We start from the raw sequence: 56,665 nt of genomic DNA on the forward strand, positions 1-56,665 counted from the left end.
GAAGGCTCGGAGGGCGAAGAGGTCACCAACGTGGAAATCCGGTATCGGAACGAGAGCGAATATTATTATTCTGATTCGGACTGCCGAACCATTTATATCGAGTACTGGTATGAGGATGCTTGGTACACTGTATACGATCCTCCAGGAAACGGCGAGGGTCCCCTCAATGAATTCGGAGGGTTAGGCAGAGACACTCGTACCTACGAAAAAGAGTACCAGCTGGAAGGAAATGTGTTTAAAGGAGACATTTTGTGCCGCAGCGGGCGCTATCGCTGGTATGACGATTGTTTCGGATACACCGAATTTGACTGGGATCTTCCAGAATAGACGTGTCAGGAATTCACAGGGAAGAAGGTGGGAATCTTTAGATAAGTTTCTTTCGTCCGAAGAAATATTCATTTTTGAAAGGAGAAATCTGCATGAAGAAACGTATTTTGAATTGGACAAAGCCTGCTTTCATTTGTCTGCTATGTGCGGTCATGCTTTGTGAAATAGGTTTAACCGCTTTTGCCGAGAGTGAGGGCGAGGTTATGCTTTCAAACTTGGCCGGGCAGTCCGGGGCCTATGAACTGAACCCTATAACCGGAGAATTTGAGGCGACCATGCATCCGGAGTTTTTTGACATGGAGCCAGAGGATGTTCCGCCGTCAGGAATTTTTCCGGAGGAGATTGAACCTAGAAGCGAGTCTGCGGTTGTTGACGACCGTGAACCGGTCTATTATCCCTCGGGCACCTCTGGAACAACTTGCAGAATCGCGGGCAGATATGGAAGCGGAACATATGACCTCAATAAGGGGACAGGGTGGCTGTTAAACAAACAGTTTCTTTTAACATCAGCTCACGTTGTGTATCGATATGGTGTAGGTCCTTGCTCCCATGTGGGCATATATGTGGGCGCTTCAGGAGAAAACCATTATAAGGAATACCGGCTGGGGCATGTGGTTGCATATAGCAAAACCTTTGAAGAAGCCAAGAACATGGTGTCATATGATGATTTTAAAAATTGGCACGAAGAGACAGGGATTTTCGAAGATTGGGCGGTTGTAAAATTGGACAAGCCGGTTTCGCTTGATTATGTTTACCTTGGCCGGGAAGCCGCAAATGGATTTAGTGATGTAAAAGGCCATACATATTATACGCAAGGGTATCCTCAAGATTTAAACAGCGATGTGACGTATTGGCCAAACGCGGTTATGTATAAATCCTCCGGAACCTTTACCGGCCCATTTACAAGACAGAAAGTTCCCGTGGTGAAATCCACCTTTTATGCCAGTCATGGACAGAGCGGCTCCCCGATTTATTGGTTTAACGCCAACAAAAAAGGCTGGTATGCAGATGGAATTCTTGCGGGAGGATATGATGGCGCAACTTGCGTTGTCTTAATTAACAGCTGGCTATTAAGCGAGATCAATTACATCTTGCGGTCAAATTTGTAGCTAGCCTTCGGCCCGGCCCCTTTGCCCTCAAATGCTCTTGATACTTAGAACCTGTATTCACAGCCTGCAAACACTGCCAAAGCGGTCTTTTTCGTGCCACTCGTCGTTAAATCCGCTTGCCATACGGCAAGTATGCCCGCGCGAATTTGCCTAAGATTGGCACGAAAAATCCTCACTTTGTCAGCATTTTCGGCTATGAATACAGGTTCTTACTTTCCGCAACGTCCGCGCAAGAGCGCTTCGCCATTTCTGCCTAAAATGGCGGAAGTCTCCTCCTCTGTCAGGCCACAGCCGCGGATCCAGGAGAGGCTGTCCTTCTGACTGCTCCAAGGACTGTCGCTGCCAAAGAGCACCCGCCGGGCCCCAAAAGCCCGCACGAGCTTTACAAAAGCCCTTTCGTCCAGCAGGTTCAGATCCTCTTCTCTGTAATAATTGTCCGCAGGGGTCATCTTCCCAATGGAAAAGCTGGTGTCGATGGATACGGGCAGGCCTGAAAGCTGCTCCAATACCTGGTCCCAGCAACGCCACCCTCCCATGTGGGCCAGCACCAGCTTGACCGGCCCCACCTGTTCTACCGCCCGGCGGATCATCTCAGGAGAACATTTCACCATTCCAGGGAAGCCCACGTCAAGGCCCGCGTGGGTGACGACAATCAGTCCCAGTTCCCCGGCCCTGTCCAGAATCCGCAGATACCGGGGATCGTCGAAATCCACGCCCTGATAGACCGGGTGGAGCTTGATTCCCTTTAGCCCCAGGGAGTGAATCCGGGTCAGTTCCTCCCGCCAGCCGGGGAAATCCGGATGCATACAGCCAAAGGAGAGTAGCCCGGTTTCTTCCACCTGGGCGGAGACGGTCGCGGCGGAATCATTGATATGCTCCACTTGGCGGGGCGCTGTGGCGACAGGCAGCACTATAGACAGATCCACGCCGGCTTCCGCCATAGAGGCAGTCAGCCCCTGGGCAGTGCCATTGGTAAAGGGCCGGGTGTGGCTGGCAGCGCTGAGCTTCTCTAAAGTACTGCCAGCTATCTTTTCCGGAAAAGTATGGGTATGAAAGTCGATAATCATAGAAGCCTCCCAGAGCCAGGGAACAGCCCTGCAGAGCTGTTCCCTGGTCTAGTTCATAAATTTAATTTGCTGCGCCTCTTCCAGATCATACACGGTGAGCTGGGAGGCGTTTTTATTGGAATCGGTCATGCGCACGGCAGTAAGTTGGTTGTTGGAATAGGTTTTGTAGTAGTAGACTCCCTTGGTGGCGTTGGCGCAGCAGCTGTATGTGGTGAAACAGCACTGGCTATCCTGTAGAAGAGTAGAGCCCCGTACCATGGCCACAGCGTCAAGGATATGGAAAACCTGGGTGAGGGATTCCATATCGCCGCTGCCGCAGACAGAATTCATCTTTAAAAAGCAGGCGCGGATAAACCGGGAGGTAGGGGAATTATCTCCAGGCAGACCGATGGCACCCATTCCGCCTCCAAAGGCCTTGAGCTGTAAATGAGAGGAGAAGCGGTTCTCCGCCGGATGGCAGCTGAGATTCATGTAGGTGTTCAGGTTCATCTGGTGATAGGGAAAGGCGGGGTTGTTGGTGAGAATTCCGGTCGGATTCTCATAGACGTGCAGCCCTTCTTTGACAGACTCTATCACCAGAGACTGCCGTCCGTCGCTGACCATCCAATGAAGCTCTGCCAGAGGCAGGTTTTGCGCAAAGGGTACATTGGTGATATTGACGTTTTCCAACTCCCGGCGCAGCTCCTGGATGCTGGCGAAATTTCCCATGGCCCAGGGGATCAGTTCATAGGGGGTGAGGTTTTCCCTGCCGGGGATAGGATCGCCATAAAAGGCGTTTCCGGGAAAATTCAGACCCGCGATGGACAGTCCCTTTTCGTTGGTGGCCTCGGCATAAAGGGGATAGCCCCCCGAAACGGAGGCCATCCCCATCATGGCATACCAGGTTTCAAAGCTGCCGCCGGATTTCAGGTCAAAGCGGTAATTCCTGGGGGCGACGGCTACCTTTTCGCCGAAGCGGTACTCAATGTCCAGCGTCCGGCCAAAGTAAACGTCCTGGGTTTTCATGGCGATACAAGTACACATGGCATTCACCCTTTCGCAGGTTTTTACTTGAAAGCACACTAGTAATAGTATGAATGCGAAAGGAGAACTTATTCTAGATCTGGGCGATGCTGTCTTGATTTACCAGCTTGATGCCCTTGGCGGAGAGGGCCGCGCCCGCCGCTTTCGTGTCCTGTACTCGGAAGATCATATAGGCGTGGTCCACATCGCCGCCGCCCAAAAAGGCATACATGTATTCTACGTTTACCCCAGCCTCCATCAGCACATCCAGCACCTTGTGCAGGCCGCCGGGCTCATCGGGGATGAGCACCGCCAGCACGGGCGTCAGCTGGTGGATGAAGCCGCCATCCTTCAAAACTGTAGTTGCCTTGTACACGTCGTCCACAATAATGCGCACAATGCCAAAGTCGTTGGTCTCCGCCAGGCTCAGAGCCCGCATGTCGATGCCGTTCTCAGCCAGCAGGCCGGTCATGGCAGTAAGAGTGCCGGGCTTGTTCTCCAAAAATACAGAAATTTGATTCACTGTCATGGTGTTACCCTCCTTTATACTATCGTCAATTCATTGTAATGTAATGCCGGTCCAGCCGTCCACATCACACCGGCCGTCTCCCGTGTTTCCTGTAGCCAGAACCGTTCCGTCCCTGCGCAGGGCCACTGTATGCGTGCCGGTGGGGTTGACAGAGACCGCGACAATATCCCGCCAGTCCGCAAAATCCATCTGACCATAGCCGTTGAGGCCGGTGCCCACCAAAGTCCCGTCCTTGCGCAGGCCCACGGTATAGACGCCTCCACCAGCCACAGCCACAATATCCGTCCAGTCCCCTACATTGAGTTTACCGGCGGCTTTTTCGCCCGTTGCAACCACGGTGCCGTCCGCCTTCACGCCGAATGTCGTGTACTGCCCGGTGGAGATGAACGTAATGCCGGTCCAGTCCTCCACGTCCAGGCACCCTTTGTGGAAGGTGTCCACGCCGGTGGCAACCACCGTGCCATCGTCCCGCAGGCCGATCAGATAGCCGGATCCACCGCAGATCTGCACAATGTTTGTCCAGTCCAGCTTTCTGGTGCTTTCGCTATTGATATACGTGACCGTTCCGTCCGAATGCAGGGCGGCTTTAAAGGAATTCATAATTCCGCCGCCACTGACAATGGAGACCACATCCCGCAAAGTGTCCAGTTCAGGCCCCCAGGAATCGCTATACGTACCTGTGCACACCACAGTGCCGTCCCTTTTCACCGCCACGGTGAAGTTCTTCAAGGAGGATAGGCTCACGATATCCGTCCAGCCCCCTACATTCAGGCCGCCGCCTTCGTTCAGGCCCACAGCCCTCACCGTTCCGTCGGGGTTGATGGCCAGGGTCTGGTTGGGGCCCGCCACGATGGGCAGGGGCTTCTTCATGGAGAGCGGGAACACATCCGAGGGGATGGGCGTGGCCGTAGGTGTGGCGGTAGGCTCCGGAGTTGGCGTGGGATCCGGCTCTTTCCCCTCTTCTAGCACCCTGTCCAGGTTCTTCAGGAACTGGGCCAGCTGAGCCCGTGTGGCCGCCCGTGTGGCCGGGCCTGTGGGGTCCAGCGTGGTAGCGGAGGTGCCCTGCATAAACCGGACCTTGTTGGCTCAGCGAAGAGCCTCCTTGGCATATCCGGGGACTTTGCCCCAGTCGGAGAAGATGCCGGGCATCTGGCTTTCTTCGGTCATTTCAGCGGCTTTTCCGAGATATTTGGTATAATAATTGTACATCATCACGCAAATGTCCTGCCGCCTGACCTGGCCCATGGGGTTGAAGGTGGTGGCGCTGCTGCCGTTCACAATGTCGTTTGCCTTGCACCAGATGACAGGTTTCGCGAACCACTAGGAGCCCACGTCCGTGAAGGGGGTTGCTAGGCCGTCGACGCTGGGGCTCTTTTCCCGGTTATAGAGCACCTGGGCAACCTGCGCCCGGGTAACCGTTCCGCCGGGGTTGAACTTGTCCTCTCCCTCGCCCTTCATCAGGCCCTTTTCCAGGCAGTATTCAATGGCGGGCCGGACCCAGTTGTCGGGCACGTCGGTAAAGTCCGTGACGGTCAGGGCGCTGGCAGGCAGCGCGGCGGCGCACAACGTCAGGCAGACCGCCAGCAGTACGGATACGACTTTTTTCATAAACTAGACCTCCAGTTTTTAATTTCAGGAGTGATTGACGGCCTCCGGCGGCTGGGGGGCTCCGCCCCCCGTCCCCCGCCAAACTTTTTGAAAAAAGTTTGGATCAAAAACTTTTGCCCTGGTTGGCTTTTGCGCACTCAGCTGACCAGTGTAAAAGTTTTGCTCGAGCTTTTTCAAAAGCTCGCAGGGTGTGGGACAGAGTCCCACGGTCTTGCCGGAATGCGCGAGAGTTCGCTTGCGAACTCTTCTGTGCGCATGAAGGCCACTCCGTATTACTCCCCAAAAACAGCTTTTTAAATCTTCCTCTTGTCGATCACCCGCACGGCCTTGCCTTCGCTGCGGACAATGGACTTGGGGGCAACCAAAGTGACCTTGGCGGTGAGGCCCAGCATGGACCGCAGGCCCTCCACCAGCTCCTTCTGCCGGGCGGCCACGTCGCCCAGGTTGTCGGTGAACATCTCCGGGGTCATCTCCACCTGCACGTCGAGGGTGTCGGTGTTGCGGACCCGGTCCACGATGATCTGGTAGTTGGCCGGGTAGCCGTGGTTCAGAAGCACGGTCTCGATCTGGGACGGGAACACGTTCACGCCCCGGATGATGAGCATGTCGTCCGTGCGGCCCTGGGGCTTGGTCATCTTTACGTGGGTGCGGCCGCAGGGGCAGGGCTCCCGGGTGAGGGTGCAGATATCCCGGGTGCGGTAGCGGATGAGGGGGAAGGCCTTCTTTGTGATGGAGGTGAATACCAGCTCCCCCTGGGAGCCCTCGGGCAGCACCTCGCCGGTCTCCGGGTCGATAATCTCGGCGATAAAGTGGTCCTCGTTGATATGCATCCCCGTCTGGGCGGAGCACTCGAAGGACACGCCGGGGCCGGAGAGCTCTGTGAGGCCGTAGATGTCATAGGCCCTGATGCCCAGGGTGTTCTCAATGTCCCGGCGCATCTCCTGGCTCCAGGCCTCGGCCCCGAAGATGCCCGCCTTCAGGGGGATGTCGTCGGGCCCCAGGCCCATCTCCTTCATGGTCTCGCCGATGTAGGCCGCGTAGGAGGGAGTGCAGCAGAGGATGGTGGCGGAGAGGTCCTGGATGAACATGATCTGCCGCTCGGTGTTGCCGGAGCTGGTGGGGATGGTGAGGCAGCCTACCTTGTGGCTACCGCCGTTGAGCCCAGGCCCGCCGGTGAACAGGCCGTAGCCGTAGCTCACCTGGCACACGTCCTCGTTGGTGCCCCCCGCCGCCATGATGGCCCGGGCGCAGCAGTCCTCCCACAGGTCGATGTCCGCCTGGGTATAGAAGGCCACTACACGTTTGCCCGTGGTGCCGGAGGTGGACTGAATACGTACGCAGTCCCGAAGGGGCACGCCCACCAGACCGTAGGGGTAGGCCTCCCGCAGGTCGGCCTTGGAGAGGAAGGGGAGCTTATGGAGGTCATCGCTGGACTGGATGTCCGCAGGGGTCAGGCCCTTCTCTTCCATCTTCTTCCGGTAGTAGGGCACGTTGTCCCACACATGCCGCACCTGCTCCACCAGACGCTGGTCCTGCAGGGCCTTGATGGTTTCCCGGGATGCGCACTCGATCTCCGGCTGATAGTAATGTTCCATAGCGTTTCAGTCCTTTCGGGTTTTGATGTGATATTTAAGACCTTGGAAAACCACCGCCACCTTTGAGAAAGGTAAGACTTCGTAAAACGAAGTCTACGAAACTTTTACCCACTCCTCACTTCGTTCGTCGTGAACATTTTGAGGGTTTCGCTCAGCTAACCAGGGTAAAAATTTTTGAGACTTACCGAAGGTAACGTCTTAAACTTCTTTCCAAAAAGTTTGCGTGGTGTGGAGCGGAGCTCCACGACCTTGCCGCAGCCGCGTCCTTTGCGGCGAAGGCCAAACTCATATTCTGAAATAAAGTATACTCTAATAAAAATGTATGGATTGGGATTTCGTCTGCAGGCTCGGTCTAATTCAATTTCTTGGCCGCCAAGTCCCGTTCAGAAAGGAGACCCGGTCAAAGGCGTCCATATACCTCTTGATGCTATAAGGGTGGCGGCGTTGGTCAATAGTAGCTTGGCAGTCTGTTTGATAGATGGGAAGATTATAGCCATGGGGATATTTTTTCTGGTCGATACCGCCGGAAATCAACACTTTGTGCTGGTAAGGCAGCGCCTCGAAATCCTTTAAAAGCTCCTCCGTCAAGGCGCTTGGAGATTGGTGAAAGATGATCCGCAGGTTTTGGTAGTCTACCCGGCGGGCTCTCCGGCGCCAAGCGCGTTTTGCCTTTTCAAAGCTGGGGTAATGGACGAAAAACAAGGTGACGGTTCCATACTCGGTTGTCAGCTGGCCTGTAGGGTATTCCCTTCCAAGGGATTTCTCCTGGACATCCGCTTCCAGAAACTGGGGAAGATGCTGGCAGAAGCGGATGAAATCCTCCCCGGACATTCCAAAGATTTACTGTGGGGGAGAGCACTGCCAGTCTCAAGTCATGGCATAAGATGCCGCCTGTGCAGTCCCTGGAAATGGTGGTAGGGACCGCGCCCCGCAGGCGGAAGCGCCGCCATAGGGCATAGCCTGCGCGCGGACCGATGGCCAAAAGCGTTTGAAATTTTGCTAACACCGAAATTTTCAATCCTTTTTATAGTAAGAATACTGACAGGGGGCTATCAGGTACGCAGCCACCAGCATACGCCAAAACGGTCGGTAACCAGCGCCCCTACAGGGGCCCAGGGGTAGGAGCCAATGGAATGGCTGAGGCTGTCCCGGCTCAGAACTTCATAGGCGTGGCGCAGTGCCTCCTCTTGGTCGAATAGGAACTCGCAGCACATGGCATTTTCCGTGGTTTTTTCCACCTTGCCGCCAGGGGCCAGCATAACGGCTAGGCCCTGAAAGTCCATCATAATATGGATGTCCCCGCCGGATGCAAAGGATTCTGAGAGCCGTCTTGCTCCAAAAGCCTCTTGGTACATGCGGCAGGCCTCCTCCCGTTCCTGATTGGTTCGGCCTACATTGAAGGCCATAGAGAATTTTAAAGTCATGTCTGCATTTTCCTTCTTTCTTGATTTCCCACGCTTGGGTAGAAGTTCCCGTTCAGACCAGATTATAAATATCGCACCGTCTCCTCCAGTGCCTTCTTTTGACCGTGCAGGGGCGACGGCTCCGCGCCCTCCGCGGGATAGCCCATTGCCAGCAGGTTCACGGGCTCCCAGGCCTCCGGCAGCTGGAACTCCTCCCGCACCGCCTCGGGGATGAAGTGCATCACCCAGGTGGACCCCACCCCCAGGCTGGCCGCCTCCAGCATCATGTGGGTGGAGACGATGGCCGCGTCCACCTCGCCGCTGGTTTTGCCGTCATAGCTCCGGGTCCAGCACTGGGTTCTGTCATAGCACACCAGCAGGGCCAGGGGCGCGTGAAAATGGCTCAGGGTGCATTTTAGGTATTTTTCTAAGGCCTCCGGCGACTGGATGACCAGCACCCGCTGGGGCTGGAGGTTGCAGGCGGTAGGGGCGACCTGACCCGCCCGGAGGATCAGGTCCAGCTTCTCCCGCTCCACCGGGCGGCCGGAGAATTTGCGGACGGAAAACCGACTTTCAGCCAGCTGATAAAAATTCATGAAGTTCGCCTACCTTTCTTCTAGCAGCTTTAGCGTCTGGGATGTGCCCAAAGAGAGCAGGCCAAAGCCGAACAGCTCGATTAAATTATAACCGCCGGAATGAAAGCTGAAAATAGGGCTGAGGGTGCTAACGAACTTCAGAATGGCGAAAAGTACCGCAACTGCCAGGGCAAAGACCCCGAAAGCGGCCAGCACATAGCGCAGCAGCCGGGTGTAAGTCATTTTCACAGTGATGGTTCTCCTTCCTTAGGCCCCCTGCCCCAGGGCAAAAGCTTTCTTGTTTACATCCAAAAATTTGGGGGGCACGCAGGCCTCGATGGCCTCCTGCCAGACGGTTTCAGGAAAGTCAAAATAGTGGCTCAGCCGCCCCAAGAGCACCAGGTTCACGGCCTTCACGTTTCCGGCCTCCTCCGCCAGAGACAGGCAGTCAATGGTATCCACCCTGGCCCCGGCGGCGGTCATTTTCTCCACCAGGTTTTCCGGGTACTGGGCAGCGCCTGTAATGACGGGCATGGGGTCGATCTGCTGGATGTTGGTGACCACCCGGCCCCCAGGCTTTAAGAAGGCCAGCCAACGAGCGGCCTCCAACAGCTCGAAGGAGACGATAGCGTCCGCCTGGCCCTGGTCGATAATCGGCGAGGCAACCTTGTCCCCATAGCGCACATAGGTGACCACGCTGCCGCCCCGCTGGCTCATACCGTGAACTTCTGAAACTTTCACGTCAAACCCCTGCTCCAGCAGCAGATGGCCCAAGAGCTTGCTGGCCAGCAGCGAACCTTGCCCACCTACGCCGGCAATCATAATGTTTTTCGTTTCCATCACTCTACCTCCTTCAGCGCGCCAAATCCGCAGAGCTGCTGGCATACTCCGCAACCCAGGCATTGGGTGGGATCCACCACGGCCTTGCCATCCCGCAGGGAAATGGCCGGACAGCCGATCTTCATACAGGCCTTGCAGCCCCGGCATTTGTCCAGGTCCACCACCAGGGCAGGCTTGTGTTTCACATATTTCAACAGGGCGCAGGGCCGCCGGGAGATAATTACCGAGGGTTCTTCTGCGGCCAGTTCCTCCTTGACGGCGGTTTGGCAGGCGGAGAGGTCATAAGGGTCCACCACCCGTACCCGGTTGATGCCCATGGCCCGGCACAAGGCCTCCAGATCGATCTTTCCCGCCGGGTCCCCCCGCAGGTTGAAACCCGTGGTGGGGTTTTGCTGGTGGCCGGTCATACCTGTGATGGAGTTATCAAGGATGATCACCGTGGAGTAGGATTGGTTATAGGCCACGTTGGCAAGGCCCGTCATGCCCGAGTGCACGAAGGTGGAATCCCCGATCACGGCCACGGTTTTTCCCTCGGCCTCTTTGCCCAGCGCCTTGTTGAAGCCGTGGAGCCCGCTGACGGAGGCGCCCATGCACAGGGTCATGTCCATGGCCGAGAGGGGCGGCATGGCCCCCAGAGTATAACATCCAATGTCCCCCAGCACGGTGCAGCCCAGCTTCTGGAGGGTATAGAACAGTCCCCGGTGGGGGCACCCGGCGCACATCACCGGGGGACGGCCGGGCAGCGTTTCGTCCAGGACTTTTCCATCGGGTACGGGCAGTCCCAGCTTTCCGGCCACCAGATTCTGGCTCAGCTCCCCGGTAAGAGGAAACAGGTCTTTGCCAGAGAGGGCCAGACCCAGCCCCCGGCAGAAGATTTCGAGAAAGGAATCCCCCTCTTCCACTACCACCAGGCGTTCCACTCCGGCGGCAAAATCCCGGATGCGCTTTTCCGGCAGGGGCCAGACCATCCCCAGCTTCAGCACCGGGAACCGGTCCCCGCAGGCCTCTTTTACATACTGATAGCTGGTGCTGGAGGTAATGACGCCCAGGCTGTGGTCGCTGCCTTCCTCCACACGGTTGATCTCCGCCGTTTCGGCCCACTCCGCCAGCTTCCGAAGGCGCTCCTCCACCACGGGATGGCGGCGCACCGCATTGGCCGGGGCCATCACGTATTTTGCGGGGGTTTTTACATAGGGCTTTGCTTCTGGCTCCCGCCGCTCCCCCAGTTCCACGATGGACTGGGAATGGGCCACCCGGGTACACATTTTCAAGAGTACAGGGGTGTCGAACTGTTCTGAGAGTTCATAGGCCAGCTTGGTGAAGCAAAGGGCCTCTTGGGAGTCAGAGGGTTCCAGCATGGGCAGCTTGGCGGCTTTGGCGTAGTGCCGGGAATCCTGCTCGTTTTGGGAGGAGTGCATGGCGGGGTCGTCCGCCACAGCGATCACCAGCCCGGCGTTCACTCCGGTGTAGCTCATGGTAAAGAGGGGATCGGCGGCTACGTTCAGACCAACATGCTTCATGGCGCAGAATGCCCGCCTTCCTCCCAGGGAGGCCCCGAAGGCCGTTTCCATGGCTACTTTTTCGTTAGGAGCCCATTCGCAGTAGATTTCTGGAAATTTAGCGGCTTCCTCCGTAATTTCCGTGCTGGGCGTGCCAGGATAGCTGGACGCCGCCGCGCAGCCTGCCTCGTACAGGCCCCGGGCTACAGCGGCGTTTCCTAAGATCAATTTTCTCATTTGATATGTACCTCCAGATACAAGGTTCAGGTTTCGGGCTCCGTGAGCCTGCGGAATTGCACAGTCCGGCTTTTTATGGAGATCTTTTCCATCTGCCAGCCGAACTGAGACAGCTCCATTTTTATAGGTCGAGAAAGGAATGGTCCACCGGCCCCCCGGCAATCTCCGGGATTTTTTCAAAGTCCAGGGAGAGGTCCAAACCCGGAACATTCTCCATATACTCCCGCAGGGCGCTGTACTTGCTCCTGCCGGAAAATCCACTGGCAAGCTGTGCGCGAATCATTTCAGGATAAGTTTATATTTCATAGTCAATGCAGGCCCGGCTTTCCCGGATTCCCCCCACAAACCGGCCGAAGGCCACATGCTCGGGGCACACCTGATAGGCGTTCAAGTCCTCCAGAGTGTTGAAGTCGAAAATGAGGGCCACGTCATAGTTGGCGTTGGGTACGCCCTCGGTTTTGCGCACCACCTGGCCACTGTGGATTGTGGGGAGCTTCGCTAGCTCTTTTCCCCGGCGCAGAAACTCGGTAATGCTGGCCTCTTTATTTTCTTCCTTTATGGAAAACATGCAGATGTGACGAATCATAGTTTCCTCCTTATGCTTTATTCTGTGCTTCCACCAGCCGCACCCCGCAGTATTGTTCCCGAAGCCTGGGCTTCTCAATCTTCCCGGTGGCGTTTCGGGGCACAGGGGCGAAAATCAGCTTTCTGGGGCGCTTGTACCGGGGAAGGCCCTGGCAGAAGTCCATGACTTCCTCCTCTGTACAAGACATACCCTCCTTCACCTGAACGATGGCCGCGGCGATCTCGCCCAGACGGGAGTCCGGCAGGCCGATGACCGCCACGTCGTGGATCTTCGGATGCCCGGCCAAAAAGGCCTCAATCTGCACAGGGTAGATGTTCTCGCCGCCGGAGATGACCACGTCCTTCTTCCGGTCCACCAGGAAGATGAAGCCGTCCTCGTCCTGGCGGGCCATGTCCCCGGTGTGGAGCCAGCCGTTCTGCAGCACCTCTTCGGTGGCCTTCTCGTCATGGTAATAGCACACCATCACGCCGCCGCCCTTCACGCACAGCTCACCCACGTCACCCTGCTTTACAGGTTCGCCCTTCTCGTCCACGATCTTCACCCGCCAACCCATGCCGGGCACGCCGATGGCCCCCACCTTGTGGGGATTGTCCACCCCCAGGTGGACGCAGCCGGGGCCGGTGGATTCGGACAGGCCGTAATTGGTGTCATATTTGTGATGAGGAAAGTATTCCCACCAGTGCTTTACCAGACTGGGGGGCACGGGCTGAGCGCCGATGTGCATCAGCCGCCACTGGCCAAGGGTGTAGTCCTCCATCTTCAGATCCCCCCGATCCAGAGCGGCCAGAATGTCCTGGGCCCAGGGCACCAGCAGCCAGACGATAGTGCAGCGCTCTGTAGAGACGGCCTGGAAGATGGCCTCTGGGGAATTGCCCTTCAGCAGCACGGCCTTGCCCCCGGTGAACAGGGACCCGAACCAGTGCATTTTCGCGCCGGTGTGGTACAGGGGCGGGATGCAGAGGAACACGTCCTCGTGGGTGGTTTCGTGGTGCACGGCCTCCATGCGGGCGGACTGCATCAGCGCGGAATGCCGCAGCAAAATGGCCTTAGGGAAGCCTGTGGTACCGGAGGAATAGTAGATCGCGGCTTCGTCCTCGTCATCGATGAGAACCTTGGGGGGCGCGCTGGAGCAGTTGGCTGCGGCCCGGTGGTAGTCCTCGGCGAAAGAGGGGCAGACCTCGCCCACAAAAAAGAGCAGCCGCTCCCGGCTGATGGATCCGGCAATTTCCTCTATCCGGCCGATGAACTCCGGGCCAAAGAACAGGATATCCGCGTCCGCCAGGTGTACGCAGTATTCGATCTCCTCGGCGGTATAGCGGAAGTTCAGGGGCACGGCCACGGCCCCGGTTTTCAGGATGCCGAAGTAGATGGGCAGCCATTCCAGGCAGTTCATCATCAAGAGGGCCACTTTTTGGCCCTTGCCAATGCCCCGGCTGAGCAGCAGATTGGCGGCGCGGTTGGCCTTTTCGTCGAACACAGACCAGGTGATCTCCCGGCGGTAGGGCACGGGGCCTCCCGGCTGGATGAGCTCGTATTCTCTCCAGGTGACCCGGCAGGGCTCCCGTACCTCGGGGTTGATCTCCACCAGGGCGGTCTCTCCGCCATACAATTTGGAATTGCGCTCTAATAGGTCGGTGATGGGCATAAGGATTCCTCCTGCGTTTTATACTTTCTAAAAAGAAAAGTATGCTTATTTGACAATTATATTCCTTTTTTGCTATCAAGTCAATATGATGAATCGCCGGGGGAGTACTCGGATATTCGCGTTTTGGGGACGATGTTTACGGCCTCCGGCGGGGAGGGGCTTTGCCCCCTCCACCCCCACCACCTTTTGAAAAAGGTGGACGAAAACTTTACCCTGGTTAGCTTGGAATGCTATAGTTAACAACATCGACCGGTCCAGCTGGTCGAAACTTGGCTTTGCCAAGTCTTGTGCGCCTGGAGGCCCACTATTACTTCCAAAACATTAAAATAGCTCCGGGTGCATCCTGCTGTAATGAAACAGGTACTGCTGGGCCAGCCCGGCGTTCCCGCCGAAGTCCTCCGGCCTTACCCCCGGCAGCAGCACCGCCATGGCCCGCTTCATCCACACGTCTAGGGGAAAGCACTCCGTCTTATGAAAGCCGTAGAGCAGGGCGCACTCCGCCACCTTGGGCCCCACCCCCTGGATTTTCCGCAGCTGCTCCCGGCCAAAATCAGGCTCCTCCTCCAGAATGCGGCAGAAAGGGATCTCCCCGGCGGCTGCCCTCCGGGCCGCGTCCAGCACATAGGGGGCCCGGTAGCCCATGCGCAGGGGGGCCAGATCCTCCAGAGACAGGGCGGCGACCCGCTCCGCCGATGGGAACCCCCGCAGAGGGGAACCGGGGATTTCCGGCCCAAACCGCCGGCAGAATGCCTCCACCAGCCCCTTGATCCGGCGGATATTGTTGTTCTGGGACAGCACGAAGGTGCACAGGGCCTCCCAGGGGTCCTGGCGTAGGATCCGGATTCCCGGCGCGAACGCCGCCGCCTCCGCCAGAACCGGGCTCAGGTCCGCCAGCTCCGCCTGGATGCGGGTATAGTCCTCCTCCAGGTCAAAATATGGAGCCCAGATCCGCGCCCACTCCTCTGGGGAGCAGTCCGCCTCCAGCGCCCCGCCGGACTGGCTCAGGCGCAGGCTCCGGCCCAGGGCCGCGCCCTCCCACCGGCAAGAATCCCTCTGCCGCCAGCGGAAGGCCTGACCGCAGTCCAAAGTCTGGGCCAGGTCGAAGCAGGGGGGAAGGGGCAGGGTCACCGGTTTTTCTCTCCGGAATTCTGCTGGGCCACCGTGGGCCGGGCGGTGAGCCACTCCATGGCCCGCTCGATGGAGTCCCGGGAGTTGCCCCAGTCCCCACCGGCGCTGCGGTAGTCGAACATCCGGCAGAAATGGGTCACGTCGCCGCTCAGCTCCTCCAGATAGCCTTTGGCCAGCTTGGTGGTAGCCGCCTCAAAGGGGATGAAATTCTTTTTGGGCATTTTCTGGGCGGCCTCCAGCGAAAGGCCGTAGTGGGGCAGGCAGATGTAGGGCTGGGCGGCGTAGAGCTGGCGGAACTCCTCTTCGGCCTGCCAGAGGGTGACGGTGCTGTCCAGCAGGTGCTTCATGTTTTTGTCAATGTTCTCGCAGATGAAGCAGTTCTCCTGGCGGCTATGTACGGCGGCGGTGATTTTTTTCGCGGGGGTTTTGCCCTCTGGAAACACCTGGCCCTTCACCTCGGCCAGAAGGCTCTCCAGAATCAGGGCCACGGAGAGGCGGCTGCCCCGGGCCAGGATCTGGTTGAAGTGCTCGGCGCAGAAGCCCAGGCGGTTGGTCTCGATGCGCACGTCGGGCTCCATCATGGCTGCGCCGGTGATGTAGGTGGCCATCCGGTCCTCCAGCATATCCCGCATCCTGCAAAAGGGACAGCCATCCTTGGGCTCGAACACTTCATTGACGGGAATTGAGCAGATGTCTTCTCTCATGGGAAACCTCCTATGGCGAATTTGTTGTTTTTTGTTTTTTAAAAGTATGTGTTGGCCTCCGGCGGTTCAGGAGTTCTTGTCACCTGCCGGTTCGGTCGGCGACGAGAAATCGCCACCGGCGATTGTCGCCCCCTGAACCCCCCACCACCTTTGAAAAGGTGGACGAAACTTTTGCCCTGGACAGCTTTGACCGGTCCAGCTGGTCTTAAGCTGGTCGTCGTGTGGGGGCGAAACCCCACGACCTTGCCGGAATGCGCGCGAGTTCGCTTGCGAACTCTTCTGTGCGCATGGAGGCCACACAGTATTTCTACAAAAAAAGCATCCTTTCCGGCGGGAAGCCTACGCCTATATAATAGCACAATTTTCGCCAAAAAGGAAGGAGAATCTTTTGGCAGAGCGGCCTGTGGGGCGGCTTTGGAGCGGGTTTGGCCTCCCGCCGCGCCTGGATTTGCAAAAATCATCTATTATTATCCATCGCTTTACATAAAATAAGAGCTTGGGGAAACTTTTCCACGGCCCTTTTTCGGGTAGGACAAAGGGTTCTCAACAGTTTCCACAGAGTTTTCAACATTCCACTCCTGCGCATAAACCAGGTTATGGCAACTGTGGGCGGCCATGCAAAGGAAAAGCCGTAAACAGTATTTTCGAAAAGGAACTCGCATCCGATTGTTTCCGGCAAAGCCGTCCGCTTTACTTTTCCTTGGGAATTTGCTATAATTGTCAAATCTAGGAAAAGGGGGATGGAAAATGGCGAATCTGTGCTGCCAGGTTTATGACTGGGACGAAAACGGAAGGAATAAATATGTAGTGGTATTTTCACGGTATAAGGGAAAACTGCTGTTGAGCCGCCACCAAGAGCGGGATACCTGGGAGACCCAGGGCGGGCACATAGAGCCGGGGGAGAGCGCGGAAGCCGCCGCCCGCCGGGAGCTCTGGGAGGAGAGCGGCGCGGAAAAATTTGCCATAGAGCCGGTGTGCCGGTATTATGCCTGGGAGGCAGGAGACAAGGAGGGCGGCTCCTGGGGCGCGGTGTTCTTTGCGGATATCCAAAAGCTGGGGGCCCTGCCGGAAAGCGAGATGGCTCAGGTACAGGAGTTTGACAGCCTGCCGGAAGGTATTACCTACCCCGGCATTACCCCGTTCATCTTTGAGCGGGTGCGGGAGCGCTATGGACAGAAGTCATGAGACGTTGCCGCAGGACGCGAAACAGCCGCACTGGTTGGAGGCGCCTTTTCAGCCAACTCTTCAGCCAACTCTGTTAGAAATTTGCACAGCAAGACGGAAAACAGGCCGGGACGTGTGAACGACAGTTTCGGCCCGGTGAAACCCAACGAGAACCTTTTGCCGTTCTTCGCGCCATGTGCTGCGAACGAAAGGGAGGAGAAAACGATGAAAGCTAGAATTTTAGTCAACCCCAATGCCGGGAAACAGACCATTCTTCGAGAGATGGAGGGGGTCCACCGGGCGTTTTCTGCCACGGGTAGTCAGCCGGTAATGGAGCTCACGGTAAATGCGGTTCATGCCCGGGAAGCTCTGGACCGGTCCATAAAGAGCGGTCCAGACGTGCTGGTGTGCTGTGGAGGGGACGGCACCCTGAGCGCCACAGTGAACGAGCTGCTGCTGCGCGGGACCCGCCTTCCGCTAGGCTATATTCCCGCAGGAACCACCAATGACTTCGCCAACTTTCTGGGGCTGCCCAAGGACCCCAGTGATGCGGCGGAGCTCATTGCCAACGGCCATCCTTCGCCCATTGATGCCGGGCGCTTTGGGGACCGGTACTTTATTTATGTGGCCTCCTTTGGAGCCTTTACCCAGAGTTCCTATACCGCGACCCAAAGCCTGAAAAACTCCCTGGGGCACCTGGCCTATGTGATCGAGGGCATCAAGGAGCTTCCGGCATTGAAATCCTATTCTGTCCGGGTGGAGACGGCGGAGGGCGGCATTTATGAAGGGGAGTACATCTTCGGCGCTGTGAGCAATTCCACTTCGCTGGGCGGGGTGATTAAGCTGGATGCTGGAAAGGTGGATCCCGCGGATGGAAAATTCGAACTGTCCCTTGTGAAGAAGCCCAAGAATCTTCACGAGCTGAACCGGATCCTTTTAGCTCTGGGCGGCGGCAAGGGGGATGAGGAACTGATTACCTTTGTGCATACGGCAGGAGCTTCTTTTTCCTGTGCGGAGCCTATGCCCTGGTCTTTGGATGGAGAGTATGCCAGCGGGGGCACGGACGTGAGAGTAGAGGTGGTAGAGAACGCGCTGGATCTTTTCCGGTGAGGGAGAGCGCCCGTCCGGTTCGCGGGCCGCCGGCCTTCGGGCTTCGCGGGACCGAGGGCGCGCTGCAAAAAAGTTCGCTGCGGTCCGGTGTTCGCCGGTGGGAAAAGTTAAGGAAATTGCGGCTTTTGTTTACAGTGTGTTCAACAACTTGGCCGCAAAATCCGCTACAATAATCATGAAAGGCAGTCCCGCCCAAAATCAATGGGGATGGAGAAACCACCTGTAAAGAAGGATGAAACCATGTTCGGCTATGTGCGCCCTTATAAACCGGAGCTTTTGGTGCGGGAGTACAGCCAATATAAGGCGGTCTACTGCCAGCTGTGCAAAATCCTGGGCCGGGAGTATGGGATCTTTTCCCGGTTCGCCCTGAGCTATGACTGCGCCTTTTATGCTCTTCTGGCCCTGTGCGCTCCCGGCGGACAGGTGGAGGAGTGCCGGGGACGGTGCGTGTGCAATCCCCTGAAGGCCTGCACGTATCTGTCCAGTCCTGGAGAAGAGTACAAAAAAGCGGCGGCTCTGTGCGTGCTGCTCACCTATCACAAGTTGCGGGACAATCTCCAGGACGAGGGTTTTCTGAAATCCCTGGGAAGCAGGCTGCTTGTGCCCCTGGCCTCGGGACAGGCAAAAAGAGCCGCCAAACGTTATCCCTTTTTGGCGGAGACGGTGGAGGCCGCCATGGAGGGCCAGCGTCAGGCGGAGAAGAATTTGGAGGGCGTGGATGCCTGCGCCGAGCCCACCGCCCGTCTGCTGGAGGCGGTTTTCGGAGAGCTGGCAAAGGAAAATGAAAGGCAAAAGCCGGTATGGGCCCGGTTCGGGTATTTCCTGGGCCGCTGGGTCTATCTGATGGACGCGGCGGAGGATCTGGGAGAGGATCTGCAGAGCGGGGCTTTCAACCCCTTCGTCAGGAAGTTGGGACTGGAGGAAAAGAAGGAGCTCTCCGGGGAGGAGCGTGCCTGGGCCGAGGAGGAGTGTAATGCCGTGCTCAACGCTACCGCCGCCCAGGTAGTTTTGGCGCTGAATCTGATGGAGCTGGAGCGGTTCGGGCCTATCATTCGAAATGTGGGGGAGAAGGGGCTGCCCCAGGTGCAGAGAGAGATCCTGTTTCTCCATGTGAAGGAAAAATCCAGACGGGAACTGAAAAGGCTATAGAGCCTGCCTGAAAGCGAAAGAGGCGGCAGGATTTGGGAAAAGGACAATTCGAGGTAAAAGCAAGAAAGGGAAGGTTGCTATGACGGATCCGTATAAGGTTTTGGGGGTGTCCCGTTCCGCCACCGACGAAGAGGTTAAGGACGCTTACCGGGCGTTGGCAAAAAAATATCATCCGGACCAGTACTCGGACAGCCCGCTGAAAGATCTGGCCGATGAAAAGATGAAGGAGATCAACGAGGCCTATGACGCCATTACCGCCCAACGCAGAGGCGGAGGCTATTCCTACGGCGGAGCGCAGAATCCGGTGCATTCCAGTGGAAGTTCAGGCTTCAGCGATGTGCGCAGCTTCATTATGTCCGGCCGCATTGCCGACGCGGAGCAGATTCTGAACGGTGTGCCCGCCGGAAGCCGCAATGCCGAGTGGTATTTCTTAAAAGGCTCGGTGCTGTACCGCCGGGGCTGGCTGGAGGAGGCCAAGGACCACTTTTCCCGGGCCTGCCAGATGGACCCTGGAAACGGGGAGTACAGCGCCGCGTTGAACCAGGCCATGAACCAGCGGGGAGGCATGTACGGCGGGTATAATCCCAACCGGAATATGAGCGGCGGCGAGTGCAACACCTGCGACATGTGCTCCGGACTGCTGATGGCGGACTGCTGCTGCGAGTGCATGGGCGGGGACCTGATCCCCTGCTGTTAATGATAGGGGGCTCGGATGGCGCGATGGCGCGTCCAGATTCCAGCTGGTGGGGAGTTTGAGGGGTGAGCGTCTGCCACTGGCGATTTTCCCCACCCCTGGACCGCGCAATGTGTTGTGGCTATGCGAAAACCGTAAATCGTTCACGACGAGCAAAGCGAGGAGTGGGTAAAAGTTTCGCCCGCCTTTTCAAAGGCGGTGGAGGTTTGGAGGCAGAGCCTCCAAGGTCTTAATCTCAAAAAAGGAAGGCGGAGAACGTGAAGGACGCAAAGAAGCTGGCCCTCTGCGGCGTGATCGCGGCTATGTCCGTGGTGCTGATGCTCTTTGAAGGGCTGTTCTCTCTGGCCTCGGTGGCAGTTCCCGCCCTGGCCGGATGCCTGCTGATTCCCATCGTGGCGGAGGCCGGGCTGGGATACGCCTTCGGAACCTTTGGGGCCACAGGGCTTCTGTGCCTTTTCCTGGCTCCGGACCGGGAGGCCGCGCTGATTTATCTGTTGTTTTTCGGCTATTACCCGGCGCTTTACGCGGTATTGAGCAAAATCAAGGGCGCCGTGCTCCGCTGGGCTGCAAAGCTGGCGCTGTTTAACGCTGCGGCGGTATCCGAGGCGTTGCTGACTATCTGGGTTTTGGGTGCGCCTGCGGAGGAATTTATGGAGATTCCCTTTGTTGGGGCATATGGGCCGGCGGTTTTGCTCCTGCTGGCCAACGGAGTGTTCGTGGTGTATGATATTGCCCTGGCCGGGGTGATCGCCCAGTATTACCGGAGATTCCGGCGGATGATCGCCAAATACCTGCAAAAATAATCAAAAAAGCCAAAGCCTGCTCAGAGAGAGCGGGCTTTTTTGCTTTTCGACTTGATTTTCTTGCAGAAAAGACGTAAAATAAAGCTATTATTGTCTTTTTGGGAGAGGGAGGACATTTCCATGAACAACCAGCTTTCCGCCAGGATCCAGGACAGCAGCCGGGGCTTTTCCAAGAGTCAGCGGGCCATTGCCCGGTATCTTCAGGAGCACCCGGAGGAGGTGGCTTTTATGACCGCTTCCCGGCTGGGGGCCACGGTGGGAGTCAGTGAATCCACAGTGGTGCGTTTCGCCACGGAGATCGGGTACTCGGGATATCCGGCCATGCAGCAGGCCGTGCAGGAAATGATTCGCAACAAGCTCACCAGCTTTCAGCGGCTGGAAATGACTTCCCGGAACTTCCCTCAGGAAAGGCTTTTGGACGCGGTTTTGGGGCAGGACATCGACATCCTCCGCCACACCCGGGAAAGCCGGGATGAAGAGGCCTTTTACCGGGCGGTGGACGCTCTGGTGGGGGTCAGACGGGTGTTTGTTCTGGGAGCCGGGAGCTCTCTGGCCCTGGCCACCTTCCTGGCCCACTATCTCCGACTGGTGTTTGACACGGTGTTGCTGATAGAGGCCACCAGCGAGGCCTCCATTTACCAGCAGATGGTTCGGGCCAGGGCGGAGGACGCCATTATTGCCATCAGCTTTCCTCGGTACTCCAAAAAGGCTGCCAAGGCTCTGCAATACGCATCCAGCCGGGGAATGACGGCTATCGCCATTACGGACAGCCGCCTGTCGCCTGTGGCGGAGAGCGCCTCCCATGTGCTTCTCGCCCACAGCGATATGGTTTCTTTTGTGGATTCCCTGGTGGGACCATTGAGCCTGATCAACGCGCTGATCGTTACCGTGGCGATCCGGAAGAAGCAGGAGGTGGCGGAGACCCTGCGGCAGATCGAGTCCATCTGGGACGAATATGGAGTCTACGAAAAAGTGGAAGAGAGGAACGCTTGACGGGCGCGGCTGTGATTGGCGGTGGCGCGGCAGGGCTGATGGCTGCGGGCATGTGCGCCGCCCAGGGGATTCCAACTGTGGTTTTGGAGAAAAACCGCCGCTTGGGCCGGAAGCTGCGTATCACCGGCAAAGGGCGGTGCAATCTGACCAACCAGTGCCCGCCCCAGGACGTAATCGCTGCGGCCCACGGGGGGAAATTTCTCTATAGCGCGGTGAACGCTTTTTCTCCAGAGGCGGTCATGGCTTTTTTTGAGGGCCTGGGCGTGCCCCTGAAGGTGGAGCGAGGCCGGCGGGTGTTCCCCCAGTCGGACAGCGCCCACGATGTGGCGGACGCCCTGGGGCGCTTCGTGGAGAGATCCGGGGCGCGGGTCCTGCGGGAGACGGCCAGCCAGATCTTGGTGGAGGCGGGGACCGTGCGGGGGGTGGAGACAGAGTCCGGGGTCCATCCGGCGGACCGGGTGCTCGTCGCCTGCGGAGGCGCGTCCTACCCGTCCACTGGTTCCGACGGCTCCGGCTTCCGGCTGGCGGAGGCTGTGGGGCATACCATTGTGCCGGTGGGGCCCTCCCTGGTTCCCCTGGTGGAGGAGGGGGAGTTCTGCGCCCGGATGATGGGCCTCTCCCTGCGGAACTGCGGAGTGCGGGTGACGGAGGCCGGGAAGAAGAAGCCGGTATACGAGGACTTCGGGGAGCTGCTCTTCACCCATTTCGGCCTGTCCGGGCCCACGATCCTCAGCGCCTCGGCCCATATGCGAAAGCCGGGGAAATACACGGTCCACCTGGACCTGAAGCCCGCCCTGAGCGAGTCCCAGCTGGACGCCCGGCTGCTCCGGGACTTGGAGGAGAACCGGAACCGGGTGTTCCAGAACTCCCTGGACCGGCTTCTGCCCCAGAAGCTGATCCCCGTGGCGGTGGAGCGCTCGGGGATTCCCGGGGAGACCCGGTGCCACTCGGTGACCAGGGAGCAGCGGCGAGGGCTTCTGGCCCTGCTGAAGGATTTCACCGTGGAGATCCGTGGCTTTCGGCCCCTGGAGGAGGCCATCGTCACCGCCGGGGGGGTGAGCCTCAAGGAGGTGGACCCCAGAACCATGGAGTCCCGGCTGGTGAAGGGGCTCTATTTTGCCGGGGAGGTGCTGGACGTGGACGCGCCCACCGGCGGCTATAATTTGCAGATCGCCTTTTCCACAGGACGGCTGGCCGGGATGAGCATGGGGACCCCTTAAGACCTTGGGGCGTTGTCTCACCTGCCGGCTCGGTCGGTTCGCGGCGTGTCTGCCACTGGCAGACGCTCACCCCCACACCCCACAAACTTTTTGAAAAAAGTTTGATCAAAAACTTTTACCCACTCCTCGCTTTGCTCGTCGTGAACGTTTTACGATTTTCACATAGCCACAACATATTGCGCGGTCCAGGGGCGTTAGGCCCCTGGCAGGGTGTGGGACGGAGTCCCACGGTCTTTCCCTTGACCTTAACACCTGAGAAGCGCAATTTTGGTGGTGAATTGACGGGCGAAGCCCGGCAAGAGGCCCCTTTTTGCAAGAGAAAAAGGGGCCTAGTCCCGGAACCAGCCAGCGCTTTCAGGGATATCCCGACTGCGAAGCAGGCGGGACGAAACCCTTAGTCCCGGAACCTGCTATCTGAGCGCACGAGCGTACCAGCCGAGAGCGCGCCCTGCCTGCTGAAATCTGGACCCGCTATTGCGCCCGCCGTTCCCCCCATATAAATTATATATTATTTTAGAAAAGGAGAATCGTCATGGACGACAGACCAATGCTCTCCCGGAAAGACGTGCTGGAGATTGTCCGGGGGCTGGATTTTATGGACAGCGGGGATTGCTGGCTCACTTCCGGGGCGGCCCTGGTGCTCTTCGGCGTGCGGGAGACCACCCACGATGTGGACCTGATCTGCACCAGCGCCCTTGCGGACCGCCTGGAGGCCCGGGGCGTCCCCTTCCGCCGGGACGGGCTGGGCGGCGCCCGGATTTTCGCCTATGGCCAGGATGTGGAGCTCCTGGAGGACTGGGACACCGAAGAGGTGGTCACGGTGGAGGGTCTGCGCTCCGCCAGCCTTCTGAGCATCCGGAAGCAGAAGGAGAAGCTGGGCCGGGAGAAGGACCTGCGGGACATCGCCCTCATCGACCGGTTTTTGCGAAAAAGCGCCGGGAAAATCCGCCTGGAGACGGAACGGCTGGTTTTGCGGGATTATCTCCCCCAGGATGAGGAAGAATACTATCAGCTGAAAAGCCACGAGGGGACCATGGGCCGCTATATGGGGGACATCATGGTCCACAGCCGGGAGGAGGCCCGGGCGGATTTCGCCAACGTGCTGGCTGACCAGAAAAAGCCAGACCGGACCTTCTATTTCCTCCGGGCGGAGCTGAAGGAGGGCGGCAGGCAGATCGGCTCCGTGGGCTACACCGTGGAGGGCCGCACGCCTGTGGGCAAGCTGGTCCACGGGGGCTACTTCTACTTCCCGGAGTTCTGGGGCAAGGGCTACGGTACCGAGGCCTTCCGGGAGGTGATCCGCTTCGCCTTTCTGGAGGACGGGGTGTACAGGTTCTCCACCGGCTGCCTCCAGGAGAACCGGGGCTCCGAGAGAATTATGCAAAAATGCGGCATGGTCCGGGAGGCGGAGCGGGTGGACTGGGTCTGGCACGGCGGACAGATGAAAACCCGCCTGGAATACCGCCTGCTGCGAAGAGAATATGATGCATGGAGGGAGATATTCCCCGAGAAAGGAGCGCCCCGCGTATGAAAAAGCTGCTGACCGTTCTGATCATCTCCTCGGCCGCCGTGCTATGCGCCTGGCTGGTGCGGTTCGAGTTTGAGTTTACTCAGCCCACGGAGCACGGAAATTTCGTGTATAAATTCAGATATCGCAAGTAGGATTTGAAAGGAGAGAAAACGCATGTTCGCCATTGCCATCGACGGCCCGGCCGGAGCGGGAAAGTCCAGCGTAGCCAAGGCGGCGGCCAAAGCTCTGGGCTTCACCTATGTGGATACCGGCGCGCTCTACCGTACCATCGCCCTATACATGCTGGAGACCGGGGTGGATCTGGAGGACCCCGCCGCCGTCATCGCGGCCCTGCCCGGGGTGGAGGTCTCCCTGGAATACGGCCCACAGGGCCAGCGTACCCTCTTGGGAGGCCGGGACGTCTCCGGGGAGATCCGCACCCAGGAGGTGTCCATCGCCACGTCCAGATGGGTGTCCCATATCCCGGAGGTCCGGGCATTCCTGGTGGACCTCCAGAGGGGGCTCGCGGAGCGGGCGGATGTGATTATGGACGGCAGGGACATCGGAACGGTGATTCTGCCCAAGGCCCAGCTGAAAGTTTTTCTCACTGCCTCCCCGGAAGAACGGGCCCGGCGGCGTACCGCCCAGCTGGAGGAGGCCGGGGAGCCAGCGGAGTTCCAGCAGGTGCTGGCCGAGGTTGTCCAGCGGGACCGGCAGGATGAGCCCCAGCTGAGGCTCACCGCCCCGGACACGGTGACTCTGGATACCACAGGGCTGGATTTTTCCCAGGTGGTGGAGGCGCTGGTAACTCTGGCCCGGGAGCGGATGGGCAGAGACGAAAAGGAGGGCTGAGGAATTGAAGAGCAAACCAAAGCGCAAGGGTCTGGTCTATGCCATCGGGCAGTTCTTTCTCACGCTGTTCTACTATCCCGTGTTCCGCCTGCACGTGCGGGGCCGGGAAAACGTGCCCAGAACCGGGCCGGTGCTCCTGTGCTGCAACCACATGGCCAAGCGGGACCCGGTGATGCTGGGGGTGTCCGTGAGGCGGCAGGTGTTCTACATGGCAAAGGAGGAGCTCTTTGAGAACTGGTTCATCGGCGGGATTCTCCGGAGCCTGGGGGCCTTCCCCGTGCGCCGGGGCACCGGCGGCGCGGACGCCCTGGCGGACGCCGACCAGCTTCTGGAGGAAAACGCCATGGTGGGGGTGTTCATTGAGGGCACCCGCTCCAAGGACGGCCGGCTGCAGAAGCCCAAAACCGGCGCGGCCCTGCTGGCCTACCGTAGCGGCGCCCAGGTGGTGCCGGTGTGCATCACTGCCGGGGACGGGGGGCTGCCCAAGAAGTTCAAGCGGCATATCGTGAACATCGGCAAGCCCATCCCCGCCGAGAAGCTGGCTATCCCCGACGACTCCGGGATGCAGCTGCGCAAGGCCAGCCGGATGATCATGGCGGAGATCGCCGCCCTGCGGGAGGAGACCCTGAAGGAGCTGGGCCTGCCCTCCCAGCTGCCGGAGGAGGCCGCGCCGTCCGACTCAAAATAGGCTGGGAGGAAATGCAGATGATATGTCCGCCTAACCTGAAACCTGGAGATACTGTCGGGCTGTTCACATCCTCCTATCCGTTGGCGGCGGAAGCGCCGGAGGCGGCAGGGCTGGCGGTTGCCCATCTGGAATCTCTGGGCTATAAGGTCAAACCGGGATTTCTGATGGATCAAAAGGACTGCTACCGCTCTGGCTCTATCCAGGAACGCGCCCGGGAGTTCAATGCCCTGTTGGCAGATGATTCGGTGAACTGCATGATGGCCACTGTGGGCGGAATGGTCTCAAATTCCATTCTGCCGTATATTGATTATGAACAATTCAAAAAGACGCCGAAAATTATCCTTGGTCACTCGGACATCACGGCTATCCTGCTGGGTATCTATCAGATCACAGGAATCGTTACCTATTATGGGCCGAATCTGGTGACTACTTTTGGGCAGTACCCGCCGTTTTTAGAGGCAACTGACCGGTGCATGAAGGATGTGCTGGAAGGATATACGCCGCCGTATTCCTATCGGATGCCGGAGGTTTTCTCTGAAGAAGTGACCGATTGGACCAGCGGACCCACCCATAAGGAGCCCCGGCCCAATACCTGGACAACTGTCTGCGGCGGGAGAGCCACAGGCAGGCTGATCGGTGGGAACCTGAACACCCTCACTGGGATTTATGGCAGCAGATATATGCCGGAAATCCGGCGGGGCGACATCCTGTTCCTGGAGGATACGGAGAAATTTGCCGCGCATGCGGAAAGATATTTTTCTTGGCTGAAGCTGTGCGGGATATTTAATAAAGTAGGCGGGCTTATCCTGGGAAAGCACCGCCGGTTCGACAAGCAGGAAACCGGCAAGACCCCTTATGAGATCCTGCTGGAAGTCATAGGCCGCCCGAATTTCCCAATCCTCGCGGAATTTGACTGCTGCCACACCGTCCCAATGCTCACCCTGCCTATTGGCAAGACGGTTGAGCTGGATGGAGACGGACAGACCGTCAGGCTCTTGGAATAAGAGGGAAGGGGCGGCCAGGAAATCCCATAGAAAGGGGGCTTATGATGAAAATAGAGCTTGCCGGGAGCGCGGGGTTCTGCTTCGGGGCCAAGCGGGCGGTGGACATGGTGTACGCCCTGCTGGAGGAGGGGAAGCGGGTGGCCACCCTGGGAGCGCTGCTCCACAACCCCCAACTGGTGGAACAGCTGGAGGCTCAGGGAGTAAAGGTGGTGGATTCTGTGGGAGAGGTTCCGCCAGGATATACGCTGGTGTTGCGGTCCCATGGAGTGCCCCTTGGGGTAGAGGAGGAAATCGGCCGCCTGGGAATCCCATTTGTAGACGCTACCTGCCCCTTTGTAAAAAAAATCCATCACTTGGCCGGGTGTTCCACAGAGCGCGGAGATACGTTTCTCCTGTTCGGAGATCCAGGGCATCCAGAGGTGCAGGGTGTAATCAGCCACTGTAAAGGGCCATATTTTGTGTGCTGTAATGAAGAAGAGCTACTACATCTGGTGAAGGAGAGGCCAGAATTGAAGTCGGCTCCAGTCACCGCCGCAGCCCAGACTACTTTCCATAAAATTCTCTGGCAAAAATGTTCTGAAACTCTGAAAAAACTATGTACAAACGCCGCAATTTTTGATACAATATGTAATGCAACAGCGAAACGGCAGAAAGAGGCGCTGGATCTGGCCCGCAGATGCGACCGCATGGTGGTTGTGGGGGGCAGAAACAGCTCGAATACGGCCAAGCTGCGGGACATCTGCTCGCAGCACAGTGAAACGTACCTCATTGAAAAGGCGGGGGACCTGGAGGATTTGCCCGTTTTTTCCGCCGGCCTGAGCGTTGGCATAACGGCGGGTGCGTCTACTCCCGCAAGCATAATAAAGGAGGTACTAGTTACCATGGCTGAAGTCAACAGCACGGAACAAAATTTTGAGGAGATGCTTGAGGAATCGCTCAAGAGCATGAATACAGATGAGAAGGTACATGGCGTTGTCGTTGGCATCTCCCCCACAGAAGTCTATGTGGACGTAGGCAGGAAACAGGCCGGGTTCATTCCCGCGTCCGAGCTTTCCAACGATCCGGCGGCTAAGCCCGAGGATGTAGTAAAAATGGGCGACGAGCTGGAGCTGCTCATCATGAAAACCAACGACCAGGAGGGCACTATTATGCTCTCAAAGCGCCGGGTGGACGCCATGAAGGGCTGGGACGTGATCCAGGCCGCTCAGGAGAGCGGGGAAATTCTGGAGGGTAAGGTAATTGAAGTGGTAAAGGGCGGCGTGATCGTCCTGCGGGATGCCATGCGCGTGTTTGTGCCCGCTTCTCAGGCCACCGCCAGCCGGGGGGAGGACTTGACCGCTCTGCAGGGCCAAGAGGTCAAGTTCCGCATTATTGAAGTGAACCGCCAGCGCCGCCGGGCTGTGGGCTCTATCCGCAGCGTGCTACGGGAAGAGCGCAAGGCCGCCCAGGCCAAGTTCTGGGAGCAGGTGGAAGAGGGCCAGAGCTACACCGGCAAGGTGAAATCCCTCACCAATTTCGGCGCTTTCGTGGATTTGGGCGGTGTGGACGGCATGATCCATATCTCCGAGCTCAGCTGGAACCGGGTGAAGCATCCCAGCGAAGTGGTGAACGTGGGCGACACCGTGGACGTATACGTAAAGGGCCTGGACCGGGAGAACAACAAAATCTCCCTGGGATATAAGCGTCCTGAGGACAATCCCTGGGTAAAGCTGGAGCGGGAGTATCCTGTAGGCACTGTATGCGAGGCAAAGATCGTGGGCATGACCGCCTTTGGCGCTTTTGCCAGCGTAATTCCCGGCATTGATGGCCTGATTCATATTTCCCAGATTGCGGATCACCGGATTGACAAGCCCCAGGACGTGCTGAAGGTGGGTGATACGGTAAACGTGAAGATCACCGACGTGGATCTGGAGCGCCATCGGGTTTCTCTATCCATCCGGGCTGTCCTGGAGGACGAGCAGGCCGCTGCCGATGCCGCCGCAGAGGGCGCGCCTGCCGAGGCGGTCGTGTTCAGCACGGAAGATCCCCAGGCAGAAGAACCTGTGGAGGACTAATTACAATTGGGATAATACAGACAGGGTAGTTTCTGCTGCCCTGTTTTGTATGTAATAAAGATCTGGCTCTGTCAATATAAAGTATAGGTCCCGCCGTGAGAATTTAGTCAATACAGTAAAAACGGACGGGAAATTGGAGGAAAAGAAACATGAGGCGAGTAAAGAAACCCGTATTCTTTGTGGTGCTGATTCTCATCGCCGCCCTGGTATATACGTCCCTGTTCGGCGTATATGGGCAGAACGGCGACTTCAAGGTCACCTACATCAAGGGGGCTGGGGATATCCGCTGGGGCATTGACATCCGCGGCGGCGTGGAGGCAACCTTCAGCCCGGCGGGCGGAATCAAGGCCACCCCCAGCGAACTGGAATCCGCCAAACAGATCATCGAAACCCGTATGGTTTCTCAGAACATTACCGACTATGAGCTCTACACCGACGAGGCGAATAACCGGATTATTGTGCGCTTCCCCTGGAAGTCGGATGAGACGGACTTCGACCCGGAGAAGGCCATTAGCGAGCTCTCCGCCACAGCTATGCTTACCTTCCGGGAGGGGGGCAGCTATGAGACCGAGACCTATGACGAGAACGGCAACCCCGTCTACAAAACCCCCACAGGGACCACGGCGGAAACCATTATTCTGGAGGGTGTGGACGTGATCAGTGCCCAGGCCGGAGTCCAGCAGGACCAAGATACCGGCTCCACCCAGTATGTGGTGTCCCTGGAATTCAGCGAAGAGGGCAAGGAGAAGTTCGCCGAGGCTACAGGACGCTTGGTGGGCCAGACCATCTCCATCTGGATGGACGACGTGCGGCTCTCCGCCCCCACCGTGAACTCAGTGATTAGCGACGGCAAGTGCATCATCGAGGGCAATTTCACCAGCGAAAGCGCTACCACCCTGGCCGCTCAGATCCAGGCAGGCGCTCTGCCCTTCGCCCTGGAGACCTCCAACTTTAACTCCCTGGCCCCCACCCTGGGCGGACAGGCTCTGGACGCCATGCTCATGGCGGGCATCATCGCCTTCGTGGTCATCGCGGTGCTGATGATCATCTGCTTCCGCCTGCCCGGCGTAGTGGCGGTCATTTCCCTGGCAGGCCAGATGGGCATCTGCTTCGCGGCAATCACAGGCTTCTTCCCCAATATGAATTCCTTTACTATGACCTTGCCCGGTATTGCGGGTTTGATCCTCTCCGTTGGCATCGGCGTAGACGCCAACGTGATCACCGCCAGCCGGGTGCGGGAGGAGCTGAACAACGGCAAAACCCTGGACGGCGCTTTGCAGCGGGGCTTCCAGAGCAGCTTCTGGGCCATCTTTGACGGCAACATCACCACCGCCATTGTGGCGATTATGCTGATGATGGTGTTTGGGCCCAGCAATATCCTGTCCATGATCTTCGGGCAGTCCACCACCGGCTCCATCTTCTCCTTTGGCTTCACCCTTCTGGTGGGCATCATTGCCAATTTTATCATGGGCGTGTTTGCCACCCGCCTGATGACTTTGTCCCTGGCGGCGTTTAAGCCCTTCCGCAGCCGTTGGATGTTCGGAGCAAAGGAGGGCAGTCAGGCCAAGCGCTTCGACTTTGTGGCCAAGCGTAAGACGTTCTATATGATTTCCGCCGCTATTCTTGTGGTGGGCCTGATTGCCAGCGTCATCATGGGCCCCAAGCTGGACATCCAATTTGCCGGCGGCGCCATGATCCGCTACTCTGTAGACGGCACTGGCTACACGAATGACGAGATCCGCAATACCATTTCCGATAAGATGGGCCTGGACAGCTCCGTCTCCATCAACCAGGATATGGCTACCGGCAAGGAGAACGTGACCATCTCCTTCGCGGGGAACAAGAGCCTGACCCCGGACCAGCAGGCCCAGGTCGCCACGGAGCTCAGCAACGCCTTTGATCAGGCCACCTTTACCCTGCTGGAGTCCAACTCTGTGGACGCCACCATGGGCGCCAAGTTCTTCCAGAAATGCCTGGTGTGCTTCGCCCTGACGGCCATTCTGCTGCTGGTGTATATCGCCCTACGCTTTAAGAAGATCGGCGGCCTTTCCGCTGGTATTACCGCCATTGTGGCGCTGCTCCACGACGTGCTCATCGCATTCTTCGTGTTCGTGATCTTCGGCATGGCTATCAACGACATCTTCATCGCCGTTGTGCTGACCCTGCTGGGCTACTCTCTGAACAGCACCATCGTCATCTACGACCGGGTGCGGGAGAACAAGCGGAAGAACGGCCCCCGCGCGGAGTTCCTGGACACCATGAACCAGAGCCTGAGCCAGACTCTGGGCCGCACGCTGCTCACCTCCCTGACCACCTTCCTGGCCCTGGTGGTGGTGCTGGCCGTGGCCGGCGTGTTCTCCATCAGCACGGTGGTATCCTTCTCCCTGCCCATGATGGTGGGCGTGGTAGCGGGCTGCTTCTCCTCCCAGTTTATTGCCCCCAACCTGTTCGCCATGTGGCAGGTGCGCAAGGCGGAGAAAGAGGGCCGCTGAGCCTCCTGCGTTTATAAAATGAAAAGCCGCGAGTTTCCCAAAATCTGGGAGACCCGCGGTTTTTTGCGGAAAAGGGATAATTTCGCCGCCGCCGCGCAGAATAGAGCATAGCCAAAGAGATGAAATCCGCTGTCTTTCAAAAAGCCTGTTTTAAGACCTTGGGGCGTTAGGTCTCGCCTGCCGGCTCGGTCGGCGACGGGAAATCGCCACAGGCGATTGTCGCCCCAAAACCCCACAAACTTTTTGAAAAAAGTTTGATCAAAAACTTTTACCCTGCTTCCTCACTTCGTTCGTCGCAGACATTTACGTTTTCTGGCTGAGCTAACCAACGTAAAAGTTTCGTCCACCTTTTCAAAGGTGGTGGAGGTTTGGAGGCAACGCCTCCAAGGTCTTGTCCCTAACACCTGAGAAAACAACGCAGGAGGGTAGCATAAACGTCCCGGTGGGACGTTTTGCGTAGGGGACCCACGTATGGGGGCGCTGGTCTCCGGTGGAGACCGTCCAGCGCCGACCGAACCGGCAGGTGAGACCCCTATCCCGGCTGCGGAGCAGACGGGACAAAGCCCCCTGGAAACCGGAACCAGCCATCTGAGCGCACGAGTGTATCAGCCAAAAGGCGCGCCGCGCCCGCTGAAATCTGGACGCGCTGCCGCGCCCGCCCGGCCCCCATACTAATCAACAAAACATGCTTTTTGAGAGACAGCGCGCAAGCCGCTGACCTCTCACAGGACACAAGGAGCGGGATCAGGTTTGAGACCGCTTCGGAGAAGGAGGGAATCTCATGAACATCATCGACCGAATCGCTTTGGCGCTGACCGTGATCGGAGGCGTGAACTGGGGATTGGTGGGCATATTCCGCTTTGACCTGGTGGCCTGGATTTGCGGTGGTCAGACCTCCATGGTGGCGCGGATTATCTACACGCTGGTGGGAATATCCGCCCTGTGGTGCCTGGCGCTGCTGTTCCGGGACTGGGACGGCGAGCGGGACATGCCCCAGAGCGCTCACTCTCACTAAGAGGCTCTAAGAAAACGGCCTGCGGTCCGGGGGATTCCTCCGGGCGGCAGGCTGTTTCTATGTTCTCATCGGCGTCACTCTTCAAATAACTTGGCCACAGGCACCTCCAGCGCCTCCGCAAGGGCAAACAGGGTCTCCATGGAGACGCCGAAGGCCCTGGTAGGGCTCTCAATCTTTGCAAAGATGGGACCAGGAAATCCCGGCTTTGTCCGCAAAAGCCTCTTGGGTCAGGCCCAGCAATTTCCGGTAGTATTGCACCTTGAGCCCCAATTTGATAAATTCCCTCTGGTATTTTGTCTGCACAAGAATCACCTGAATGCATGTGTTATAGTTAATGCAGTTCAAAAGAGGTAATACCCTCTTTTGAACCAAGCAGCGTAGCTGCTTAGCTTAGAAATCGGTTTTTGCCGATTTTTAAGTGCGTTTTACTATATATCCTGATGCAAGAGCTCCTGGAGAACCGCTCCTAGCTCCTGGGGGGCCTGAACGTTCACCTCATGCCCAGCCCGGGGGATCAGGCGTAGCTGGCTCTTTGGCAGGAGACGGGCCAGCTCCCGGGCCGCCCCCAGGTTGGCCCGGTCCTTTTCCCCGCAGATCACCAGCGCCGGGCAGGAGACCTCTCCCAGCCGGTCGCGAAAATTCAGAGAGGCCATAGAGCCGCAGAGGCGAACCACATCGACCTTGGCCAGGCCCATGGGTTCAAAGGCTTTGGCAGGCATCAGCCGGAAAAGGGTGTTCTGAAGGGCCAGCAGCTTTTTTGGCATGTCAAATTGCGGAGCGATCAGCGCCAGAGAGGATAGTCGGTCTCCGTGCTCAATGGCATACTGCAAGGCCAGCACCCCGCCCAGGGACAGGCCGCAGAGGACAAACCGGCCGGGCACACCGTCCAGATACCCACAGAGGGCGCGGTAGAGCCTGGGATAGTCCAGGGGGCCGTCTGTAGGCAGCTGAAAGATCTGGGGGCAGAGGGTCTCCCCGCCGTCCAGCTCCCTCAGCACATCCCGCCAGCTGTCCGCCGTCTGGCCCAGGCCGTGAAGGAGCACCATCCGGGTCATGCTAGCCTCTCCTTCAGCCAGCCCAGCACATCCTGATAGGCCTCCTCCTTGCCGATCTCGTTAAGGACCTCGTGACGCATTCCGGGATAGAGCTTTAGCTGTACATCCTGGATCCCGGCGTCTCGGAGCCAGCCTGCCACCTCCTGGGGCCCCGCGCCGTAATTGCCCACCGGGTCCTGGTCCCCTGCGATGAGGAAAACCGGCAGGCCCTTGGGCGCTTTCTGGGCCCACTGGGGAGAGGAGATCTCTGAAAGCCCGGTGAACAGATCCCGATATCCGGCGGCGGTAAAGGGGAAATTGCTGAGAGGGTCCGCCTCGAAAGCCCGGCAGACCTTTTCGTCCCGGGAGAGCCAGGCGGAGGCGTTCACCGGGTTTTCAATACGGCTGTTGTAGGAGGCTGTGGCCAGGGTGTTGAGCTTTTTTCCGGTGGAGCGAGGCCCCATCATCTTTGCCTGAAAGACGGCAAGGGCTTTTCCGGGGGCTACACCTGGATTTTTTCCCATAGTACCGCAGAGCACACAGCCGGAAAGCTCTTCTCCATAGCGGATCAGGTAGGAGCGGGCCAGAAAGGACCCCATACTGTGGCCCATGAGGAACAGGGGCAGGCCGGGAAACTCCTTCTTGGCCTGGTCCATCAGGGAGTGCAGGTCCCGGACCACGCACTCCCAGCCGTCTTTGTCGGCGAAATGCCCCTTGATCTGGGCAGAGCGACCGTGGCCCGCGTGGTCGTTCATGTAGACGGCGAAGCCGTTCTCCGCCAGAAACCGGGCGAAATGGTCATAGCGGCCGCTGTGTTCCGCCATGCCATGGGCAATCATGAGCACCGCGTTGACGGGGCCGCTGCTGGTCCAGCTGCGGGAAAAAATCTGTCCCCAGCCGCTGTTGGCTGGACGGAACCATTCGTGAACAGAAACTGACATAGAGATACCTCCTTGAAAAAACAGAGTTTAGAACAGGTCTAGGATATGACAGGGCTTCCGGTAGAAAACCTGGTCCAGGTCTGCGGCGGGGGTGTGGACCACAATGTCCGGGGTCATGGCAATGGAAGAGGTGTCCCGGGCCCCGCCCAGCAGCACCGCCAGATTGCCCACGTCCAGGGTGACGTCTGGCTCGGCCGCAGTCCGCTCCACCTGATTTTCCTCCCCCGGCATAAAGGAGAGGGAGAAAGTGGCGTTGTTCTCTGACAGGATGGGGTCGGTGGTTTGAATGTTCAGGCGGCCTTGTCCCCGGCACTTGCAGAGCCTCAGAAGCGTTTCGGCGTTGACCGCCCGGGCCATGCCATTGAGCACTGGTTTGTAATTGATATCAGAGAGTTCGGGAAGCAGAGCGGTCAAGTCTATGTGGCTGGGTACCACAAAGTGGATCTCCCGGAAATTGGCCAGGAAGGCATGATGTACAAAATTCAGCAGTCCGGTCAAAGCCTGGGCGTTGGTGAAGAGCAGGGCGTTTTTCATGGCAAACTCGGGGACGCAGTGGAGAGCCTCCCCCTTGCGGGCGCACACCAGGAAGCCGCCGGGCACACCGGAGCTGTCTGACCAGAGGAAAGTCCAACGCTTTTGCGTGAGAGGATCTTTTTCCGTCAGTTCCTTGTCAAAGACATTCCGCAGGCAAGAAAAGTTTGTATCACCATACATTTGATTGTAGACGTCCAGAAGAGGGCTAAGGTCATCTCCGGGAAGAAGCTGGCGCACGGAGCCTCCAGCCTGAGGCAGGCGCTTTAGATCCTCCAGGTTTACGGTCCACCGAAGGGTTTGGCTGGCAGGAGCATAGCCAAACTGCCGGTAATAGGCTGTGCTGAACGGATACAGATGGGAGAGGGCATAGCCTCCGTCATATAGGTCCCGGAGGGAGGCCTCCATGCAGGCCCGGATGGCCCCACCCCGGCGGTAGGAGGGCAGCGTGGCCACACCGCCGACTCCGCCCATTTTCAGGATATGCCCGTCAAAGCGGACCTGTTTCTTGTTCATGACCAGGGAGGCGGCAGGGGGCTCGCCCTCCTGGAGGAACGCGCCGTAGAGGTCCGCCAGGGGATCGGTCTGGGCTAATTTTTCCCGCTCCTTCTTCCAGTCAAACTCGCTTTCAAAGGCCACGGCCATATTCAGCTCTGCCCGCCAGAACTCATCAGGGCGAAGTTTTCGTGCAAACATAGGGGGTCCTCCTCATGATAGGAATATTCTGTTCATGGTATACCATGAATTTGAAAAACTGTCAAGAGGAGGGAAAGGAGGGACGCGAAATAGAGAAGCCCCAGCCGCTCTTTCGAGGACGGGGCTTTTTGTGAAAGCTACTTATTTTCTTCCGCTTCCGCCAGTTCTTTCTTGTAGAGGTATTTCTCCACTTCTTCCACCATATTCTGAGGCACCTCCCGCTTTACCGGGAAAGCTGTAGCGTTGACCATATCCCTGGAGAAGGCCAGCACATACCGGGCGGTTTTCTCCAGAGCTTCGGGAGAGAGGAAGGAGAGGGTGTCAAAGCGGTTATGAATGTGGGCGGCACCGGGAGCGCCGAACCGGCAGAAGTTCACTGCGGGCACGCCGCTGTCGGCAAAGGGGATGGAGTCGCTGGAATAGATCCCCTGCTTCACTTCGGTGGAGTATCCCTGTACTTTGGTGGAGTACTGGATATAGTTCACCAGGCTCTCTTCGGCAGTAACACTGATGGTCTCCCGGCCCAGCACCGGGCCGCCCACGTCGGTGTTAATCATCAGCAGGTGGTCCTTCAGTTCATCCTTGTGGGCCTTAACGAAAGCCCAGCTGCCCTCCAGACCGATTTCCTCCGAGCCGTACCACATGAATTTCACTGTGCGCTTGGGCGGGTTCTCCTTGAACCAGCGGAGGACCTCCATGTTAATGACGGAACCGGCACCATTGTCATATACGCCTTTGGAGAAATCCACAGAATCATAATGGGCGCCAAAGGAGATGATCTCATCCGGCTTTTCCGTGCCCTCAATGACAGCGACCACGTTGTGGGAGATACGTTCCACGGTCTCGTTTTTCAGCACCAGCCGGGCTTTGCTGGCCCCGCGCTTTACCATGTCAAAGGCGTCCAGCACCCGGGTGTTTACCATGGGCACATTGCCGAAGGCCCGCAAAGTGCGGCGGAGTTTCCGGGTAGAAAGGTCCGTGCCCTCCCGATCGTCCCGCAGGTCGCCCTCCATAGTGACGATGCCCGCTACCTCGGCTTTTATCAGCTTGCGAAACAGCGGCAGGCGCAGAAAACCATTGATCAGCACGATCTTCCCGGCAGCGTTGCTAAGGTCTACGTCGTTGCCGGCTTCCACATAGAGGAACTCAGCCTCCAAGCCGCCCTGATAGGTGTTTTTTGCGCATTTGTAGCCGGTCACCGGGTACTCCTGACGATAGGGCTCCAGGATTTCCAGTGTGGCGGTTTCTATGTCTGCGTCCTCGATCTCAAAGCTCTCCAGCTCTGCCGGCACGCCGATGGCTTCGCACTCGGCCTTGAGGATTTCAGCGGCTTTTAGTTCCTCAGGGGAACCGGCCGTTCGGGTAAACCCGATTTTTTCCAGGAGCTCCATGGCTCTCTTGCCCGATACTTCCATTGTCATTTCCTTCTTTTGTTTTTTATTATTTGAGTGTTTTTGTAGGAATACTATGTGGCCTCCACCGCAAAGGGCGCGGCTACGGCAAGGTCGTGGAGCGCTGCTCCACACTTCGCCAGGGGTTACGCCACCCCTGGACCCGGCAATGTGCTCGGCTTTAGCGCACTCAGCTAACCAGCGTAAAAGTTTTGTCGTCTCACCTGCCGGTTCGGTCAGCGCTTGACGGTCCCCACCGGGGACCAGCACCCCCACACGACGACCAGCTGTAAACTTGGCGTTGCCAAGTTTTGACCAGCTGGACCGGTCGATGTTGTTAACTGTAACATTCCAAGCTAACCAGGATAAAAGTTTCGTAGACTTCGTTTTACGAAGTCTTACCTTTCTCAAAGGTGGCAAGGGTGTGGGGTGAGCGTCTGCCAGTGGCAGACATGCTGCGAACCGACCGAGGCGGCAGCCGAGACCAGAGTCCCACGGCCTTGCCGGAATGCGCGGCAGACTTGGCTTTGCGAAGTCTGCCGCGCATGGAGGCCACACCGTATTACTCCCCAAAACGTCTTACCCCTCCAGGCGCCACTCCGTGCCCTGGGGCGTATCCTTCAGCACCACATGCTTCGCGGCCAGCTCATCCCGGATGGCGTCCGCCGTGGCCCAGTCCCTGGCCTTCTTCGCCTCCGCCCGCTTTTCGATCAGCGCCTGGATCTCCGCCGCCAGCTCCGAGGCAACTTCCTCTCTGGCGGGCTGGGCAAGCCGGTCCGCCGCGCCCAGCAGATCCAAAGACAGCACTTGGTCGAAGTCGAGGATTAAGAAGCGCTTGCCGGCGTCGCTCAGGTCGGATTTCAGCATGTCGTATACGACGGTCAATGCCTGGGAGGTGTTCAAATCATTGGCCAGCGCGGCCTTGAACTTTTCCTGCCAGGGTTTTGCCGCCTCCAGGTCGGGTTCGCCGTCTTTCCCCAGGGCAGCGATCCGGGCCGTCAGTTTTTGATAGGCGCTGACGGCGTTGTCCAGGCTTTCAAAGGAGAACACCAAGGGCTTGCGGTAATGAGACTGCAAGCAGAACAACCGGTAGCAGAGGGGATCGTAGCCCTTCTCTTCCAACAGGGAGACGGTCAGCTTGGCCCCCTTGGATTTGCTGATCTTCCCGCTGGCGTCTGTCAGATGCAGAATGTGGAACCAGTGAGCGCACCAGGGATGGCCCAGATAGGCTTCGCTCTGGGCAATCTCATTGGTGTGGTGGGGAAAGGCGTTGTCAATACCTCCGCAGTGAATGTCCAGATATTCTCCCAAGTGCTTCACACTGATGGCAGAGCACTCAATATGCCAGCCAGGATAGCCAAGGCCCCAGGGACTCTCCCACTTTAGCTCCTGGTCCTCAAACTTGGACTTGGTAAACCACAGCACAAAGTCCGTCTTATTGCGCTTGTTTTCGTCCGACTCCACCCCTTCCCGCACGCCAACCGCCAGGTCCTCGGCGTTCTGGTTGCCAAACACATAGTAGGTTTCCAGCCTGGAGGTGTCAAAGTAGACGTTACCTCCGGCCTGGTAGGCGAAGCCTTTCTCCAGCAAGGCTGAAACCATCTCAATGAAATCGCTGATGCAGCCAGTGGCCGGGACCACGATGTCCGGGCGGCGGATATTCAGTTTCTGGCAGTCGGCAAAAAAGGCCTCGGTATAAAAAGCGGCCAGCTCCAGCACAGATTTATGTTCCCGCTTAGCCCCTTTCAGCATTTTATCCTCACCGGTGTCCGCGTCAGAAGTGAGGTGGCCCACATCGGTAATGTTCATGGCCCGGTCCACCTGATAGCCCTCGTAGCGCAGGGCTTTTTCCAGCACATCCTCCATCAGATAAGACCGCAGATTGCCGATATGGGCATAGCCGTATACCGTAGGGCCGCAAGTGTACATTTTAATGATGCCGGGCTGGTGAGGGATGACTTCCTCCTTCTTCATGGTGAGCGTATTGGTTAACTGCATGGTTTTCGCCTTTCTGTTGTTTGAATTTAAGGATGGAGGTCCGCGCTTCCCTTCATGTCCTCTACCTTTTTTTCCAGCCGTTCCAGCTCTCCCCGCAGGCGGCAGAGCTCAATGGAAACCGGGTCGGCCACATGAATCTGGTCCAGCTTCCGGCTGGGAGGCAGAGCGTCGGAAACCTCGGGAACTTTGTGGCCGTCGATGCGCACCACCCGGGCGGGCACGCCCACAGCGGTAGCCCCCCGGGGGACGGCGTCCAGCACCACGGCCCCTGCGGCCACCCGGGCGTTGTCGCCCACGGTAAAGGGGCCCAGAACTTTGGCCCCGGCGCCCACCAGTACGTTATTGCCCAGCGTGGGATGGCGCTTGCCCTGGTCCTTGCCGGTGCCGCCCAGGGTGACGTTCTGGTAGAGGGTACAGTTGTCGCCGATCTCCGTGGTTTCGCCGATGACCACGCCCATCCCGTGGTCAATAAACAGTCCCCGACCGATTTTTGCTCCTGGGTGGATCTCAATGCCCGTCCGCCGCCGGGCGCTTTGGGAAATGGCTCTCGCGATGAACTTCAGGCCGTGGCGGTGGAACCAGTTGGCCCGGCGGTAGGCACGCACGGCTTTGAAGCCTGAATATAGAAAATATACCTCCAGCCGGGAGCGGGCCGCTGGGTCCCGCTCCATCACGGCGTCGATATCTTCCCGCAGTTTCTGAAACAAAGGCAGATCACCTCACGGTTGATGATGTGGATAGGGCAAGAGAATCTTGAATTTTCAGAAGAATTCCCTCATGGGGGACGTTCGGGCGGGCAGGCGCGGAAGCCCCCAGCTATGGGGACACCCGCGCCGCTCGTGCCTGCCATATCCTATCCCCATCCTATGCGTGGGAGTTTTGAAATGTCAAAAGCTCAGCTGTTCATGCTGGTATTTGCCGTGTTCCTCCCGGCGCCTTTCCAGTAGGGCGGTCATCTTTTCATGGGGATCGATCAGGCGGCTGATGGCCATGTCATGGTTCAACGCAGAGATGTAGTAGGAGATATATTTGGACATGTCCACCTCGTAGAACCAGGGGCGGTTCTTCAGCTCTTCCGTGCGGTAGGTGAGGTTGGTGCCGAATACCCCGTCCAGCATACCCTCCTGGTAAGCCTTGTCGAAAGCCTCCAGTCCCTTGGCAAAAATGGCGAAGGTGGCAAAGGCGAAGAAACGCCTGGCCCCCCGCTTTTTCACGTTGTAGGCAATGTCCAGCATGGATTCGCCGGAGGAGATGATGTCGTCCGCCACGAACACGTCCTTGCCGACCACGTCAGAGCCCAGATACTCGTGGGCCACAATAGGGTTGCGGCCGTCCACCATCCGGGAGTAGTCCCGGCGCTTGTAGAACATGCCCATCTCTACCTCCATCACAGAGGCATAGTACATGTTCCGGTCCAGAGCGCCCTCGTCCGGGCTGATAACCATGAAAGAATCCCGGTCTACCACCAGGTCTGGGAAGCTGCGGAACATCTTTTTCAGGACCTGATAGGAGGGGCGAAGGTTGTCAAAGCCCATCAGAGGCACGGCATTCTGCACCCGGGGGTCGTGGGCGTCGAAGGTGACCACGTTTTCCACCCCCATGCGCTGGAGCTCCTGCAGAGCGAAAGCCCCGTCCAAGGATTCTCGGTAGTTCCGGCGGTGCTGGCGGCCGCCATACAGGGTGGGCATGATCACGCTGATGCGGTGGGGCTTGCCGCTGGCGGCCTGGATGATGCGCTTTAGGTTCTGGAAGTGGTCGTCGGGGGACATGTGGTTTTCCATGCCGAAATAGGGGTAGGTAAGGCTGTAATTGCCTACGTCTACCACAATGAACAGGTCGTAGCCCCGGACGGTTTGGCTGATGATTCCCTTGGCGTCGCCGGAGTTGAACCGGGGACAACTACTGTCCAGCCGGAAGGTATCCACCTCCATGCCGGCCTCCCTGGCCCAGCGGACTAAATGGGCGTCAATTTTCTCTGACAATTCCTCCGCGCCCTCCAAGGTGATGATCCCCAAAGGCGCCACCCGGTTTTCCGGACTGAAAAAAAATTGTGCCGTCTGATCCATAAATTTAGCCCTCCCTTTCTTCCAGCATGCAGCTGGAGCGGCGGGCGCGTCCTCTTGAATTCGCTGCCCGCAATATCTTTGACGGTTGAGACCCGTCGCCAGTGCCATAGCATAGGACAGGCAGAGTTTGCTCTGAATTTAGCGGAGCAAAACGAGAGCGCCGCGCGAAGGGAAAAGCGGAAGGATAGACCGCACTATGCAAACGTCTATCTCACGAAACGAGACCGCGTTCCCGCCTGGCGCGAGCTTGGCGTTATGTCCATTATAGCATATGGGAATCTATTTGCCAACCGGATTTTTTCCGTCACTGTGCTGAAATTGTACCCCATATTCTCTTTGAAATCAAGGCGGAGCGAGAACCAAACCGGGATATTTCCGTAAAAAGCAGAAAATCTCCCGGACAAAAGCGGCCGGAAAAGGACAGGAATTTTCAGAGGAAATATGGTATGCTTTTTGAGAGTTTTATATGGGGGAACGGCGCACAGGGCAGCTTGGCGACAAGCACATAGCTGGATGAGGACTTTGAGCTAAGATACCGCGCCTAGAGCTGGCTGGTTCCTGAATTAGGAAACTTTTTCTCTTGCAAAAAGTTTCCTCTTGGCACTACGTGCCAATTCACCTTCAAAAAATGCGCTTCTCAGGTGTTAAGTTCAAGGGTAAGACCGTGGAGCTCCGCTCCACACTACGCCACCTTTGAAAAGGTGGACGAAATTTTTACCCTGGTTAACCTTTATGCACTCAGCCAACCAGCGTAAAAGTTTCGCCAGCCTTTTCAAAGGCTGCAGGGCTTTCAGGGGTGGAACCCCTGAACCGCCGGAGGCCTGCGCAGCGAAGCGAGCACCACTCTCAAAAAGCATACAAAAAACAGGAGGTGCGCTATGTTGACCAACGAAATGAAAAACCACTATCTGGAGTTCGGGCCTTTTACCTATCCCGGCCTGTACCGGGAGTATTTCCGCGCCTTGCCCGACAGCCCCCGGGAACTGGGGGAGCTGATCTCCCATCAGATTATCCATCGGGTGACGCTGGCGGAGGGGAACAAAAATGCCAACGCCGACCTGCGCTACGGGGACATGAACCGCTGGCCCTGGTATCGCTCCCCCTGCGAGGACGATATCTATCTTACCGCCCCGGCCATAGCCGCCGGGCTCTTCCGGTTAGACGAGCGGGGTTTCGTGCCGGACAGGCTGGTGGAGCACAAGCTGGTGCTCACCTGCCGGTTTGTGTCCGTGCTGGTCAGCTCCATCTACAAGGCCAAGGGGATCCCCTGCCGCAGCCGCGCGGGCTTCGCCCCCTATTTCCAGCCGGGGCGAAGCATGGACCACTGGATCAACCAGCTCTGGCTGGAAGAGGAGGGCCGCTGGCTCACCTTTGACGCGGACGGCTTCTACGATGGCCTGCCCGTGCCTGTCACCCAGTACGATATGCGGGAGGGGGAGTTCGACTGGTCCGCCCGGTCCTGGCTGGACATCCGCAGGGGCAGAACGGACGGCGCCCGCTTCCTCTATGCCGATGGCCTGGGCACCAACGGCCTGCGGGCGGTGGGCCGGTATCTGGTCTACGACTTCCACGCCCTGATGAACCACGAGATCTCCTATGTGTTCCACCCCCGGTTTATGGACGCCTTCCTCCAGGGAGAGGGGGACCTGAGCCCGGAGGAGCTAGCCCTGCTGGACCGTCTGGCGGAGCTGCTCCTGGACCCGGACGGAAACTTCCCCGCCCTGCGGGAGCTGTGGGAGAGTGAACGAAAGTTGCGTTATCTCCGGAGCCCGCTGGTGTAGGGAAGAGCCCGGAGATAGGCAGAGGTTTCCTGAATAAAGGCAAATTTGCTGCAAAATCAACAATCATATTTGCAAATTTAATATACTAATTATTATATATTGACAATATTCCTGGAGCGTGCTAGAATGATATCAGTTGGCAGAGGATTGACCAGGTTCCCTGATTCCTCTGTTAATAAAAATCAGGAAAGGAATGTTTTTTATGAAAAAATTGCTTTCTTTGCTTCTGGCCATGCTGCTGATGGTTTCCTGCACAGGCGTGGCTTTTGCCCAGGCGGAAGAGCAGGAGGCCTTGACCTCCCAAGAAGCTGCTAGTGAGGACTTTGCTACCAAGGCGGAGGCAATGATGTATAAAATGATGGATGAAATGGGCTATACCGAGGTGGAGGCCATTTCCGCTGCCCAGGCCCGCAGCCAGATCGATGTGGCCCCCGAAGTGATGGAGCTGGCCTATTCAGACATTGACGCCGCCGATGCCCGGCAGCGGGAGAAGATCCTGGCCGCTCGTCGGGTCATTATCTTCCAGTATTCCTGGCAGGCGGACGATGGTCTTGGCTTTATGTATGATCCCACCACCAAAGAGTTCTCCTTCACCCCCAGGTTCAGCGACCTCTTCCCCGGCTGGGACCTGCCAGTAGAACCAGGATATCCCAAGAAAGCGCCTGTGGAGCCGGAAACTGTAGAGCCAGAATCTGTGACAGAGGAAGAAGCAGAGACAGGGCACGAGCCGGAGGAGCCAGAACGGCCGGATGATGCTGGGATACAACCGCAGATACTGGGGGGCCTAGTTTTAAAAGTGCCTAGACTGTAAAGGGAACTCGGCGCGGGTGGAGGCCGCTTTATGGCGGCTTCCGCCCTTCTTTTTTGCAAAAATTTTTCTTAACAGATTTTTCAGCCGATTCTCCCGGAACCTTCACATCCTTTTCACATTGGCGGGGGATAATAGAGCCACAACAAGGGAAAACGACAAGAGAGAACAAATCCCTATCAACGCGAAAGGAGCGGCTTTTATGTATCATAACGATGAAATGGAAAACAAAACCAATTCCCCCACGGAAAATGAAAAGACTGCCCAGGCGGGCCAGACCCAGCAGACCTACCAGACCCATTCTGCCCCCGCCGCCCCGGGCTATGGCGCCGGCCATTCCCCCTATACCGCCCAGACCGGGCCCCAGAGCCCCTACACGCCCTACCAGCAGTATCCTCAGCCAGGCCAGCAGAGCAGCTATAGCTGGGGGCCTCAAGCCCAGCAGAGCTATTATACCCAGAGCGTGCAGCTTCAGCCCAAGCCCAAGAAAAAGCGCGGCGGCGGAAAAGCGGCCGCCAAGGTGCTGGCGGCTATCGCGGCCTGCGCGGTGATCTCCCTGAGCTCGGTAGGCGTCTTTGCCGCCATGATCCAGAACGGCGTGGTGAACGTCCAGAGCCCCGAGGGCGCGGAGGATACTGCGGCTTTCACCCTCTATAAGCGGGCGGACTCCTCTAATACTACTCCCACTGCCACCCGAGGCGGCATGTCCACCCAGGAAATCGCCCAGAAGCTCATTCCCTCGGTGGTGTGCGTGCAGAACTATCAGGTGCGCCAGCAGAGCGTGAACATGGGCGGCTTTGAGTACTTTTTCGGCGGAGGCCAGGGCCAGGAGGACAGCGGCGAGCTCTCCCCGGCGGGCGAGGGTTCGGGCATCATCCTCTCTGAGGACGGTTATATCGTCACCAACCAGCATGTGATCAGCGGGGCCACCAACCTGACGGTGGTCACCTCCGACGGCTCCACCTATGAGGCAAAGCTCATCGGCGAGGACACCCAGACAGATCTGGCCGTGCTGAAGATCGATACGGATGATAAGCTGACTCCGGCGGAGTTCGGTAGCTCGGAGGACCTTCAGGTGACAGATATGGTGCTGGCCATTGGCAATCCCGGTGGCCTGCAGTTTAACTCCAGCGTCACCGTGGGCTATGTGTCCGCTCTGAACCGGCCTGTCACCAACAGTGAGACCGGCTTCATGGTGGACTGCATCCAGACCGACGCGGCCATCAATCCCGGCAACTCCGGCGGCGCCCTGGTGAATGCCGACGGCCTGGTGGTGGGCATAAACTCCTCGAAAATCGCCGCCACGGAATACGAGGGCATGGGGTTTGCCATTCCCTCCACAGTGGTGCAGCCTATTGTCTCCGACCTGATTGAGTACGGCTATGTGAAAGACCGGCCTATGCTGGGAATTCGGGGCGATTACGTGACCCGCGCTCTATCCAGCTATACAGGCCTGTCCCAGGGCTATTATGTGGGCGAGGCGGTTACGGAAAACGCCAAGGCCTCCGGCCTGCAAAAATATGATGTGATCACCGCCATTGACGGCGTGCAGGTGACCTCTGAGGGCACCATCGCCTCCTATATCGCCAACAAGAAGCCCGGCGACGTGGTAACCCTCACCATAGATCGCGCCTTAACCGGCCAGAGCGGCCTGGAGATTCAGCTGACCCTCTCGGCTAACACGGGCTCTTCTAACTAAGCGTACAAGTTTTCTTTTTCATAATCTCCTTTTTCTAGCGGAGGACCCGGGGCAATTGCTCCGGGTCCTTTGCTTTTGTGCCGCCGGCGTTTTGTGGCCTAGAAGGGCGGGAAATTTCGTAGTAGGCGTCCGCTAGACCGCGCAGGTGGTTTCCCATATTTATTTGCATTTACATAAGTTTTTTTCAAACGCTTTTCGTCTTTTCTCCGTTTGGTTTGCGCTGAATCTGAAAAAATCCAAATGTTTTCCTGGAAACTTCTAGATTCCCCCATGCTGGAAACGACATTTATTTTTCTTTAAAAGAGGTATAATTTCACCGCTGCCCGCATACGGGTTTCCATAATTTTTGTTCAAGAGGCGGTGTTATCCATGGAACGGATGAAGTTTAAGGAGGCTGTTTTCCAGTTTGGAGAGCAGCTGCGCACGGAAGGGGCTCGAAAGGGCATGATAGCAACAGGGAGCTTTTTGGCGGGGCTGCTTTGTTCCCGGGGGCTGGTCTTTGGAAAGTATGCCCCCTTTGGGGTGGCCGCGGCGGCTGCGGCGCCGAAAGGGGGGCTCTGGGCCGGGGCGTTGGGAGCCTTTTTGGGGTATCTCATCCCCTCGCCGGTTTATGTGCCTGTACGCTACGCGGCGGCGCTGGTAGCGGTGACGGCGATCCGATGGGCCTTGTCCGAGCTGAAAAGCGTGAATACCCATCCGCTGTTTTCTCCGGCAGCGGCCTTTCTTCCTCTGCTGCTCACCGGTATGACCATGGTGTTCCTAAACGGTTCGGTGAGCTACACGGCGGCGCTCTATGTGGCAGAGGCCTTTTTAGGAGCAGGGACAGCGTATTTCCTCCGGCGGGCAGGGAACCTTCTAACAGGACTCACCGGCGATGGCCAGGGCGTTCGGGCTGGGGTGGGAGCGGCGGTGTTTGACAACGGAGACGTGGCGGCTCTCACGGCTAGCTTGGGCATTGTGGTGCTGGCCTTTTCCCAGGTGACGGTGGCGGGGGTTTCCCTGGGGCGGATTCTGGTGGTTCTGCTGGTGGTATACTGCGCCAGGGAGGGAGGTATCTCCGGCGGGGCGGTGGCGGGCGTTGCCGCTGGAGCCATTCAGGGCCTTTCCACGGCGGGGCTTTCCTACTTATCCGGGGCTTATGGCCTGGGCGGACTTATGGCCGGGGTTTTCGCGCCCATGGGCCGGGTAGCTGCTGCCGTAGCTTTTATCATCTCTCATGGGGTGGCCTCCCTACAGGTGGGGGCGGGAAACACCCAGATCTTCACTGGGGCGGTCGAGGTGGCGGTGGCTACGGTGGCATATATGTTTTTGCCCAAAAGCAGGAGGATCGGAGAGCTATTTGGGATGCGCGGGGGGACTCTCAGCGGCGGGGCCCTCCGGGGAAACATTGTCATGCGGCTGAAGTATGCCGCGCAGGCTCTCACCAATGTTTCGGCTTCAGTAGATGAAATCTCGAAGAAGTTGAGCACAATATGCGCGCCCAATCTCCAGGGGGTTTATAACCGCTCTACGGAAACGGTCTGCGCCGGGTGCGGCCTGAGCACCGTATGCTGGCGGAAATACAAGGAGGAAACTTTGGAGAACTTTTCTCAGCTTTCCCGGCCCCTAAAAGAGAAGGAACGGCTGGAAACCTGTGATTTCACGAAGGAATTCTCCAGCCGCTGCTGCCGGGTGGGGGAGATGCGGGACGAGCTGAACAAAAATTACGCCCGCTACTTAATGAAGGAGGCAGCCGAACTGCGCACCGCTCAGGTGCGGGAGGTGGTGGAGGAGCACTTCCGTACCACAGCGGGAATTCTGGAAGAGATGGCGGGAGAGTTTTCTCTCTATCAGCAGTTTGACGAGGAGGCCGCTCAGCGGGTGGCGGGGATTCTTCGGGACAATGGCGTCACACCCCTGGAGGTCTGCTGCCGGGTGGACAAGTTTGACCGAATGACGATTGAGGCGGAAATCGCGCGGGAGCGCCAAAAGCGTCTAAACCGGTCCGCCTTTACCCGAGAGATTTCCGCGGCCTGCGGACGGGCCTTTTCTCCCCCCTGCGTGAGCAGCACCGAGGAGAAGTGCCGAATCCAGATGTGCCAGCGGCCTCTCCTGGACGTGGGCAGGGGGTTTGCCCAATACTGTGCCGGAGGCGGGGCCTTTTGCGGAGACAGCACCAACGTGTTCTACGATGGCTGCGGCCGGCTGATCGCGGTGCTTAGCGACGGCATGGGCACCGGAGGCCGGGCGGCCGTGGACGGAGCCATGACCTCCGCCATGGCGGAGAGCCTCTTAAAGGCGGGGATCGGCTTTGACAGTATGCTGCAAACGGTGAATTCCGCCCTGATCGCCAAGTCGGGAGACGAGTCTCTGGCCACTATGGATGTGGCCTGCGTTGATCTGTTTACAGGGAAAACGGAGTTCAAGAAGGCTGGAGCGGCCTGCACAGTGGTGCGCCGAGGTAGGCGTAGCGAGGTGATCGAGGCCTCCAGTGTGCCGGTGGGTATTATGCCGGGGGTGGAGTTTGCCAGCTGCCAGCGGGACCTGAGCGCCGGGGACATGATCGTGATGGTGTCCGACGGCGTGGTAGCGGCGGGCAGCGAGTGGCTGGTGGATATGGTGATGGCCTGGGATGAGGACGAAACCCCCAACCTTCTGGCCCAGCGCATCGCCGACGAAGCCAAGAAACGCCGCAGTGACGGCCACGAGGACGATGTCACCGCTCTGGTGCTGGTGCTCCGATAGGACTGATTATAGAGAGCCAGGGGCCATACTCAAACCCATTCGTGGGGGCAGACGGACTGGATGACGGGCTCCACAGCGGTCAAAGACAGCGGCAAAAAAGAGGCTGGCTTCTATACATGAATGGGGAAGTTGGCATGATTGGGCGCCCACCAGCTAAAGTGAATCGCGGGTATCTCCGTCGCTTCCCCCTCTCCGGCAAACCGGCGGTAACATTGCCGCTGGGGCTCGGCCTTCAGAACCACGTTACAGAAATCCAAAACGGTGCGCCGTCTGAGGGCATTGAACTGGTGCCCGCCCTCAAAGAAAGCCAGAGCGTTACGGCCAGCTCTTCTTTGGGGCGTATTGGCACATCGGCAAAGAAGTGCCAGGGGGACACGCCCATCCACTGGCAGAAGGTGTAGATGCCGTAGACCGTCCCCCGCCGGCCGCTGCCGGTGAAGTCCAGGAGGGTATCAGCGGGCTCGTCCACCTCAAAGGTGAACCGGTAGAACCCTGGCAGGCCCGACTGCCAACCTTTTGAGAAGTCCACCTTGTCCATATTGTCCAGGGGTAATGGGTACTGTTTCCAATGGCAGTGGATATGCCCATTTATCTGCACAAACTGGGCGATGCCCTTGCGCTGCTCCTCCAGCCGTGGGCCGAAGTTCACCCGGCCCATATTCTCCATCAAGATGTCAATTTCCGCACCGGGGGCGAAATCCACGCTCAGCGCCTTTTCTTCCAGCAGCTCCCGGTCGTAGAGGGTTGCAACAGGCTTCCGCTCCACGAAAATATTGGCCCGGTCGTTGGCCTTCCACAGCCGGAGCTTTTCCAGGCGCTCCTCTGTGTCCAGAGTGGAGTGGTACAGGATGTAGCCGTAACTCTGACCCAACTGCTCCATAGACTGGGGCCAGACGCTCTCGGTTGGGGTGCTCAAATCCTCCAGAATTGAGAACAAGCTGACCTTTTCCTGCACAGGCAGCGTGCCGTAGGCTCTCCGGGTGATTTTTGTGGTAAATTCCACCTGGGGAATCTCTCTGTAATGGCTGATAACCTCCCGGTAGCGCCGGTACTTCTCGGTGAGTTGCCCGTCCTCGGTGAGTACGGCATCGTAGTCGTAGGAGGTCACGTCGGGGGTCAGGGCGTCGTAGTAGTTGGAACCGTTCATAAACCCAAAGTTGGTGCCGCCCTCGAACATGTAGATGTTCACATGGCCCAGCCGCAGCATGGCGTCCAGGTCCTTGTAGCCGCCTCCCTCTGCTGACCGGGCCAGAGGATGCGCTCCATATTGGCAAAGCGGATAAACTCCGGCTGGGACCAGTTGCCTACAGTGCTGAAGCCCTGCTCCAAGAGGTAGTCCTTCGCCAGCTTTGCCCAGGTCTCCTACCAGTTCACCCCGAAAGCGTGAATCAGATTGGCGATGCCAAAGTTTGCAAACTCCGTGGATCCCCGGCGGCTCCGGGCCGGGGTGAAGTCCTCGGTCTCCAACGGCAGATGGGGGATGAACTCCCGCATTACGTCCACCCCGGGGCCAACGCAGTCCACGCCGGTGGAGAGGAACGCATTGTCATCCGGGTCCGCAAGCCACCAGCGACCGTCCACTTTCTCCGCATGGAAGTAGCCGGTTTTCGTCAGGGGCTTCTGCTTCCAGCCGCCCCACTGGTCCAGCTCCGGGTCGGGGTTTATAATGTTATGTATTGGCCTCCGGACACACAGTTCGTGCCCTCCGGCGACTCAGGAGCATTAAGTCTCAGATGCCGCCTTGGTCGGCGACAAGAAATCGCCACCGGCGATTGTCTCCCTCTAAGAACCCTACCACCTTTGCGAAGTCTACGAAGCATTTTCCCCTAGACAGCTTTGACCGGTCCAGCTGGTCGAAACTTGGCAACGCCAAGTTTACCGCTGGCGCGGGTTTGGGGAGAGCATCTGCCAGTGACAGATAAGCCGCGAACTGACCGAACCGGCAGGTGAGACTCGCGGAGGCCGCACCGTATCACTCTATAAAAGTATAAAATGTATCTGCCGTTATGCATGTAAGAATTTCTTTACAAAAAAGCGTACCACGATATCATTATGCGGAAAGGGCGTCAAGGTGGAGAGCATATTTCCCCTGAAGCCAGGGAACACTCCGGATGAGAAACCTTTGGGAGGCGAAGTATGCGAAAAAAAGACGGTCGGAACAAAACCCAGGAACTCAGGCCGGAGATCGACTATCGGGAGCACGAAATGCCGGATCAGGAAGCATTCCCGGACATCTCTAACGTGGCCTCGGCTAACGAGTGCACGGGGCTCATGTACCGCTCACCGGTAGACGGGGCAGAACGGGAAAGCTACAAAGAACTCTCCTCTATGGCGATTCCCAAGGAAGAACCGGAGGAGGAAGTGTAGGCAGCGTTGTCCGGCGCGGCAGTGAACTAGGGAGTCGGTATCTTCCGGATTCCCAAGCACACGGCTACGATAGAGCGCAAAAAACCAGCCAAAGCTATAGCGGCATTGGCTGGTCTGCTTTTTTAAAAGGCGGCTTCTATCCTAATTTCGGCCAAACTTTTCGAATTTCAGCGGCCGGGGGATGTACTTTTTGATGGCGTCCCGCAAGTCCTCGTCCGGATCGAACACCACCAGGGTTTTTCCGGTTTTGCCGCTACGAACAATCATGTACCAGGAATCTCGGTGGTCGGCAAACTGAGTGGCAAATACCCGGGTGTCGAAGGAGCGGGTTTTTAGCCGGGCCTCGTTTTCGGTGTATTTGCCGATATCCTCGCAGGAATCGCACTCAAAAGAGGTCATCCGCTTGCGGGTAGAGCGGTTCATGATCTTGTCCACCGTGACGAAGCCGTTGGTGAGGCTGTACTCGAATTCCAGCATCCGCATGGAGATCAGCTTGTAGCCGCCCCATATGGCGCCGGCGGCGATGAGCAGGGTGATCATGGGCATCCCTATGATCAGGAGCCCTACAAAAAAGCCCAGAAAGGTCACAACCGTAACGCCAATTACCACGCCGGCCACAACCAAAGCGTCTGTGCTCTCAAATTTTTTCTTTACCATGCGTTCTACAAAGACATCGCCCATTTTTACAAATCCTTTCTTTTGGGAAAATACATTACTAATTCGTCTGGAAAGACAAAGATCAAAAGCTGCTTCCTTCTAAAAAATTATACCATATTTTAGAGGGAAATCCAAGAGCGCGACGCTCATTTTTCAAATGTTTTTCCGGCGGGGGTTCCCTTCTTCGTCAAAGAAGCGCTTCAGCGCTCGCTCTACCGGGAAAATGGAGGCGATCAGCAGGACCAACTGTACGGCTGTAAGCCCCAGGCTCAGCCAGCTGAACGCGTCCGTGTACTCCTCCGCCCCCAGCTTGCCGGGGTTCCACCGGGCAAGGGCCAGGGAGCCCAGAAAAAACACCGCCGCAGAGAAACAAAGACTCCCGATTCCCCAAGCCCGCCAGATCCGCCCGATCTTTTGGTGAGCAAAATCCCAGGCGGCTTGACTTTTCGAGGACCGGGCGGTACGGTAGCCGTAGAGGCAATTTATATCCTTGGGCGGGCGCTTCTTCCAGAGAAAGCCGAAGAACACCATGGTCCCCGGGATAAGCAGGGTGAAACACAGAGTGGTAAGCCAAAGCCACATGGGATTTCCTCCTTTTTTACTATGATACCATCCGGCGCAGGAGATGTCAAGCCGTCGGGGGGGGCTAAGGTGCGTGGCTTTTGGAGTAGTGATTTTTGGAGTAGTGGAAGGCCTTCGTTGCAAATGGCGCGACTCCGGCAAGGTCGTGGGGTTTCGCCCCCACACGACGACCAGCTTAAGACCAGCTGGACCGGTCGACATGTCTGGCTTTACCGCACACAACTAACCAGGGTAAAAGTTTCGTCCACCTTTTCAAAGGTGGTGGAGTTCTTAGGGGCAACGCCCCTAAGCCGCCGGAGGCCAAAACATCGTCCCCAAAAGCGCGCTCCGGGGAAAAATTTCTTGAAACCCGGTGGGGAAAGTGCTATAATGGACGCATCTTATATATTGAATGCAACGAAGGAGAATCGGGCAAGATGAAGGAAACAATAGACGGGCTGCGGGAGAGCTTTGAGCAAGAGCTTTCCAAAGCGGTCAGCAGTGAAGCGGTGGAAAAGCTGCGAGTGGCTTATTTGGGAAAAAAGGGTTCTGTCACCGAGCTGCTCAAGGGCCTGAAAAATGCCAGCGCTGACCAGAAAAAAGAACTGGGCCAGCATATCAACCAGCTGAAAAAACAGGTGGAGGAAAAACTCCTCCACCAGATTGAGGCCATTCAGGCGGCAGAGGAGCAGAGGGCTATCGATGGGGCGGAGCAGTACGACGTGACCCTGCCCGCAGGCGGCGACCCGGGCTCTTACCATCCCATCACCATAGTACAGCGGCAATTGGAAGAGATTTTTACCTCCATGGGCTTTACAGTTGAGGATTATCCGGAGATCGTAACGGATTACGAGTGCTTTGAAGCGGTAAATGTTCCTAAAGACCATCCCGCCCGGGATATGCAGGACACCTATTATCTGGAGAACGGCCAGCTGCTGAAAACCCAGACCTCCGCCGCCCAGAACGCTATTCTGCGCAAGTACGGCGCGCCCTGCCGGTCTATCTTCCCGGGACGGTGCTTCCGCAACGAGGCCACCGACGCCAGCCACGAGAACACCTTCTTCCAGATGGAAGGGATCATGGTGGACAAGGATATCTCCATTTCTAATTTGATTTATTTTATGAAAACCATGCTTAGCGAGGTCTTTGAGCGGGACGTGAAGGTGCGGCTGCGGCCGGGCTTTTTCCCCTTCGTGGAGCCGGGCTTTGAACTGGACATCAACTGTCTGATCTGCGGCGGCGAGGGTTGTTCCACCTGCCACCATTCCGGTTGGGTGGAGCTGTGCCCCTGCGGGATGATTCACCCCAACGTGCTGAAAATGGGCGGCGTGGATCCTGAAAAATACACCGGCTTTGCCTTCGGCCTGGGGCTCACCCGGCTGGTGATGATGAAATACGGCGTCAAGGATATCCGGGACCTGAACAGCGGCAATCTGAAGGCCCTCAGCCAGTTCCGGCACGAGTAAAAGGAGGACACGATGCAGATAGACAATAAGACGATCACGGGAAATGTCAACCAATCCCAGCCCCAGGCCCCGGCTGGCAGGCCGGCCTCCGCAAGTATGAACCAGCTGTTTATGGCAATGGTGGAGAGCATGAAGCGTGCCAAGGATATGCGCCAGCTGAAGGAGGAGGACGAGACCCTGAGGATCCTGTATGAAACGCTGGACAGACAGATGGGCAAGGACAACGGGAAATCCACTGCTCAGCAGCTGCAGGAGATTTTAGACAAGCTGGCGCCTAAGACCGCCGGATGATTGCAGATTGTGAATACAGGTTCTTTAGAAGAGTCATTGGTTTTGACGCATGAAGTGAGGAAAGAAGGAAAACTATGTTAATCTCAATGAACTGGATAAGCGACTTTGTGGACCTCTCTGGCCTGGATCTGCCGGCCCTGATCCAGCGCTTCACCCTCTCTACCGCCGAGGTGGAGGAGGTTATGGAGATGGGCCGGGACCTGCGGGACGTGGTGGCGGGGAAGATCCTCTCCGTGGAGAACCATCCCGACTCCAAAAAGCTCCACCTCTTAAAGGTGGACGGCGGCGACAAGATCTACGACGTGGTCTGCGGCGCCCCCAACGTACGGGAGGGCCTCATCGTCCCCTTTGTGAAGGAGGGGGGCATGGTGGCGGGCCAGGAGATCTCCTGCGCGAAAATCGCCGGGTACGAGAGCCACGGCATGTGCTGCTCGGAGCACGAGCTGGGCATCTCCGCCGACCACTCCGGCCTGATGGAGTTGCCGGAGGACTCCCCCATTGGCAAGGATATCACCGAGATTTATGCCATCAAAGACACGGTGTTCGAGGTGGACAACAAGTCCCTGACCAACCGCCCGGATCTGTGGGGGCACTACGGTATCGCCCGGGAGTTCGCCGCCCTCACCGGCCGGGAGCTGCGGCCCCTGGAGACCGTCTCCCTGGAGGCCTTCGACCAGTTGGACCCCATTGCCATCGACGTGCAGGATCAGGAGCTCTGCTTCCGCTATACCGGCCTGAAGGTGCGGAACATCACGAAAAATGTCAGCCCGGTGAACATGCGCATCCGCCTGTTCTACTGCGGCAGCCGGGCCATCAACCTGCTGGCGGACCTGACCAACTACCTGATGCTGGAGATGGGCCAGCCGATGCACGCTTTCGACTGCGCCAAAGTGGACCGCATTGAGGTGAAGCGCTTCCCCGAGGCCTTCTCCTTCACCACCCTGGACGGCGTGGAGAGGAAGGTGGACGAGAATACCCTGATGATCTGCTCCGGCGGCAAGCCCGTGGCCGTGGCGGGCATCATGGGCGGCCTGGACTCGGAGATTGAGGGGGACACCGACAGCCTGCTGCTGGAATCCGCCAATTTCGACGCGGCCAGCGTGCGGAAGTCCTCCACCCGGCTGGGTCTGCGCACGGATGCCTCCATGCGCTATGAGAAAACCCTGGACCCGGAGATGACCGTGCCCGCCATCGGCCGGTTTATGAAACTGCTTCTAGATGTGGACCCCGAGGCCCAAGTGATCTCCCGCCTGACGGACGTGTATGTGAAACATTACCCAGAGGTGGAGCTGACCTTTGACAAGGCCTACGTGGACCGGTATACGGGCATAGAGATTGAGAACAGCCGAATTCTCGATACCCTGCGCTCCCTGGGCTTTGGCGCGGATTGCAGCGCGGACCGGTTTACCGTGAAGGTGCCCAGCTGGCGGGCTACCAAAGACGTAACCATTAAGGCGGACATTATCGAGGAGATTACCCGTGTTTATGGCTATGACAACTTCGCGGTTTCCACCACCCTCAGCCCCCTCTATCCCCAAAAGAAAAGCCCCCAAAATAAAACCGACAATTTTGTAAAGGATATTCTGGTACAGAGCTATCAGCTTCATGAGGTACATTCCTATATTTGGGCGGATGCAAAAAAGGCAAAGAGCCTGGGGCTGGAACCGGAGGAGAACGTGCGGCTCATCAACGCCCAGACTCCTGACCATGAGGTCCTTCGCCGGAGTATGGGCCCTACTCTGCTGGCGGTTTTGCAGGAGAATCGCTCCTTTGCGGCAGAATTCGGCGTGTTTGAAATCGGTCGGGTCTGCGAGGGGCTGCTTCCCGACGGTCTGTGCAGCGAGCGGAAAAAGCTGGGAATCGCCCTGTACAGCCGCGTTAAAACGGAAAAGGAGCTGTATTTCCAACTTATCGAAATGGTGAAAGCCCTGGGCCGCGGCGTGAAACGTCAGGAGTTCCAGCTGGCAAACGCCTCTGCCGCCTACGGATGGCAGCATCCCCGGAACACTGCTGTGATTATGGCCGCGGGCAGGACCCTGGGCTGGCTGTGCGCCCTGAAGCCCTCTGTGGCAAAGAACATCGACAAGAAGGCTGCGGTGGTCTGCGCCCAGCTGGATATGGATGAGTTTGCCCTGCTGCCGGACGGCGGCCTGACCTATCAGGAGCCCTCCCGCTTTCCGGGAATCGATATCGACTTGTCTCTGCTGCTGCCGGAAGGCATGCGCTTTGCGGATATGGAGTCCGCCTGGGTCGGCATGGGAGACAGCCTGAAAGACGTGTCTCTCATCGATTCGTTCATCCAGAACGGTCAGAAGAGCCTGACCCTGCGGTTCGCCTTCTCCTCCAATGAAAAAACGCTTTCCAAGGAGGAGGTCCAGCCGGTGGTGGACGGTGTTGTGGAAAAGCTGGCAAAAGCCGGCGTGGCGCTGAGGGGTTGACTTTCCCAGCAAAGTCTAGTACAATAAACGGTATATCATAAAAAATCTTACCGATGTGGAGGTGGCGGAAATGCCAGAGGACCACAATACGATTACCTTTTCCCTGGACGAGGTGCGCGAGGCTGACATGAAGCGCATCCTATTGACAGTCTATGACGCGCTTAAGGAGAAGGGCTACAATCCCATCAGCCAGATCGTGGGCTACCTGCTGTCAGAAGATCCCACCTACATTACCACCCACAACAATGCCCGTAGCTTGATCCGCCGCATCGACCGGGATGAATTGCTGAAAGCCATGGTGCGGACCTATCTGGGCGAGTGAGAAAACTATACTATAAAAAGCGTGGTGACTGAATGAGCGAGCAGAAGAAAACCGCCGGGAACGGATTTCCCACTTATAAGGGCAAGCCTTTGGTGCGCAGCGGGGACACCATCTATTATGGCAGTATGAAGGATAAATACGTTATCAAGATGGACGTGAAATCCAAGAAAAAGGTGGGGGATCTGGAGGTGGCTGAAAAGGTCACGGTGCAGCTGATGTACACCGACCCAGAGATCCGGACCCGCAAACAGATCGTAAAGACCAGCGAGAAAGACGGTCTTTATCTGGCGCT

General features: G+C 57.8%; 57 protein-coding genes and 2 pseudogenes (1 of these 59 cut by a window edge). 27 read left to right on the forward strand and 32 right to left on the reverse strand.

The features are described from left to right. Both D7X94_RS18450 and D7X94_RS09805 read left to right on the forward strand, forming a co-directional pair. The coding region (locus D7X94_RS18450) for a hypothetical protein (RefSeq protein WP_158590982.1) at window positions 1-327 on the forward strand (327 nt) is incomplete at its 5' end. Between the two features lie 92 nt (window positions 328-419). Beyond that, window positions 420-1,436 carry a trypsin-like serine peptidase gene (locus D7X94_RS09805; RefSeq protein WP_120427543.1) on the forward strand — a complete coding sequence of 339 codons (1,017 nt, stop codon included), beginning with the start codon at window positions 420-422 and terminating at the stop codon, window positions 1,434-1,436. 209 nt (window positions 1,437-1,645) lie between these two features. Here the strand turns inward: D7X94_RS09805 and D7X94_RS09810 are convergent, their stop codons facing one another. The 19 genes and pseudogenes from D7X94_RS09810 to D7X94_RS09900 all read right to left on the reverse strand — a co-directional run bounded on the left by D7X94_RS09810 (window position 1,646) and on the right by D7X94_RS09900 (window position 15,854). Next, window positions 1,646-2,503 (reverse strand): amidohydrolase family protein, encoded by an 858-nt coding sequence (locus tag D7X94_RS09810; protein ID WP_120427544.1) that lies wholly within the window; start codon window positions 2,501-2,503, stop codon window positions 1,646-1,648. A 48-nt stretch (window positions 2,504-2,551) separates the two neighbouring features. Further along, window positions 2,552-3,526 (reverse strand): choloylglycine hydrolase, encoded by a 975-nt coding sequence (gene bsh / locus D7X94_RS09815; protein ID WP_120427545.1) that lies wholly within the window; start codon window positions 3,524-3,526, stop codon window positions 2,552-2,554. Between the two features lie 73 nt (window positions 3,527-3,599). Continuing rightward, window positions 3,600-4,034 carry an ACT domain-containing protein gene (locus tag D7X94_RS09820; RefSeq protein WP_120427546.1) on the reverse strand — a complete coding sequence of 145 codons (435 nt, stop codon included), beginning with the start codon at window positions 4,032-4,034 and terminating at the stop codon, window positions 3,600-3,602. A gap of 30 nt (window positions 4,035-4,064) precedes the next feature. Then, a complete protein-coding gene (locus tag D7X94_RS09825) occupies window positions 4,065-5,102 on the reverse strand; it encodes an RCC1 domain-containing protein (protein ID WP_120427547.1) in 1,038 nt (345 codons plus the stop codon). An 18-nt stretch (window positions 5,103-5,120) separates the two neighbouring features. Beyond that, window positions 5,121-5,342, reverse strand: a pseudogene (locus D7X94_RS09830) (S-layer homology domain-containing protein); the annotation flags it as partial. 12 nt (window positions 5,343-5,354) lie between these two features. Next, entirely contained in the window at window positions 5,355-5,642 is a 288-nt protein-coding gene (locus tag D7X94_RS09835; RefSeq protein WP_120427549.1) for an S-layer homology domain-containing protein, read from the reverse strand. Between the two features lie 293 nt (window positions 5,643-5,935). Then, a complete protein-coding gene (locus D7X94_RS09840) occupies window positions 5,936-7,237 on the reverse strand; it encodes a phenylacetate--CoA ligase family protein (RefSeq protein WP_120427550.1) in 1,302 nt (433 codons plus the stop codon). Between the two features lie 357 nt (window positions 7,238-7,594). Next, a complete protein-coding gene (locus D7X94_RS09845; RefSeq protein ID WP_120427551.1) occupies window positions 7,595-8,068 on the reverse strand; it encodes a DUF1919 domain-containing protein in 474 nt (157 codons plus the stop codon). Between the two features lie 49 nt (window positions 8,069-8,117). Further along, window positions 8,118-8,243, reverse strand: a pseudogene (locus D7X94_RS19860) (hypothetical protein); the annotation flags it as partial. A 46-nt stretch (window positions 8,244-8,289) separates the two neighbouring features. Then, complete coding sequence (locus D7X94_RS09855) at window positions 8,290-8,661, reverse strand: hypothetical protein (protein ID WP_120427553.1); 372 nt, start codon at window positions 8,659-8,661, stop codon at window positions 8,290-8,292. A 62-nt stretch (window positions 8,662-8,723) separates the two neighbouring features. After that, window positions 8,724-9,236 (reverse strand): nitroreductase family protein, encoded by a 513-nt coding sequence (locus tag D7X94_RS09860; RefSeq protein WP_120427554.1) that lies wholly within the window; start codon window positions 9,234-9,236, stop codon window positions 8,724-8,726. Between the two features lie 9 nt (window positions 9,237-9,245). Beyond that, complete coding sequence (locus D7X94_RS09865) at window positions 9,246-9,464, reverse strand: hypothetical protein (protein WP_120427555.1); 219 nt, start codon at window positions 9,462-9,464, stop codon at window positions 9,246-9,248. An 18-nt stretch (window positions 9,465-9,482) separates the two neighbouring features. Next, window positions 9,483-10,055 carry an indolepyruvate oxidoreductase subunit beta gene (locus tag D7X94_RS09870; protein WP_120427556.1) on the reverse strand — a complete coding sequence of 191 codons (573 nt, stop codon included), beginning with the start codon at window positions 10,053-10,055 and terminating at the stop codon, window positions 9,483-9,485. Then, the gene (gene iorA / locus D7X94_RS09875; protein ID WP_120427557.1) at window positions 10,055-11,791 is read right to left on the reverse strand and encodes an indolepyruvate ferredoxin oxidoreductase subunit alpha; all 1,737 of its coding nucleotides are present in this window, start codon (window positions 11,789-11,791) and stop codon (window positions 10,055-10,057) included. Before iorA ends, D7X94_RS09870 begins: the two co-directional genes overlap by 1 nt. Before the next feature lie 121 nt (window positions 11,792-11,912). Further along, window positions 11,913-12,074, reverse strand: coding sequence for a hypothetical protein (locus D7X94_RS19150; RefSeq protein ID WP_243111250.1), 162 nt, complete (start codon window positions 12,072-12,074; stop codon window positions 11,913-11,915). Between the two features lie 12 nt (window positions 12,075-12,086). Continuing rightward, window positions 12,087-12,377: a Dabb family protein gene (locus D7X94_RS09885; RefSeq protein ID WP_120427558.1), complete on the reverse strand. Its 291-nt coding sequence runs from the start codon at window positions 12,375-12,377 to the stop codon at window positions 12,087-12,089. A gap of 10 nt (window positions 12,378-12,387) precedes the next feature. Continuing rightward, window positions 12,388-14,022, reverse strand: a complete 1,635-nt coding sequence (locus D7X94_RS09890; protein WP_120427559.1) for a class I adenylate-forming enzyme family protein — start codon at window positions 14,020-14,022, stop codon at window positions 12,388-12,390. Window positions 14,023-14,343: 321 nt separating this feature from the next. Further along, window positions 14,344-15,150 (reverse strand): DNA-3-methyladenine glycosylase family protein, encoded by an 807-nt coding sequence (locus D7X94_RS09895; RefSeq protein ID WP_120427560.1) that lies wholly within the window; start codon window positions 15,148-15,150, stop codon window positions 14,344-14,346. Beyond that, a complete protein-coding gene (locus D7X94_RS09900) occupies window positions 15,147-15,854 on the reverse strand; it encodes a DUF6062 family protein (RefSeq protein ID WP_120427561.1) in 708 nt (235 codons plus the stop codon). Before D7X94_RS09900 ends, D7X94_RS09895 begins: the two co-directional genes overlap by 4 nt. A gap of 747 nt (window positions 15,855-16,601) precedes the next feature. On the opposite strand from D7X94_RS09900, the gene D7X94_RS09905 reads away from it, so the two are divergent. From D7X94_RS09905 to D7X94_RS09970, 15 genes are all read left to right on the forward strand, one after another. After that, window positions 16,602-17,039 (forward strand): NUDIX hydrolase, encoded by a 438-nt coding sequence (locus D7X94_RS09905; RefSeq protein ID WP_120427562.1) that lies wholly within the window; start codon window positions 16,602-16,604, stop codon window positions 17,037-17,039. 204 nt (window positions 17,040-17,243) lie between these two features. Continuing rightward, entirely contained in the window at window positions 17,244-18,128 is an 885-nt protein-coding gene (locus tag D7X94_RS09910; protein WP_120427563.1) for a diacylglycerol/lipid kinase family protein, read from the forward strand. Between the two features lie 207 nt (window positions 18,129-18,335). Then, on the forward strand, window positions 18,336-19,277 hold the full coding sequence (locus tag D7X94_RS09915) for a DUF5685 family protein (protein WP_158590984.1): 942 nt from the start codon (window positions 18,336-18,338) through the stop codon (window positions 19,275-19,277). 79 nt (window positions 19,278-19,356) lie between these two features. Further along, window positions 19,357-19,974, forward strand: a complete 618-nt coding sequence (locus D7X94_RS09920; protein WP_120427565.1) for a DnaJ domain-containing protein — start codon at window positions 19,357-19,359, stop codon at window positions 19,972-19,974. Window positions 19,975-20,228: 254 nt separating this feature from the next. Next, window positions 20,229-20,774 carry a hypothetical protein gene (locus tag D7X94_RS09925; RefSeq protein WP_120427566.1) on the forward strand — a complete coding sequence of 182 codons (546 nt, stop codon included), beginning with the start codon at window positions 20,229-20,231 and terminating at the stop codon, window positions 20,772-20,774. Between the two features lie 120 nt (window positions 20,775-20,894). After that, a complete protein-coding gene (locus D7X94_RS09930) occupies window positions 20,895-21,767 on the forward strand; it encodes a MurR/RpiR family transcriptional regulator (protein WP_120427567.1) in 873 nt (290 codons plus the stop codon). Continuing rightward, on the forward strand, window positions 21,764-22,987 hold the full coding sequence (locus tag D7X94_RS09935; protein WP_120427568.1) for an NAD(P)/FAD-dependent oxidoreductase: 1,224 nt from the start codon (window positions 21,764-21,766) through the stop codon (window positions 22,985-22,987). The genes D7X94_RS09930 and D7X94_RS09935 overlap by 4 nt, the downstream gene beginning before the upstream one ends. A 532-nt stretch (window positions 22,988-23,519) precedes the next feature. Then, window positions 23,520-24,518, forward strand: coding sequence for a GNAT family N-acetyltransferase (locus D7X94_RS19155; RefSeq protein WP_243111251.1), 999 nt, complete (start codon window positions 23,520-23,522; stop codon window positions 24,516-24,518). Beyond that, entirely contained in the window at window positions 24,515-24,649 is a 135-nt protein-coding gene (locus D7X94_RS19510) for a hypothetical protein (protein WP_279221773.1), read from the forward strand. Before D7X94_RS19155 ends, D7X94_RS19510 begins: the two co-directional genes overlap by 4 nt. 22 nt (window positions 24,650-24,671) lie before the next feature. Beyond that, window positions 24,672-25,349, forward strand: coding sequence for a (d)CMP kinase (gene cmk / locus D7X94_RS09945; protein ID WP_120427569.1), 678 nt, complete (start codon window positions 24,672-24,674; stop codon window positions 25,347-25,349). A gap of 4 nt (window positions 25,350-25,353) precedes the next feature. Next, window positions 25,354-26,037: a lysophospholipid acyltransferase family protein gene (locus D7X94_RS09950; protein WP_120427570.1), complete on the forward strand. Its 684-nt coding sequence runs from the start codon at window positions 25,354-25,356 to the stop codon at window positions 26,035-26,037. A gap of 17 nt (window positions 26,038-26,054) precedes the next feature. Next, on the forward strand, window positions 26,055-27,041 hold the full coding sequence (locus tag D7X94_RS09955) for a S66 family peptidase (protein WP_120427571.1): 987 nt from the start codon (window positions 26,055-26,057) through the stop codon (window positions 27,039-27,041). Window positions 27,042-27,085: 44 nt separating this feature from the next. After that, the gene (locus tag D7X94_RS09960; RefSeq protein WP_120427572.1) at window positions 27,086-29,095 is read left to right on the forward strand and encodes a bifunctional 4-hydroxy-3-methylbut-2-enyl diphosphate reductase/30S ribosomal protein S1; all 2,010 of its coding nucleotides are present in this window, start codon (window positions 27,086-27,088) and stop codon (window positions 29,093-29,095) included. 149 nt (window positions 29,096-29,244) lie between these two features. Further along, a complete protein-coding gene (secF, locus tag D7X94_RS18455) occupies window positions 29,245-31,587 on the forward strand; it encodes a protein translocase subunit SecF (protein ID WP_158590985.1) in 2,343 nt (780 codons plus the stop codon). Between the two features lie 781 nt (window positions 31,588-32,368). Beyond that, window positions 32,369-32,602 carry a DUF378 domain-containing protein gene (locus D7X94_RS09970; protein ID WP_199715060.1) on the forward strand — a complete coding sequence of 78 codons (234 nt, stop codon included), beginning with the start codon at window positions 32,369-32,371 and terminating at the stop codon, window positions 32,600-32,602. A 74-nt stretch (window positions 32,603-32,676) separates the two neighbouring features. Here D7X94_RS09970 and D7X94_RS19160 read toward each other — a convergent pair whose 3' ends face one another. The 8 genes from D7X94_RS19160 to D7X94_RS10010 all read right to left on the reverse strand — a co-directional run bounded on the left by D7X94_RS19160 (window position 32,677) and on the right by D7X94_RS10010 (window position 41,259). Continuing rightward, complete coding sequence (locus D7X94_RS19160) at window positions 32,677-32,817, reverse strand: hypothetical protein (protein ID WP_243111252.1); 141 nt, start codon at window positions 32,815-32,817, stop codon at window positions 32,677-32,679. A 213-nt stretch (window positions 32,818-33,030) separates the two neighbouring features. Beyond that, window positions 33,031-33,657, reverse strand: a complete 627-nt coding sequence (locus D7X94_RS09980; protein ID WP_120427573.1) for an alpha/beta fold hydrolase — start codon at window positions 33,655-33,657, stop codon at window positions 33,031-33,033. Further along, window positions 33,654-34,577: an alpha/beta hydrolase gene (locus tag D7X94_RS09985; RefSeq protein ID WP_120427574.1), complete on the reverse strand. Its 924-nt coding sequence runs from the start codon at window positions 34,575-34,577 to the stop codon at window positions 33,654-33,656. Before D7X94_RS09985 ends, D7X94_RS09980 begins: the two co-directional genes overlap by 4 nt. 27 nt (window positions 34,578-34,604) lie before the next feature. Further along, window positions 34,605-35,804: a GNAT family N-acetyltransferase gene (locus D7X94_RS09990; RefSeq protein WP_120427575.1), complete on the reverse strand. Its 1,200-nt coding sequence runs from the start codon at window positions 35,802-35,804 to the stop codon at window positions 34,605-34,607. A gap of 137 nt (window positions 35,805-35,941) precedes the next feature. Continuing rightward, window positions 35,942-37,225, reverse strand: coding sequence for a M28 family metallopeptidase (locus D7X94_RS09995; RefSeq protein ID WP_120427576.1), 1,284 nt, complete (start codon window positions 37,223-37,225; stop codon window positions 35,942-35,944). 549 nt (window positions 37,226-37,774) lie between these two features. Then, window positions 37,775-39,193, reverse strand: a complete 1,419-nt coding sequence (gene cysS, locus D7X94_RS10000; protein ID WP_120427577.1) for a cysteine--tRNA ligase — start codon at window positions 39,191-39,193, stop codon at window positions 37,775-37,777. Window positions 39,194-39,219: 26 nt separating this feature from the next. Then, window positions 39,220-39,900: a serine O-acetyltransferase gene (gene cysE, locus D7X94_RS10005; protein WP_120427578.1), complete on the reverse strand. Its 681-nt coding sequence runs from the start codon at window positions 39,898-39,900 to the stop codon at window positions 39,220-39,222. Between the two features lie 180 nt (window positions 39,901-40,080). Continuing rightward, window positions 40,081-41,259, reverse strand: a complete 1,179-nt coding sequence (locus tag D7X94_RS10010) for a ribose-phosphate pyrophosphokinase (protein WP_120427579.1) — start codon at window positions 41,257-41,259, stop codon at window positions 40,081-40,083. 878 nt (window positions 41,260-42,137) lie between these two features. Between D7X94_RS10010 and D7X94_RS10020 the strand changes: the two genes are divergently transcribed. The 4 genes from D7X94_RS10020 (at window position 42,138) to D7X94_RS10035 (ending at window position 48,271) form a co-directional block, all read left to right on the forward strand. After that, window positions 42,138-43,040 carry a hypothetical protein gene (locus tag D7X94_RS10020; RefSeq protein WP_120427581.1) on the forward strand — a complete coding sequence of 301 codons (903 nt, stop codon included), beginning with the start codon at window positions 42,138-42,140 and terminating at the stop codon, window positions 43,038-43,040. 202 nt (window positions 43,041-43,242) lie between these two features. Then, a complete protein-coding gene (locus D7X94_RS10025) occupies window positions 43,243-43,851 on the forward strand; it encodes a hypothetical protein (protein WP_120427582.1) in 609 nt (202 codons plus the stop codon). Between the two features lie 199 nt (window positions 43,852-44,050). Beyond that, window positions 44,051-45,547 (forward strand): S1C family serine protease, encoded by a 1,497-nt coding sequence (locus tag D7X94_RS10030; protein ID WP_147401702.1) that lies wholly within the window; start codon window positions 44,051-44,053, stop codon window positions 45,545-45,547. 369 nt (window positions 45,548-45,916) lie between these two features. After that, window positions 45,917-48,271 carry a SpoIIE family protein phosphatase gene (locus tag D7X94_RS10035; protein WP_120427584.1) on the forward strand — a complete coding sequence of 785 codons (2,355 nt, stop codon included), beginning with the start codon at window positions 45,917-45,919 and terminating at the stop codon, window positions 48,269-48,271. Window positions 48,272-48,503: 232 nt separating this feature from the next. Here the strand turns inward: D7X94_RS10035 and D7X94_RS10040 are convergent, their stop codons facing one another. The 3 genes from D7X94_RS10040 to D7X94_RS10045 are packed head-to-tail and all read right to left on the reverse strand — an operon-like array spanning window position 48,504 to window position 49,852. After that, on the reverse strand, window positions 48,504-49,478 hold the full coding sequence (locus D7X94_RS10040) for a beta-galactosidase (RefSeq protein WP_120427585.1): 975 nt from the start codon (window positions 49,476-49,478) through the stop codon (window positions 48,504-48,506). Continuing rightward, on the reverse strand, window positions 49,457-49,600 hold the full coding sequence (locus tag D7X94_RS18460) for a hypothetical protein (RefSeq protein WP_158590986.1): 144 nt from the start codon (window positions 49,598-49,600) through the stop codon (window positions 49,457-49,459). Before D7X94_RS18460 ends, D7X94_RS10040 begins: the two co-directional genes overlap by 22 nt. Window positions 49,601-49,633: 33 nt before the next feature. After that, the gene (locus D7X94_RS10045) at window positions 49,634-49,852 is read right to left on the reverse strand and encodes a hypothetical protein (protein ID WP_120427586.1); all 219 of its coding nucleotides are present in this window, start codon (window positions 49,850-49,852) and stop codon (window positions 49,634-49,636) included. Window positions 49,853-50,407: 555 nt separating this feature from the next. Between D7X94_RS10045 and D7X94_RS10050 the strand changes: the two genes are divergently transcribed. Then, window positions 50,408-50,638 (forward strand): hypothetical protein, encoded by a 231-nt coding sequence (locus D7X94_RS10050; protein WP_120427587.1) that lies wholly within the window; start codon window positions 50,408-50,410, stop codon window positions 50,636-50,638. A 141-nt stretch (window positions 50,639-50,779) separates the two neighbouring features. Here D7X94_RS10050 and D7X94_RS10055 read toward each other — a convergent pair whose 3' ends face one another. Next, a complete protein-coding gene (locus tag D7X94_RS10055) occupies window positions 50,780-51,319 on the reverse strand; it encodes a DUF6106 family protein (RefSeq protein WP_120427588.1) in 540 nt (179 codons plus the stop codon). Window positions 51,320-51,448: 129 nt separating this feature from the next. After that, complete coding sequence (locus D7X94_RS10060) at window positions 51,449-51,877, reverse strand: SdpI family protein (protein WP_120427589.1); 429 nt, start codon at window positions 51,875-51,877, stop codon at window positions 51,449-51,451. A 416-nt stretch (window positions 51,878-52,293) separates the two neighbouring features. On the opposite strand from D7X94_RS10060, the gene pheS reads away from it, so the two are divergent. The 5 genes from pheS to D7X94_RS10085 form a co-directional block, all read left to right on the forward strand. After that, on the forward strand, window positions 52,294-53,322 hold the full coding sequence (gene pheS / locus D7X94_RS10065) for a phenylalanine--tRNA ligase subunit alpha (protein WP_120427590.1): 1,029 nt from the start codon (window positions 52,294-52,296) through the stop codon (window positions 53,320-53,322). Window positions 53,323-53,334: 12 nt separating this feature from the next. Continuing rightward, on the forward strand, window positions 53,335-53,613 hold the full coding sequence (locus D7X94_RS10070) for a hypothetical protein (protein ID WP_120427591.1): 279 nt from the start codon (window positions 53,335-53,337) through the stop codon (window positions 53,611-53,613). 74 nt (window positions 53,614-53,687) lie between these two features. Next, window positions 53,688-56,051, forward strand: a complete 2,364-nt coding sequence (pheT, locus tag D7X94_RS10075) for a phenylalanine--tRNA ligase subunit beta (RefSeq protein WP_120427592.1) — start codon at window positions 53,688-53,690, stop codon at window positions 56,049-56,051. A 70-nt stretch (window positions 56,052-56,121) separates the two neighbouring features. Further along, complete coding sequence (locus tag D7X94_RS10080; protein ID WP_120427593.1) at window positions 56,122-56,373, forward strand: IreB family regulatory phosphoprotein; 252 nt, start codon at window positions 56,122-56,124, stop codon at window positions 56,371-56,373. Between the two features lie 32 nt (window positions 56,374-56,405). Then, on the forward strand, window positions 56,406-56,665 hold the 5' portion of the coding sequence (locus D7X94_RS10085; RefSeq protein WP_120427594.1) for a hypothetical protein. It continues 43 nt past the right edge of the window; 260 of the gene's 303 nt are visible here — the first part of the coding sequence; the start codon lies at window positions 56,406-56,408; its stop codon lies beyond the right edge, outside the window.

This window comes from Acutalibacter sp. 1XD8-33, from assembly GCF_003612555.1.
Lineage (GTDB): Bacteria > Bacillota > Clostridia > Oscillospirales > Acutalibacteraceae > Acutalibacter.

Coding starts and splice junctions, on each gene's coding strand:
- D7X94_RS09855 (WP_120427553.1), bottom strand. CDS start 8,661: ATGACTTTAAAATTCTCTATGGCCTTCAATGTAGGCCGAACCAATCAG.
- D7X94_RS19150 (WP_243111250.1), bottom strand. CDS start 12,074: ATGATTCGCGCACAGCTTGCCAGTGGATTTTCCGGCAGGAGCAAGTAC.
- D7X94_RS09900 (WP_120427561.1), bottom strand. CDS start 15,854: ATGAGAGAAGACATCTGCTCAATTCCCGTCAATGAAGTGTTCGAGCCC.
- D7X94_RS19510 (WP_279221773.1), top strand. CDS start 24,515: ATGAAAAAGCTGCTGACCGTTCTGATCATCTCCTCGGCCGCCGTGCTA.
- D7X94_RS09990 (WP_120427575.1), bottom strand. CDS start 35,804: ATGTTTGCACGAAAACTTCGCCCTGATGAGTTCTGGCGGGCAGAGCTG.
- D7X94_RS10010 (WP_120427579.1), bottom strand. CDS start 41,259: ATGGATCAGACGGCACAATTTTTTTTCAGTCCGGAAAACCGGGTGGCG.
- D7X94_RS10030 (WP_147401702.1), top strand. CDS start 44,051: ATGTATCATAACGATGAAATGGAAAACAAAACCAATTCCCCCACGGAA.
- D7X94_RS09955 (WP_120427571.1), top strand. CDS start 26,055: ATGATATGTCCGCCTAACCTGAAACCTGGAGATACTGTCGGGCTGTTC.
- cysS (WP_120427577.1), bottom strand. CDS start 39,193: ATGCAGTTAACCAATACGCTCACCATGAAGAAGGAGGAAGTCATCCCT.
- D7X94_RS10025 (WP_120427582.1), top strand. CDS start 43,243: ATGAAAAAATTGCTTTCTTTGCTTCTGGCCATGCTGCTGATGGTTTCC.
- D7X94_RS09840 (WP_120427550.1), bottom strand. CDS start 7,237: ATGGAACATTACTATCAGCCGGAGATCGAGTGCGCATCCCGGGAAACC.
- D7X94_RS10080 (WP_120427593.1), top strand. CDS start 56,122: ATGCCAGAGGACCACAATACGATTACCTTTTCCCTGGACGAGGTGCGC.
- D7X94_RS09970 (WP_199715060.1), top strand. CDS start 32,369: ATGAACATCATCGACCGAATCGCTTTGGCGCTGACCGTGATCGGAGGC.
- iorA (WP_120427557.1), bottom strand. CDS start 11,791: ATGAGAAAATTGATCTTAGGAAACGCCGCTGTAGCCCGGGGCCTGTAC.
- D7X94_RS09920 (WP_120427565.1), top strand. CDS start 19,357: ATGACGGATCCGTATAAGGTTTTGGGGGTGTCCCGTTCCGCCACCGAC.
- D7X94_RS09870 (WP_120427556.1), bottom strand. CDS start 10,055: ATGGAAACGAAAAACATTATGATTGCCGGCGTAGGTGGGCAAGGTTCG.
- bsh (WP_120427545.1), bottom strand. CDS start 3,526: ATGTGTACTTGTATCGCCATGAAAACCCAGGACGTTTACTTTGGCCGG.
- D7X94_RS10035 (WP_120427584.1), top strand. CDS start 45,917: ATGGAACGGATGAAGTTTAAGGAGGCTGTTTTCCAGTTTGGAGAGCAG.
- D7X94_RS09805 (WP_120427543.1), top strand. CDS start 420: ATGAAGAAACGTATTTTGAATTGGACAAAGCCTGCTTTCATTTGTCTG.
- pheS (WP_120427590.1), top strand. CDS start 52,294: ATGAAGGAAACAATAGACGGGCTGCGGGAGAGCTTTGAGCAAGAGCTT.
- D7X94_RS10055 (WP_120427588.1), bottom strand. CDS start 51,319: ATGGGCGATGTCTTTGTAGAACGCATGGTAAAGAAAAAATTTGAGAGC.
- cmk (WP_120427569.1), top strand. CDS start 24,672: ATGTTCGCCATTGCCATCGACGGCCCGGCCGGAGCGGGAAAGTCCAGC.
- D7X94_RS09905 (WP_120427562.1), top strand. CDS start 16,602: ATGGCGAATCTGTGCTGCCAGGTTTATGACTGGGACGAAAACGGAAGG.
- D7X94_RS09810 (WP_120427544.1), bottom strand. CDS start 2,503: ATGATTATCGACTTTCATACCCATACTTTTCCGGAAAAGATAGCTGGC.
- D7X94_RS19155 (WP_243111251.1), top strand. CDS start 23,520: ATGGACGACAGACCAATGCTCTCCCGGAAAGACGTGCTGGAGATTGTC.
- D7X94_RS09980 (WP_120427573.1), bottom strand. CDS start 33,657: ATGACCCGGATGGTGCTCCTTCACGGCCTGGGCCAGACGGCGGACAGC.
- D7X94_RS09930 (WP_120427567.1), top strand. CDS start 20,895: ATGAACAACCAGCTTTCCGCCAGGATCCAGGACAGCAGCCGGGGCTTT.
- D7X94_RS10040 (WP_120427585.1), bottom strand. CDS start 49,478: ATGCTGCGGCTGGGCCATGTGAACATCTACATGTTCGAGGGCGGCACC.
- D7X94_RS09890 (WP_120427559.1), bottom strand. CDS start 14,022: ATGCCCATCACCGACCTATTAGAGCGCAATTCCAAATTGTATGGCGGA.
- D7X94_RS10060 (WP_120427589.1), bottom strand. CDS start 51,877: ATGTGGCTTTGGCTTACCACTCTGTGTTTCACCCTGCTTATCCCGGGG.
- D7X94_RS09860 (WP_120427554.1), bottom strand. CDS start 9,236: ATGAATTTTTATCAGCTGGCTGAAAGTCGGTTTTCCGTCCGCAAATTC.
- D7X94_RS09820 (WP_120427546.1), bottom strand. CDS start 4,034: ATGACAGTGAATCAAATTTCTGTATTTTTGGAGAACAAGCCCGGCACT.
- D7X94_RS09985 (WP_120427574.1), bottom strand. CDS start 34,577: ATGTCAGTTTCTGTTCACGAATGGTTCCGTCCAGCCAACAGCGGCTGG.
- D7X94_RS09885 (WP_120427558.1), bottom strand. CDS start 12,377: ATGATTCGTCACATCTGCATGTTTTCCATAAAGGAAGAAAATAAAGAG.
- D7X94_RS10020 (WP_120427581.1), top strand. CDS start 42,138: ATGTTGACCAACGAAATGAAAAACCACTATCTGGAGTTCGGGCCTTTT.
- D7X94_RS09825 (WP_120427547.1), bottom strand. CDS start 5,102: ATGCAGGGCACCTCCGCTACCACGCTGGACCCCACAGGCCCGGCCACA.
- pheT (WP_120427592.1), top strand. CDS start 53,688: ATGTTAATCTCAATGAACTGGATAAGCGACTTTGTGGACCTCTCTGGC.
- D7X94_RS10070 (WP_120427591.1), top strand. CDS start 53,335: ATGCAGATAGACAATAAGACGATCACGGGAAATGTCAACCAATCCCAG.
- D7X94_RS09910 (WP_120427563.1), top strand. CDS start 17,244: ATGAAAGCTAGAATTTTAGTCAACCCCAATGCCGGGAAACAGACCATT.
- secF (WP_158590985.1), top strand. CDS start 29,245: ATGAGGCGAGTAAAGAAACCCGTATTCTTTGTGGTGCTGATTCTCATC.
- D7X94_RS09845 (WP_120427551.1), bottom strand. CDS start 8,068: ATGTCCGGGGAGGATTTCATCCGCTTCTGCCAGCATCTTCCCCAGTTT.
- D7X94_RS10050 (WP_120427587.1), top strand. CDS start 50,408: ATGCGAAAAAAAGACGGTCGGAACAAAACCCAGGAACTCAGGCCGGAG.
- D7X94_RS09915 (WP_158590984.1), top strand. CDS start 18,336: ATGGAGAAACCACCTGTAAAGAAGGATGAAACCATGTTCGGCTATGTG.
- D7X94_RS09960 (WP_120427572.1), top strand. CDS start 27,086: ATGAAAATAGAGCTTGCCGGGAGCGCGGGGTTCTGCTTCGGGGCCAAG.
- D7X94_RS09835 (WP_120427549.1), bottom strand. CDS start 5,642: ATGAAAAAAGTCGTATCCGTACTGCTGGCGGTCTGCCTGACGTTGTGC.
- D7X94_RS09995 (WP_120427576.1), bottom strand. CDS start 37,225: ATGACAATGGAAGTATCGGGCAAGAGAGCCATGGAGCTCCTGGAAAAA.